This is a genomic window from Mycobacterium sp. NGS33, assembly GCF_059812885.1.
Window position 1 is genome coordinate 55,457 of record NZ_JCALDN010000013.1, and the last position, 55,666, is coordinate 111,122.

The following is a 55,666-nucleotide window of genomic DNA, read 5'->3' on the forward strand; positions in this document are numbered from 1 at the left end:
TGACTGTCGCGCCGGCAACATGGTCACCCACCGTTTTCTCGACCGGGACGGACTCGCCGGTCAGCATCGACTCATCGACGGCGGCGCGCCCGTCGATGACTTCGCCGTCGACCGGGATCTTCTCCCCCGGCCGCACGCGCACCAAGTCTCCGACGCGGACCTGATCGACCGGCACGCGGCGCTCCTCGCCGTCCACAAGCAGCGTGGCTTCCTTGGCACCCATCTCCAGCAGCTTGCTGATCGCCTCGCGCGCCTTGCCTTGGGCTCTGGCCTCGAAATAGCGGCCCAGCACCACGAACGCGATGATCAGCGCCGAGGTGTCGAAGAACAGAGGCCCACCGGCAAACAACTGATAAGTGGAGTAGACGAACGCGGTCAATGTGCCCAGCGAGATCAGAGTGTCCATGTTCGAGGTCAACTCCCGTGCCCGCTCGACCGCCCCCCGGAGGAACGGCCACCCGGCGACGAATTGCACCGGCACCGTCGCGGCGAACGCCAACCACCCCGCCCAAGGGTAGGCACCGAAGAACATTGTCGAAGCCATCGCTACCAGCCCCAGCGGGAAGGCCAACCACACCCGCCGCCACCACTTGCGCCGCTCGCGCCGACCCTGCTCGTCCGGCGACAACTCGCTCCCGATGACCGGCCCGGACCCGCAGCCGCCGCAACTCTCGCCGTCCGTAGTACGGTCTTGCACATCACGGCGCAAGCCGAACAGCGCCAACCCGATCCCACTGGCAATTCGTCGCAGCACACCGGTCTTTGGAATATCAGCCGAGTGCGGGGCCCGCGCGGGCACCGATTCGGCGGGGATGTGCTCGGCTTCGGCGATCGCCGACAGCACGTCAGCGGTGTCGCAGGCTTGGGGCATGTACCAGACCACCACGGATGCGGTACGCGGATACGCTTGCACGGCCTGCACGCCGGTCACTTGGGAGACCATCTCCTCGATCGCAACGGCCCGAATCGCGTCCACACCAAACCCGGTGACGCGCACACGCATCCGCCCCGACGCATCGGATACAACTTTCAATGCGACGTCGCCGTCAAGGACCCCAGTAGTCATTTGTCGTCGCTCGAGTCGACCACCGTCAGTGGTCCAGCTTCCTCCCCGGCGCGCTCTTTGGCCTCAGCCACCACGTCGGCGACCGTCAGTCGAGCCTGCTCGGCGCCCGCCCCGGCCTTGCGCTCGGCCTCGCGGACAACGCGTATGCCCCAAGCGGTAGCGATGACCGTCGCCTTCCGCAACGGAGCCTTCCCCGCCGCCTTGCGCAGTGCCTCATACGCGGCAACCCCGACTACGCCGGTCACCAGCGTGGGTACCGCCTTCACCAAGAATCCGTGCAACACCATTCCGAGTAGTCCCTTTCATGTCATGCAAATCGTTGACCCGTCAGTGGGTTCAACTTCGGTGGTGTCCGCCGTGATGACCGGGCTGAAGAGACCATCAAGCCATTACCGCGGGCGTCATAGGCCAATTACTGGCGTACAAGCCGGCAACAATTTCTGGCACCGAGGTGACTTCTGGACTCACCGAAACCAACCGTCAACCTTGAGCGCACCTCCGCTGCTCGCGATTGCCATGAATCCAGTGTTATCCTTCCAGTGCACTGGAAGGTCAAGGAGGGCGCATGAAGATCGGCGAGCTGGCCAAACTGACCAACACCAGCACCAAGACGATCCGCTTCTACGAGGACTCGGGGCTGTTACCGTCGCCCGCCCGCAGCGCTTCGGGGTATCGCGACTATGGACCCGAGATCGTGGATCGGCTGCGGTTCATCCATCGCGGTCAAGCGGCCGGGTTGACCCTGCAGAAGGTTCGCCAAATCCTGGCGATTCATGACCGCGGCGAGGTGCCGTGCGGGCACGTCCGCCAAGTCCTGCATAGCCGCCTTGACCAAGTCCGCGCCCAGATCGCCGAACTCGTCGCGCTTGAGGGCCACTTGCAGACCCTTCTCGACCGTGCATCACGCCATGCGCCGACCAAACATGACCATTCCACCGTGTGCTGGATCTTGGAAAACGACCTGGACGCCCCAGAAGCCGCCGAACTCACGGACGCCCGTGGCTAGATCGGTACCCTGGCGGGACCAGCACGTGCACGGTCTCCCAGGGCTCATGCGCGTTTGCGTAGGCAGTAGTGGGTTCATCGAGTCAGACTTGCGGATGTCTGTGACAGGTCGGGCTACACCTTGGCCATGACTGGTCAACGAGCTCGTCGAAGCCGCCGACGACAAACAACTGACCAAGGCCACCTACTGCCAGGGGCGTGTGGATCTTCTGCTGCTTGATTGGCTACACGGAACTAGGCACGTGCAGCGCCGACCTGCTCTTCCAGGTTTTGACCAGCGGAGGAAAGAACGCTATCGCGATCGCCAGCAACGAAGCCTCCTCACGGTGGACAAACCGTTTACCGCCCCACGCTTCTGCGCCGCCATTCGCCCGACTTACCTTCGGCGGCGCCATTATTGAACCGGCACCGCCTCCTACCGGCTGGCCCAGACCCGAAATCTAACGTCTCAGCCCCGCTGAATCCGTGCCGCGGGCGCGTCGATCAGGCTAACGGCGCCGAGCATCATTCAGCGCCGCCAGCACGCGCTCCCTGGTCGGGAGGTCCAGCCGGCACGCATTGGCGATCAATGGGGCACCCGGTGTCATGACATCGACACCATCAACGAGCACGGTCGGCGATGGATATGCACCGACTCTTTCCACCACTCGCTCAGCGAAACCAACCTCGGACAGACAGTCCACGAGCAGGCGCCGAGCCAACGCCGCATTTGGACACCCCGGGCTCGTGAGTAGCTCTGCACGCATACACCCAGCTTCGCTCACCCGGCATCCTCAAGCATCCTAAGTGGGCCAATTCATACCCCAGTTCATGTTGACATAGCGACCCGGGTGACGGATGGACTCTTATTGCCACCGAATTCCATATGCACCCTGCGCAGTTGATTTGCGGCCAACCGAAGGAGACGACCAGTGGAGTAGCAGCCACGCGCGTGGGCGGTCATGGACGGACGCGCGCGAGCCGGCTGTCCTTCGAGCACGAATTTCTCTGCTGCGGAACGGTTTCAGAGTTAATGCGTGGCCTAGGAACCTCTGGATGCGGTTGCTAGGCCATTCGGCTACGGTCGCGGCGTGACCGGGACCGAAGGAGTAGTCGACGTCGACGACGGCGGTTGGCCAGGCATCATCGGCCCCATGCCACCGGGCCCCATCATGCCTCCCATTCCGCCGCCAGACCCGCCCATCTCACAGCGCATCATCTGCGGTCCGCTGTGATGCTCCCAGCGGGAGCCAAGGAACAAGCCCGAAAAAAACACCGCACCCACGACGAAGACAACACCGGCGGTGATTCCCACCACTGCCGCGACCTGACCTAGACGGCTGGATCGAGGGCTCGGTTTTCCGGCCGTGGATTCGCTTGGGGCTTGGGGTGTTTCAGTCATGTGCATCTCCGGGTTTCGCTAGATAATATTACGTTGCTTGGAAGGCCGTTCCACCCTTGACGTTCGCGCCAGCTGGTCAAACGCCTCGGAAATATTGTGGACTCGACCCGATCAGATTCGCTGCCAGCATCGAATACCAGTATGCGGGTTGCGACGGAGCAATCCTCTTTCCTATCTGTCAGCGGCGCCAATCCCTCAGGGGTCACCGATGCAGCACTATCTACGTACACATATAGTAGATGATTAAACGATAAAGCGCACAGGCCTCCCCGGTCTGAGTAACCGTCGAGGTCCAGCGATGATCGGCGTCGCCCGTCGGAGAATCGGCCTCGTGCACACGCACGCCTTGACGCAGTGATTCATATCAATAGCCTGTGAAGGAACGTTTACCCTCGACGAGTTCTTACAGAATTGGGCGTGGGCCTGTCCACTGACAGCATCGGCGGGCTACGCGCCGGTGACCGAAGACGCTACGGGACTTCCTTAACGGCGATCCCATGAGCGGCAACCCTGCTGCCGTGCCCTCAACGCGCACGACGCCCTCAACGCGCACGACGAAATCGTCCTGACCTACGGCACCGTCCAGCCCGGAGAACTCATACCGACCCAGAACAACTTCGAGGCGGGGCCGTAGCGCTGCGCGTCGCATCACCATTGTTGCGGCTACTGTCGAGGCTAGATCGAGCGCTGGAGCATCACGTGGCCGTTGTCGGCCAAAACAACTTGTACTGTGGCGATCTGGGTAACTGGCATCGAAATGCTGCCGGTGGGCGCCGCCGTATGGCCTGGGATCGCCACCCACGTCGCCAGCCGGGTCAGGCTGCCGTCGCGGCTGACGACGACCAACGCCACCGTATCGTGAGGAGCATCGGGTGGAGCTAGGCACACGAAATTCAGCGCGATGTTTGTACCCCACTGCTGGCCGCTAAGCGACCGTCGATGCCAACAGGGTCGTCCCGATTTGGTCCATCGGCAGTGCCGGCAGGGCCGTCTGTGGCGGCGATGTCGGGAACCTGCCGTGAACCCCAACTAGCACACAGATCGTCAGGATGACGGCAGCGGCTGCCGAGACCACCCAGGTCATCCTGCGGCTTCGAACGCGGTGTAAACGGACCGCTGCTTGCATCGACGGCAGCAACTCTGGAGGCATCTCGGTTGCTCCGGATGGGTGGTCTGCCTCGTTGATCGCACAAACCTCACTGCGGTCGAGTTGTGCCAGCATGGCCGGAATGCCGCTGAGCTCGGCAACGGCCTGACGGCATTGCGGGCAGCCGGCCATGTGCGCCTCGAATTCCCGCCAATCGGTGGCCGACAGTGATCCCAAGACGTACGCGGCATCCCACATCACGTGGAGGTGGTTGTCACCAGGCGGGCCAAGTCCGCGTAACGATATCATCATCGCCCTCCATCCCTAGCTACTAGCAGGCATTCGGGCTCGAAGGCACACGGATCGGCCTGCCGGACGGCTTTTGGTCTCGAGCCAATTGCCTTGCATCATTTGGCTTTCGCCGCCAGCTGGCATCGCAATCGCCGGTAGCGCGGTCAACGTGTCATCCCGTCCTCTTGCAGCGAAAGCCGTTGTGCCCGAGCGACATAGCGCAATCGGGACTTGACCGGTCCCTCAGCGATTCCGAGGTCCCCCGGAGTAGCGTTTCCCAGACCACGACTTTGGCACGACAAGCGCCACCCATCAATCGCAACGCGGATCGTCACAAGACGGCAGCCTGATCGACGTCGCGAACTGTCACCGCCGCTTGCAAATCCGATCCGCCGATGACCCTTGGGCACTTCATCACCTCCTGCTATATCACGAGGGAAGCACCTGGCAAGTTCACCAGCCGAAGCGTCACCACCTTGATCATCTACGACAGTCGGTACGTAGACGCAGTTTCATATCCCGTAGTCACGATTGTTTCGTCCGACTCCTCGACTACGCGCGGCCGAACGTGTTCATCGTCGCGCGACCGGCTTGGCCCGTGACACGAGTAGCCGGACGCGGCCAGAGCCGCATCATCTTGGTCCGTTGCCGGAAATTTCGAATTGATCTACTATCTGTGTACATAGATAGTAGAAATGCATATCGGACTCCGTCGCCCGACCGATTCTGGCGGGGCGTCGCCGTCTAGGTGGGCGATACGGTTGGGGCAGTATCGGCTTTCAAATCCCGCAGTCGCGTGGTGATCGGTAACGAGACGGAGGTAATACGCTGATGATGTCGTATGGCGGCGATGGCTGGGTTTGGTGTAGCGCGTTATTCAACACGTTGGGGGTGATGGTGATTTTGGGTGTCATCACCGCGGCCGTGGTGCTTGCGGTTCACCTTAGCGGCGCGGGACGAAGCGGCCCGTCAGCGGGAGGAGATGGCGCGTTTGCTCGGGTCGGATCACCTCATGCGCGCGGCGATACGGAAGAGGATGAATCTTACCGCCGGTTGATGTAGGCGGGCGAGATGCGATGACTGCGCGAGTAATTGACCGTGTACAAATGATTTGGGGTAGCTGACCGCAGCGCGGAGTTCGTTTGGTATGAGCTCGACCCCGCCGACGCTGTACCGCGATACTGGGGTGGCTGCCGCCTACGGCGACGCGCAGGGGCCACCATCGCCGTAAGAACGTCTGGTCCCGCGTTGTCTGGCACCATCCGAGCTCATGCCCGCGAGGTGAGTGGTTTCGTGCACGACGGGATACCACGACGATGCAGGACGTGATGGACGGGGCCGGCGGGCCCGTGGGACCACCATAGCGGCCCGCGATCACGAGATGACTTTCAACAATACGTCTGCAACGCAGCCCTATTCGATGCGGTAAAGGCAGCACTCTGGCGGCCCGGTAATGGTTACTTGCGCCGGGTTCTTCTGGCCAGACGCTGCAACGCAGCACGCAAATGCGCGGATTCCTCGGGACTGATCTGTTCGAGAAAGTGGCTGAGCACCAGTTCAGAGCGCCCCCCGGCGTCAAACACCTCGCGCATCAGTTGCGCACTGTGCTGCTCGCGGGTCAACGCCGGCCAGTACCGGTAGGCCTTGCCATCTCGCTCACGCGCCAGCCACCCCTTGGTGTGCAGGTTGTCCATGGTCGACATCACTGTCGTGTAGGCGATCTCGCGTTCAGCGGCCAGCTCGTCAAAAATCTCGCGGACCGTCGTGGTTCCATCCCGGTCCCAGATGCGGTCCATCACCACCGCTTCCAACTCCCCGAAGCCCCGCACCCGCACCGTCACCCTCCGATCCGCACAGCATTCGACGTCGGTCGCCGTCATACACTAACTACGTACGCACATAGTAGATTACCCATGGCCGACACACAATGTCGGATGTCTGATCACGACGGCGGCGAAACCCAATCAACGTGTTGCCGGCGTGTTCGTTTCCTGCCGTTGGGAGACCGTCGAAACGCAATTGTCGCACCGACGCATCGCTTCGATCGCCCGCCACGACTTCGGCGACCATGTCGGGTAACGACCCGATACGCTCTTATTCGGTTATGGAAACAATTGCCGCTGGGCCGTCGTCGTGTACTGACCGTCAGCTGCGCTCTACTTTTTGCCCCGCGCCGCCGCCCGGTGCGAGTCCCATGGCCGGCACCACCCGCATGTTCGGGCGCCTCCGAACTCATCGCCGCCAGCTTGGTCAATCCCGCCGCCCGCCCACTGCCTTGCCTATTCCTTCCTTATGTAGGCACAAACCAGTCGAAATGGCGTTCGCGCTACGAATGCGCGTCCACGTCAGCTATTGAGGTTGGCGGTCCGCGTTTCGGAGGCGCCTGGCGGCCCGGGAAGCGCCGGTGTGGTCAGTGGGCCTACCTGGACCAGGTAGGCGTCGAGATTCCAGATTTTTCTAGCATCCTGGGTGATTCAGCCACGCGTTGAGCGCCAAGCAAGCGATTCGGGCATTGTGCATCTCGGAGACACAAAACGGAGCTTGGCTGCCTCAGCGAACCTCCATTGTGCCGAAGGAGAACCAACACCGCCATTCAGGATTCAACAAGAAACGAGCGCCTCACACGCCGCAGTTTCGATCTGAAAGACACAGCAGCCCCCCAGGTTGCAATGTCGGAGGCACACGCCTAGCGCTGCTACATTTGGAAGCACTGTGCATAGCGACCTTCTCAAGCTTCCCCTGCTGCGATCGGCCATCGCCATCATCGCGGCACTCTGGTTGCTGGGTGGTGCCGCCGAGCACGCGTGGCACGCGGCCGCCACGGTTGATGCGGCTCAGCAGTCGGGTAGCTCATCGAGTGGTGCACTAGCGGTTGATGGCGATCACGCGCAGTGCGACAGCGGGCTGTCGCACTCCTGCCTCGTAGCGACGGCGGTGGCGGATGTCCCGCGCTGGGATGACGCGTTTCTGGTGTACGCCGGGGTCGCGGCGGTGGCCGTTGTCGGTTATTGCTTTGTGTGGGCGCGACAGGCCAAACGAGGTCCACCCCGAGGGCCCGCTACACCCGTCGCCGGTCAAGACCTGCTAACACGATTTTGTCTCGCACGACGCTGATAGGTCGACGCCACATCACACGGCGTTGCACGGTCTACCGGTAATCCCGCTGCTTGATTGACGAGCATTCTTTCACGCGGGCTGGGTCGAAGACCTGTCGATATTTTCGATGAGTTGACCCGGCAGCCAAGCTGCGTCGCGTTATCTGGCGTCCTCACTCACCATGCGGCCCAGGGCCAGTCGGCCGCGTCTAAGAACAGTGAAGCGACGCCACCTGAGTCGTTTCGTCAAATGCCTTTGTCGTTCGGGAGGATTTTGATGCGCCACCACACCATCGCGCCCGGTCTCCGGCCGCGGTTCGTGACACCGCCCGTCAGCGGACCGCTGAACCCGCAGAGCCAGTCATGGAAATAGTTGACTCAGTCGCCGCCCGCGGCGTACTAATGAGCGCGGCGCCATTCATCGCTAAAGGCACCGAGCCAATCGGCCCAACGGCGTGTATTTCGCAGCGTTGTCACCGCGAGTCTAACGGCGCGCTCGGCTCACTCGTGGAGCGAGTCTCATGACGCAGTTTGGATCAGCCGCCACCCCGGGAAGCGACGACCTTAGCTGTTGCAGCACGACCACTTCGAGAACAGCGATGACATTTCAACGCGATTCCCGATGGCACGCTGCCGCACGATGGGCGCGATGGCTGGCTTGGGTCAGCCTGATCTTTGTGGTCGCCGAAGGGGCCCTCGGCCTGTGGCAGGGCGTGGCTACAGGATCTGTCGCACTGACCGCATGGGCATTAGGAAGCGCGCCCGAGGCGATGGCCAGCCTGGTCGTGATTTGGCGGTTCAGCGGCACGCGAACCTTGTCCGAGACGGCCGAGCTCCGTGCGCAACGTGGCGTAGCGGTGTCGTTTTGGCTCAGCGCCCCCTACATTGCCGCTGAATCCCTGCACCATCTACTCAAAGAGCACGTGTCACACACGTCGCTGGTCGGTGTTGTCTTGACGGCTGCCGCCTTGGTGCAGATGCCGATCCTGGGCCGCGCGCAACAGAAACTCGGCGCACGGCTGGGCTCGGGCGCCACGATCGGCAAGGGCATCCAAAACTATCTGTGCGCCGCACAGGCGGCCGCAGTCCTCCTCGGCTTGGCGGTCACCCTCGCATGGCGCAACGGATGGTGGTTAGACCCCGCCATCGGGCTGGGCATCGCCGCCGTCGCCGTCTGGCAAGGGCGGCGATCGTGGCGCGGCGAGGATTGCGGATGCTAGGCCCGGGCCGGATGAACGGCACCGCAATACTCGGCACGGTCATTGCATATATCGCGATATACGCATAGTTTGTCGACATGGATCGGGCAGCCGGGGGACGTCAATGAACGCGGACCATAGCCACACCCACGGGCATACATCGGCAGATTCTGACCGGCGATGGCTGGGCGGTGCGCTGGCGGTGATCGCGGGGTTCATGCTGGGTGAGGTGGTCGTGGGGATCATCGCGGGCTCATTGGCGTTGCTCTCCGATGCGGCACACATGCTCACCGATGCGGCCTCGATTGCGTTGGCGTTGTGGGCGATTCGGCTGTCCGCGCGGCCGGCGGCAGGGCGGATGACCTACGGGTGGCGGCGCGTGGAGATTTTGTCCGCGCAGGCCAACGGCGTGACCTTGCTGGTGTTGGCGGCATGGCTGGCGTATGAGGCGATCAAAAGGCTGATCCATCCGCCGCAGGTCACAGGCGCACTGGTGCTAGTCACTGCGCTGGTCGGTGTGGTGGTGAACCTGGTGGCCACGTGGATGATCAGCCGGGCCAACCGGGCCAGCCTGAACGTCGAGGGCGCTTTTCAGCACATACTCAACGACTTGTTCGCCTTCATCGCCACCGCCGTGGCCGGGGTAATGATCATGGTCACCGGGTTCGGGCGTGCGGACGCGATCGCCACGCTGGTCGTGGTGGCGCTGATGCTGCGAGCCGGCATCGGATTGGTGCGGGCCGCTAGCCTCGTTTTTCTCGAGGCCGCGCCCCAAGGTATCGATCCGGACTCGATCGGGCGGGCCATGGCCGCTCACGATTCCGTCGTGGAAGTTCATGATCTGCATGTGTGGGAAATCACCTCAGGTGAACCGGCCCTGTCGGCGCACGTGATCGTCGCGCCGGGCCGCGACTGCCACGCCACCCGAAACGACTTGGCGCAGCTGCTGGCCCACGAATATGGCATCTCCCACACCACGTTGCAGCTCGACCACGAAGCCTCCGAAATCGGCAGGCAGGATGCAGCCGGCGAGCATGCGCACTGCGAGGATCCACACGGCCCGACGCATCGTTTTACCGGCGCCTGACAAACCCACCACGGACCATACCCAGCCTCCGGTCACCGGAAGGAGAAACCATGCCGCACACGCCAACCCGCGAAACACGCGAGCTGCGGGTATTGGTACTGGGCTACAACGGGCTGCTGGCCGCGATCGCCGGGTTCATCAACTCGGTGGCACTGCTGGTCTTGACGTTTCCGGTGGGCAACCTAACTGCATTGAGCACCAAGCTGGGCATGGACTCAGCCAATCCGCTGCTGTACGAGAGCTGCATGATCGCACTGATCGTAGGCGGATTTCTGGCCGGAGCCGCCGGGGCCGGAGCTGTACTGGCGCCGGTGCAAACCCACACCAGTGCGCGCCACGCCGCGGTCCTGCTCGCCGAGGCCGCGCTGCTGGTGGCCGCAGCCGGTATCGAGATTCCCGGGTTCAAGGCGCTGCTGGCGGCGGCCGCGTGCGGGCTGCAAAACGCGATGACCTCGAACTCGCCCGGGATGGCAATCCGCACAACGCACTTCACCGGCACCATCACCGACCTCGGATTGATACTGGGCCGCAGCCGCCGCCACGGGATGGACAAGTGGAAGGCCGCGGTGCTCACGACGACCGTGGTGCTATTCGTCGGCGGCGGCGCGACGGGCGCCCTCATTGGCGGCCGGTTCGGCCACAACGCACTGCTTCTTCCAGCTGCCGCCTGCCTGGCTGTCGCGATAGCCAGCCTGCTGTATAGCCGGCGGCGCAGCACCCGATTGGCCCGCGCGATATCGGCCCCCGAGCGCTCGCATCGCTCCCTTGCTGATCAGGCGACGGCGGGGTAACCGCAGAGTCCAAGCCATGCGCATTCGTATATGCGCATGCGTTTATAGTTTGTTAGTCTGGGCGGGTAAGGCATCGCCGTTGCCTGATTAGGGAGGTCCAAATGGCAGACGAGCGCGGATCAATGGAGGCCAAAGAGTCAACGCTGCTGTGTCCGCGGTGTGTGTCGCAGATGCTGCCGGTGCAGCGCTTCGGCGTGACGATCGATCAGTGCACGGGTTGCGGCGGCGTCTTCCTGGACCGGGGCGAACTAGAGCAACTCTCCGAGGCCGAGGCCAAGTTCTACGCCGCCCAACAGCCACCCCAACCCGCGCCACCGCCGGGAGGGTATGCGCCTGCGCAGTACCCAGCGCAGCCCGTGTACGTCGAAAATTCCCGCCCTAGAGGATTTTTGGGTGGATTGTTCGGAGAGGGCTATTACGGTGGTCACCACGGAGGATATCGGGGCGGACACCACTGACGATTGCGCCGGCGGCATTGCCTTCAACTTCCGTGCACGCCCGACCCAGTGGCCTCCACATCCCACAGTCGCGCACCGGCAAGTTTATCCAGCCCAAATGTTGAGTCGCCGTCGGCGGCGGCCAGCGGCGATCGGACAGCCGGGCTCGCATCTGACCAACTTCACGGCGCATGGCGCCGTCGTGAGGCCCTCCCCCCTTGATGGACCGGTTAGTACCGAGGCCCCCTCACGCTGACCACCCCGCCGGCACGACGCCTGGCAGTCGCAGCCGATGCAGGTGCTACGCGCGGGCTGGCGGCTGCGCTTTGCTTACCGGCGCTCGCGGCCGGTTGGCCCAACCGAAATTCATAGTGATATTGCGATGTATCTATGTTACGGTCGAATGAGTAGTAGATGAAATGCGCCCGACAGGGCCGAACACGAGGAGGAAGTTGATGTTTCCGCATGCGCTAGCGGCGAAGGCGGCCGCTACGGTGTTCACGGGATTGGTGGGCGTGAGTGCCTATGAGCTGTTGCGTAAGGCGGCTGGTGGGGCGCCGGTGCGTCGGGCGACGGTCGCGGCCGCGGAGTTGAGTTTGCGAGGGACGCGTCGCGCAGAAGTGGTAGCGGAGTCGGCTCGGCTGAAGGCGGCTGACGTGGTCGCCGAGGCGCGTGAACGCATCGGCGAAGAGGCTTCCCCACCGGCTGCGGCCGCGGTCCACGACCACGACCACTGATCGCTGTTATGACTGTTGTCGAGGACACCGCCGTAGAAATTCTCTCCGATGCGGCGGGGCGGATGAGATTGCATGTTCCGTGGGTTCGTTCGGATTCCCGTCGTGCGGTGGCCGTCGAAGACAAGGTGGACAAGCAGACCGGGGTGCGCGCGGTGCACGCCTATCCCCACACCGGATCGGTCGTGGTGTGGTATTCACCCAAGCGTTGCGATCGCTCGGCGATCATGGCGGCCATTGCGGCGGCCAAAGACGTTGCAGCTGAGCTGATTCCCGCGCGTACGCCGCGCTCGGCGGACGTCCGCAACACTGAGGTACTGCGCATCGCGATCGGCGGGGCGGCGCTGGTGTTGTTGGGTGTGCGCCGCTACGGTTTCCGCCGCCCGCCGCTGCTGGGCCCCAAGGGTCAGTTGGTGGCCACCGGCGCGACGGTGTTCATGGGCTATCCGTTCTTCCGCGGGGCGCTACGCTCGCTTCGTTCTGGCCGCGCCGGCACCGACACGCTGGTGACGGTGGCCACGGTGGCCAGCATGGTGTTGCGGGAGAACGTGGTCGCACTGACCGTGCTGTGGCTACTCAATATCGGCGAGTACCTGCAGGACCTGACGCTGCGCCGCACCCGGCGGGCCATCGCCGACCTGTTGCGCGGCACCGCGGACACCGCGTGGATCAGGGCCAATGATGGCAGCGAAGTCCAAGTCCCCATCGATACCTTGCAAATCGGCGACGAGGTCGTCATTCACGATCACGTGGCGATCCCGGTGGACGGCGAGGTGCTCGACGGCGAAGCGGTGGTCGACCAGTCGGCGATCACCGGAGAGACGTTGCCGGTCAGCATGGTCGTCGGCTCCCGTGTACACGCCGGATCGGTGGTGGTACGCGGACGCCTGGTGGTGCGCGCGGCCGCGGTGGGCAGCGAAACCACGATCGGGCGCATCATTTCCCGCGTCGAAGAGGCCCAACACGACCGGGCACCGATTCAAACGGTCGGTGAGAACTTCTCGCGCCGGTTTGTTCCGATCTCATTCATCGTGTCCGCGGCGACCCTGCTGCTGACCGGCGACATCCGGCGCGCGATGACCATGCTGTTGATCGCGTGCCCGTGCGCGGTGGGATTGTCGACCCCGACCGCGATCAGCGCCGCGATCGGCAACGGGGCGCGCCGCGGCATCCTGATCAAGGGCGGATCGCACCTCGAACAAGCCGGGCGGGTGAACGCCATCGTGTTCGACAAGACCGGGACGCTGACAGTTGGGCGCCCCGTCGTGACGAATGTTGTTGCCTTCCAGAAGGACTGGCAGCCCGAAGAGGTCCTGGCCTATGCGGCCAGCTCGGAGATCCATTCGCGTCATCCGCTGGCCGAAGCGGTGATCCGCTCGACCAACGAACGCCACATCACGATCCCGCCGCACGAACAGTGCGAAGTATTGGTCGGCCTGGGCATGCGCACCTGGGCTGATGGCCGCGTTTTGCTGTTGGGTAGCCCGTCGCTGCTGCGTGCCGAAAAAGTCCGCGTGTCCAAGAAGGCAACCGAGTGGGTTGACAAATTGCGGCGCCAGGCCGAGACCCCGCTGTTGCTGGCGGTGGACGGCACGCTGGTCGGGCTGATCAGCCTGCGCGACGAAATCCGCCCCGAGGCCGCCGATGTGCTGAACAAGTTGCGCAGCAAGGGCATTCGGCGCATCGTGATGCTGACTGGTGATCATCCGGATACCGCCGAGGTGGTGGCCGGCGAACTCGGTATCGACGAGTGGCGCGCCGAGGTGCTGCCCGAAGACAAGCTTCAGGCGGTGCGCCAACTGCAGGACGAAGGTTACGTGGTCGCGATGATCGGTGATGGCGTCAATGACGCGCCGGCACTGGCGACCGCCGATATCGGGATTGCCATGGGTCTGGCCGGCACGGACGTCGCCGTGGAAACCGCCGATATCGCACTGGCCAACGACAACCTGCAGCGCCTGCTCGATGTACCCGATTTGGGTGCACGAGCCGTCGCGGTGATCCGGCAGAACTACGGCATGTCCATCGCCGTCAACTCCGTCGGTCTGCTCATGGGCGCCGGAGGGGCCCTGTCGCCGGTGCTGGCCGCGATCCTGCACAACGCGTCCTCGGTCGCGGTGGTCACCAACAGCTCTCGACTGATCCGCTACCGCCTGATGAACGGCCAATCCCCGGCCGCGAACGAACATTCGACGGGGGCGCCTGTCGGCACCGCTAGCGAGCAGCCCGCGGCGTCGTCACCGCATAGCAAGCAATCGCGCAGGCTGTCGCCGGTTCGCACAGGACAGGGTTGACCATGATGCCTGTGTCCGCGCTGGCGCTCTAAGTCGTCTTCGCCGTACTCGGGTTCGGCTGGCGCAGCTGGACCCAGCATCGGCGCACCGGCTCGACCGGATTTCGCGGCGTCAGTGGGCGTCCCGGCTCGCTGGAATGGTGGGCCGGTGTCGGATTCGTGGGCGCCATCCTCGCCGGGGTGGCCGCGCCGCTGCTGCAACTGACTGGAATCCTCACCCCGATGCCGGTCCTGCACGCACCTGCTGTCCAGGCGCCCGGGGTGGTGGCGGCGATTGCAGGACTCGCCGCCACCCTCTACGCCCAACACGGCATGGGTGAGTCCTGGCGGATCGGGGTCGACCCCGGCGAAACCACCACCTTGGTACGCACGGGTGTGTTCGGCTGGGTCCGCAATCCCATCTTCGCTGCCATGCTCGTCTTCGCCGCCGGCATCGCTCTGATGACGCCCAACCCGCTGGCCCTGGCCGCGTTCGTGGTCCTGCTGGCGGCCATCGAGGTTCAGGTCCGTGTCGTCGAAGAGCCATACCTGGCCCGCATCCACGGCCGCGCCTACACCGATTACCGCGCCGCGGTTGGGCGGTTTGCGCCCGGCATCGGGCGCAACTAGACACCGCCGCTGAAGACGGAGGCCCCATGACGCCGGCCAATGCCCCCGCTGCCCGTGGAACCGATACTCGGACAAGAATTCCCGCAACTACGACCGAGAAATGGGGTTCTTTGGCCGCCACGACCCCGGCTGCGCATGCCCCGCCGCGGAATTCCCAAACCCGTCGACTGCATACCGACGCCACACATCACAGGTGCACCGCGATTCGGAACCATAGTTCAGCCGTTGCTGTTATATCAGCGACGACTGTACAGTTGCGGCTATGCTGACGTGTGAGGTGCGGGAATCGGCGTTGTCTCGGCTGGGCCGGGCGCTGGCCGATCCGACGCGCTGCCGAATTCTCGTCGCGCTGCTGGATGGAGTTTGCTATCCCGGCCAGTTGGCTTCGCACTTGGGATTGACCCGATCCAATGTGTCCAACCATCTGTCGTGCTTACGGGGCTGCGGCCTGGTCATCGCAACGTATGAGGGCCGCCAGGTTCGTTATGCCCTGGCCGATAGTCACCTCGCGCGTGCCCTGAGCGAGTTGGTTCAGGTCGTTCTCGCGGTGGACACCGATCAGCCTTGCGGTGGTGAGCAAGCCACGTTCGAGGAGGTCCGCACCGCGCCGGCTAGTCGATGAGCGGGCTCGCCGAATCGCGACGACAAAGCAGAACATAAGGAGGGTTGGCCGTGGTTGCACATGGACTGCTGGTTAAGGCGACCGGGACGGTGTTCACCGGGCTCGTCGGGGTGAGTGCCTATGAGGTGTTGCGCAAGGCGGTGGGAAAAGCTCCGGTCCACCGCGCGGCGGTGACCGCGACGGAATGGGGCCTGCGGGGAACCCGGCGCGCCGAGGTGGCGGCCGAGGCTGCTCGGCTGAAAGTTGCCGACGTGGTCGCCGAAGCTCGCGATCGCATCGGTGACGACGCCTCCCTTTCTGTCGACCCCGTAGGCGACGACTGCTGTAGCTGACATCGCACGCTGCGCCCTCGGCGGACAGGGCAGGTTGACATCCTTGGTAGGGATCCGCCGATATACCGCTAGGAGGGCTGATGATGCCGACCACCGCTGCGCATCCCGATGCCGACCTGAGGCTGACCGTTGTGTCTGCGACGGCGCGACGAATGCGGGTGCACGCCAGCGGGTTTCGATTCGACACCGTCCGCGCGGTGGCGATCGAGGACGCCGTTGGTATGGTCACCGGCGTCGAAGCCGTGCGGGCCTATCCGCGCACCGCCTCAGTGGTGATCTGGTACACGCCTGAGCGCTGCGACACAGCCTCCGTCCTGTCTGCGATCGCCGATGCCGAGCACATCCCGGTAGCGTCGGTGCCACCGCGTACCCCGCACTCGGCGGACGGCCGCAAGCCCGGTGTGGTGCAACGAGTCATCGACTGGAGCACGCGGGTGCGGTCGGGTTCGTGTGACGTTGAACAGCGTCGTCCTTGGGGGACGGTTAGCGATGGCTGCTGCGAGCATGATGACAGCGAGGACGCGCCGGAGCGGCTCTGGCAGGTCGTCAAGCTGCGACGCGCTGCATTGTCCGGGGTGTTGCTGACGGGGTCGGTGATCACCGCATGGGTCACTCCGCTGGGGCCGGTCGCTCTGGGTTTCAAAGTCGTCGCCTTGGCGGTGGGGGCCTCGACATTCGTGCCGTCGGCCATCAAGCGACTTACGCAGGGCCACATCGGTGTCGGCACGTTGATGACCATCGCTGCGGCCGGCGCCGTGGGTCTCGGTCAGGTCGGCGAGGCTGCCATGCTGGCGTTCTTGTTCTCCATCAGTGAGGGCTTGGAGGAATTCGCGGTGTCGCGTACGCGCCGCGGCTTGCGCGCGCTGCTGTCGCTGGTGCCGGATCAGGCCACAGTGCTGCGCGCGGGCAGCGAAACCGTGGTGGCCGCAGCCGACCTTCAGGTCGGTGATCAAATGATCGTCAAACCAGGTGAACGTCTGGCCACTGACGGCATCATTCGTGACGGTCGCACCTCATTGGACGTCTCCGCGATCACCGGTGAATCCGTACCGGTCGAAGCCGGACCCGGCGACGACGTGTTCGCCGGGTCGATCAACGGTTCCGGCGCGCTGCTGGTGCAGGTCACCGCAACGGCAGAAGACAACTCGCTGGCGCGCATCGTGCACATCGTGGAAGCCGAGCAGGCGCGCAAGGGCGCCAGTCAGCGACTGGCCGACCGCATCGCGCGACCGCTGGTGCCGGGCATCATGATCGCCGGGGCCGCGATCGCCGGGGTGGGCAGCATTTTCGGTAGCCCTGCCGTCTGGATCGAACGTGCTCTGGTGGTACTGGTTGCTGCCTCGCCATGCGCATTGGCCATCGCGGTGCCCGTGTCGGTGGTGGCGTCCATCGGGGCGGCCGCCCGGTTCGGTGTACTCATCAAAGGTGGCGCCGCCCTGGAAGGCATGGGCACCATCGGCGCAATTGCCCTGGACAAGACCGGAACCCTGACGGCCAATCGGCCCGCGGTCATCGAGGTCGCCACCACTGGGGGCGCCACTCACGAAGACGTGCTGGCGGTGGCAGCCGCGCTGGAGGCCCGCAGCGAGCACCCACTGGCCGCGGCTGTTCTCGCCACGACCCGAACGTCGGTCGCCGCGGCCAGCGACGTGCAAGCCATCCCCGGCGCCGGATTGACCGGCCGAGTCGACGGCCACGATGTCCGACTGGGACGCGCCGGCTGGCTCGATCCAGCCGACCTCACCGAGGACGTCATGCGCATGCAACACGCCGGAGCCACAACGGTTCTCGTCGAACGCGACGGGCGGCTACTCGGGGCCATCGCCGTGCGCGACGAACTACGTCCGGAAGCCGCCGAGGTCGTCGCCGAATTGCGAGCCGGCAACTACCAGGTGGCGATGCTCACCGGCGACAATCGCGCCACCGCTTCAGCTTTGGCCGCCGAAGCCGGAATCGAGCACGTGTACGCCGAGCTGCGTCCTGAGGACAAGGCACACCTGGTCACAGAGCTACGTGCCCAGCGGCGGACCGCGATGGTTGGCGACGGCGTCAACGATGCTCCGGCCCTGGCCGCCGCCGACCTGGGAATCGCTATGGGCGCCATGGGAACCGACGTCGCCATCGAAACCGCCGACGTCGCGTTGATGGGCCAAGACCTGCGCCATCTGCCCCAAGCGCTGCACCATGCCCGCCGTTCCCGGCAGATCATGTTGCAAAACGTCGGGCTATCGCTAGCGATCATCACCGTGCTGATGCCGCTGTCGCTGTTCGGGACCCTGGGTTTGGCTGCGGTGGTATTCGTGCACGAGCTCACCGAGGTCGTCGTCATCGCCAATGGCGTGCGCGCCGGACGCATCAAACCACTTGCTGGGCCAAGGCCATCGAGTCACGATTCAACGTAACGATGCAACGAATCTACGGCCCGTCCAGGATCGTCAAGTACCGCCGTGGCGGCGGTATCAGGACGCGATGTCGGCCCTGGTCGCCAATTGATTGCCCATGCCGTCGCGTCTCCCCCGCAGCGAATCCCCGAAGTGCGCGTGACTCGCGGGGGTTACCCGTTCGAGTGGGCTACGGCATCCTGAGCCCGACGAGCGCCCCGGTAAGAAAGGTAAGCACAAGTGAGTGGACCAGAAACGCCAGCTAAGCAGGTCGGGTCGCACCCGGTTATGCATCTCTCAGAGTTGCTGCACGCGCCGGTCCTGGCCCGGTCGGGCGAGGCTGTGGGCCGGGTGCAGGACGTGATCGTGCGGCTGCGCGGCGCCGACGAGTATCCGTTGGTGAGTGGGATCGTCGCTGTGGTGGGGAGGCGGCGGGTGTTCATCGGCAGCCCCTCCATTTCTCAGTACGCCCCAGACCGCGTGGTATTGGCGACACACAAAATCGATCTGCGCGGTTTCGAACGCCGCGACGGCGAGGTGTTGCTGCGCACTGATGTGCTAGGACACCGGTTGATCGATGTGGCTGCCGTGGAGTTGGTACGCGCCTATGACGTGGAGCTCGAAGATACCGGCGGCGGGTGGGTGCTTGCCCGTCTGGATACTCGCCGCCCGGCGCGGTTCTTCGGACTAGTCAAAAGTCGGGGTGGGCATGCGGCCCGAGATTGGAAGGCATTCGAACCACTGATCGGCCACGCCCGCTCCGGTGCATCGCGACGTCAGTCAGGCCGGCTCGGCGGGTTCAAACCCGCGGACATCGCTGATCTTCTCGAAGACGCTGACAAAGCCGAGGGTGGGGAGATCCTCGACCGGGTCCGCAGCGACCCGGAATTGGAAGCCGACGTGTTCGAAGAACTCGACCCTGACAAGGCCAGCCGATTGCTCAATGACATGGCCGATGACGAGGTCGCCGCACTATTGGGCCGGATGCGCGCCGACGACGCCGCCGACGCGATCGCAGACCTGCGTCAATCGCGGCGCCGGCGCGTGCTGGAGCTGATGCCGGGCCCGCAGCGCACGAAGGTGATCACCCTGATGGGCTTTAACCCCGACAGTGCCGGCGGCCTGATGAACGTCGACTTCGTCTCCTGCGCCGCAAGCACCACTGCCGGCACGGCGCTGGCACTGATCGCGGGCGCCACGACGATACAGCCCGAGGCATTGGTCAAGATGCATGTCCTTGATGAAGACAACCGCCTGGCTGGTGTCGTGTCGGTGATCGACCTGCTGCAAGCCGAACCCGGTCAAACCGTTGAAGCACTGATGGATTGCGACCCAATTCGAATCGGCGCTGAAGCCGATCTGACCGACGTCGCCCTATTGATGGCCGACTTCAACCTCTACTCCATCCCCGTCGTCGACGGCCAGGACCGCGTGCTCGGGGTTGTCACCGTCGACGACGTGCTAGAAGCCACCATCCCCGAGGATTGGCGTCGCCGCGAACCCGCCCCCCGCCCGGTCCGCGAAATCACCCCACCGCATGACGATCGCGACGCGCCTGCACCAGAGAGTGAGGCGCCGTGACCTCCGGCGAGAAGGCCACCGGCCACGCAGCAGCGACTCACCGATCCGAGTCGCCACCACCGAAGCGCACCGCTGTGCTTGACTCGGCTCACCTCGGTGATATCGAGGGCGCCTTCGGGCGCATTAACGTCGCGGAAACCGACCATCCCCGCACTTTCAAGACGCGGCTGCTGACGCTGCTTGCCATTATCGGTCCCGGAATCATTGTGATGGTCGGCGATAACGATGCCGGCGGGGTGGCCACCTACACCCAAGCTGGCCAAAATTATGGCTACTCCCTGCTGTGGGTGCTACTCCTGCTCATCCCGGTGCTCATCGTCAACCAAGAGATGGTGGTCCGGCTCGGCGCGGTTACCGGCGTCGGACACGCCCGCTTGATCAACGAACGCTTCGGCCGCGGCTGGGGCTGGTTCTCCGTCGGCGACCTGTTCCTGCTCAACTTCCTCACGATCGTCACCGAGTTCATCGGCATCACTTTGGCCGCCACCTACATCGGTATCTCCAAATACATTGTCGTTCCGGTCTCAGCGATCGCGCTCATCGCGATCATGGCCAGCGGCAGCTTTCGCCGGTGGGAGCGGGCTATGTTCGTCTTCATCGCCATCACTTTGGTGCAGATCCCAATCCTGTTGATGGCGCACCCACAGTGGGCCCAGGCCGCCAAATCATTTGTGGTGCCGAACATCTCCGGTGGCGTGACCTCGGATGCGGTGCTTTTGATCATTGCCATCGTCGGCACCACCGTGGCGCCTTGGCAGCTGTTTTTTCAGCAGTCCAACGTCGTCGACAAGCGCATTACACCTCGATTTATGGGCTACGAGCGCGCCGATACGGTGTTGGGGGCGTTCATCGTGGTGATCGGCGCCACCGCGCTGGTCATGATCGGCGATTGGGCGGCGCGCTCCACTGGCACAGCAGGTGGTTTCACCGACGCCGGCGCCATCTCGCATCTGCTGGGCCAACACAATTCGACGCTCGGCTGGTTGTTCGCGATCGTGCTGATGGACGCCTCGATCGTCGGCGCCGCCGCAGTGACCCTGGCCACCAGCTACGCCTTTGGCGACGTATTCGGCCTGAAACACTCGCTGCACCGGGGGTTCGCCGATGCCAAACCGTTCTACCTTTCTTACAGCGCGATGGTGTCGTTTGCGGCGGCGATCGTGCTGATTCCTGGCGCCCCCCTTGGGTTGATCACCACCGCCGTGCAGGCCCTCGCTGGCTTGCTGTTGCCCAGCGCCAGCGTGTTCCTCCTGCTGCTGTGCAACGACCGGGAAGTATTGGGCCCCTGGGTGAATCGGCCCTGGCTCAACTGGGTTGCCGGGCTGATCGTCGGCGTCCTGCTGTTGCTGTCGGGAATCCTGATGGCGACTACCTTGTTCCCCGGCCTCGACGTGATCGTTGTCGCCGGCTACCTGGCACTGACCTTGGTCATACTCGCCGCAGCCACGGTACCGGCACTTCGTTGGATGGGTCGCCGCCAGCCCTCACCACCGGCGGCATCGAGCCCGGCGCGGCCTATTGACCGCAATAGCTGGCGAATGCCACCACTGACCTTGTTAGAGCCCGTGACGTGGTCGCCAGGGACCCGTCTAGGCATGATTGCGCTGCGCGGCTACCTCGTCGTCGGCGCCGTCCTGCTCATCGTCAAGGCTGTCCAGCTCAGCGGCCGATGAATTTGGGCCAATCCGAAAGGTCACCAAATGAGCACGCCACGCAACGGGCGATTCGCCGCGGAAGCCAACTACCTACCGCACTACAACGACATCCAGCAGATCACAGGAACTGCCATCCTCGCCACCATCGCGGTCGCCCTGGCAGTGGCATTCATCATCATCCAACGTCGACGACGCCGCGCGCGCACCAAACAAAGCCATGTCGGTGGCCCCCGACGCTCCCGCGTCTCAAGACCTTTTAGCACCCGCAGGAGCGATTAATGGCCCAAACCAATGTGCCTCGGTGGAAATGGTTGACAACGAGCGTAATCCTGCTCTTCGCTGCTGCGCTGCAATTCGCTCCACCTGTATCAGCGGATCAAACTGACGATGACTTCCTCGCCGCGCTCAAGAAACACGGGATCGTCTTTACCAACCGCGATGTCGCGATCACGGCCGGCCATAAAGTGTGCACCGGACTCGATGCAGGCCAGACGCCGGCCAACCTGATTTTGTCGCTGGTAAAAGACACCGACCTGTCGGCACACGTGGCCGGCTATTTCTTCGGCACCGCAGTCAATGCCTACTGCCCGCAATACCGCCCGGATACCACTGTGCCGGGAGCATAGACCAAGAAGACGGACAAATGGCGCACCACTAGCGGCCACGGGGCACTCAGCGGGCGGCGTAGCCCCTTGCACTCGCACCCCACCGACGCAACGACACATCGTTCGTGAAATTCGACGGATAACGAAACGGCTCGTCACCCATCCTCGAGTCCGAATCTGCTTCACCCCAACATACTCGTCGTGCTCGAGCAGGTTGAACGGTGGTTTGGGTTACTCACCAATTAGAAGCCTGCCGGAGCGCACGCCACTCAATCCAGGCCGTCGAGAATGACATCTCAGACAATCTTCGTCTAGCAAGGCTAGCGACCTCGGCATCACCCTAGCCATGTTGAGGGACTGCGCGCACGCCGTGATGGCTCAGCTGGTGTACTCGAGGCGAGTCATCATGCCGGCCTCTTGGTGATAGGTGTTGTGGCAGTGGAACATCCAGACGCCGGGGTTGTCCGCGACGAGGACGGCGCTCAATTTCTGCTTGGGCAGTACGTTGACGGTGTCTTTGCGGGGGCCGGGCGTGCCATCGGGCTTGATCACCTGGAAAGTGTGTCCGTGCAGGTGCATCGGGTGGTACATCATGGTGGTGTTGTCGAATGCCAGCGTGGCGCGTTGGCCCTGGCGTACCTGTAGCGGCTTGGTCTTGCTGTAGGGCTCGCCGTTGATCAGCCAATCATACTTCGTCATGTCGCCACTGAGGACCACCGGGAGATTCACATCGGATTTGGCCACACCCAAATCGACTTCCGGTGCGGCGGAGAACATTTCGACGGTGCCGACTCGCTTGTTGAGTTCGGGCGGCTGGAAACCCGGATCAGGGGCGTTACCGGCGCCGGTGGAGAGCACAGCCCGCGCCAGCGCATTTTTGCCTTCGGCAAGAGCGACCAGCGGGAAAACGCCATCGGCGGCGGTGACGACGACGTCGTAGCGTTCGGCCATGCCGATCAGTAGCGCGTCGACCTCGGTGGGCACTACGGGGTAGCCGTCGGTGTGGGTGACGGTCATCGAGTGCCCGGCTAGCGCGACGCGGAACGCGGTGTCGGAGCCGGAATTGATGATCCGGATCCGGATGCGCTGTCCGGGCTTGGCGCTGAATGTGGTGGGAGCGGCGGGAATACGGCCGTTGATGAGGTAGTGCGGATAGGCAATATCGCCTGGATCGCCGCCGAGCAGATTGCTGGTCCCGACGCCGTCCATCTCCATGGCGGGCATGTTTCCCATGCCGGGCATGCTGCTCATGCTGGGCCTGCGCTGATTGGTCAAATCGTCGTAGAGCTGCCTGGGGGTCTTGCCGACGCCGTCGGTCCAGTCGTCGAGTACGACGATCCATTCGGCGTCGTAGCGGCCCGACTCTCGGGGGTCATCGATGATCACGGGCAGATACAGACCATAGTCGGCGTCCAGGCCGACGTGCGGATGCGCCCAATAGGTGCCGGGGTGAGGTACCGAAAAGCGGTAGGTGAAGTCGCGGCCGGCGTCGATGTTCGGGGTGGCGGGTGCGACGCCGTCCATGTCGTTGCGCAGCGCGATGCCGTGCCAATGCACCGAGGTGGCCGAATCGAGCCGGTTGGTGACCGTGACCGCGAGTTCGTCACCGACATTGGCGCGGATCACGGGCCCCGGGATGGCGTTACCGTAGGCCATCGTGCGCACAGTGATGCCACCGAGGTCGATTGTTGTCGGTTGAGGCGTCAGTGCCGCCGTTACGGTGCGCCCGGTGTGGGGCCGCGCCGCCTCGGCAGCAGCGATGGCGGCCGCCATCGCCGTGTTGCCGGTATGTGTTTGCTCGTCGGATCGGCCGCAGGCGGCCAGGGCGAACCCGCCGGCAACGGTGGCAGCCATAAAACTCCGCCTGCTAAGTCGCGCCCTGTCAAAAGTCAATTCGCGCACGCCTGTACCTGTCTTTCATTGCGCCGTTCGGTGTTTCGTTCGATCCGAAAGAGCCGCGTCCCGCTCCGCCGAGCTTGAATATACCGCATGGGGGTATTGCTGTACCGTTGGGTTGGCCGCACTGAAAGCATATACAGGAAGGATTTTTAGATGGGACTGGCGCAGAGGCTGTTCGCTGATCATCGGCACGGTGACGGGTCCGGGTGGGTACTCAACTATCCCCGTACTTACGAATGGGCCACCAATGCGTGGTCTCTGGGGCTACGTGCGCGCATGTGGGACCGGCTGGTCGGGCTATCCGGCGCCGAGCCCGGCAATAGGGTGCTCGACGTCGGCTGCGGGACCGGATACTTCACTCGACGAATCGCACGGGCGGTGCACCCGGGTGGCAGCGTTGTCGGGATCGATCCTTCACAATCGATGGTGGACTACGCCGCGCGGCGTGCGCCGGCGAACGCGGCCTTTCAGGTTGCCTCCGCCGAAGATCTGCCCTTCTCCGACCAATCGTTCGACGTGGTGGTATCTAGCTTGGCGTTTCACCACTTTCCAGTCGACCGACGTGCCGACGCAGTGCGGCAAATGTTTCGAGTTCTGCGACCGGGCGGGCGGCTATGCATCGCCGATCTTCGCCCCTCGGGCGGTGGCACCTTGCACCGGATTGCTGCTGTTTTCAACGCCCATGCCAGGGAGCAGAACCGGCTACACCAGCTCGATGAGCTGATTACCGATGCGGGGTTCTCCATCGTCGGCACCGGTGACCGATTGTTGCTGCACTACATCACGGCGCAAAGGCCGCTGGGTCGATGAACCCGGTGGTAGGTGCGGCGGGGCACTGGTTGTAATCGATATGCCGGGCCGACGGTGACGGTCGATCTCGGGCACAACTATGCCGGCCGTCGTGCAGTCCGTGGAGCGTCGTCAGCATCTGGTCAGGCGCAACCTAGGACTGCTCGACCGCCAAAGGCCCCGGTTTACATATACGGGTACGGGGTATATTCTGCTTCTATGTCCACCGGGCGCGCAGTGAACTGCTCATCGGCGACGCACACCATGAGCTGCGAATCCGCGCATCGGAAATACCCCGGCTCATCCTCGGTTTTCTCGCATATCGCCAGGGCCGGTGTGTCGTGATATTCGGCGGCGCTAGCGGGTTGCCTCGGCTCCGGTATGTAGTGGCCGTGGGGGCTGCGGCGTGGTTGACGGCGTGGGTTCTCATCGGTGCCCACAGCGTGATGGGGCATTCGCAGTCTTCGGTGTCGCAGTCTTCGATGTCGCAGTCGGCGCATGCGTTGGTGGCTTCGCTGGGTGGTGAGTTCACCGTTGATGTCGATCATCCGCATGTGGGCAAGGGTTCCTCGGGCGACCATCACGAGCAGTTCACCACGGCGGTGCTGCCGCGCTCGGGCGCGGTGGTGGCTGCGTTAATCGCGTTGAGTGCGGTGGCCGCCGTGGCGCTGACCGGTGGGCTGGCCCGGTTTGGGGTGCCCGCCGGGCGCGGCCCCCCGCGCGCCCCGGCTCTTTCTGTTACCGGTCAAGACGTGTTGACCCGGTTCTGCTTGTCTCGTCGCTGACTGGTCAGCGCCAGGTCGTTTGCAGCACGTGTGTGCTCGGCGGCTGGTGATCGCTGACCCCTGTCAAGTGCCGCACTGATTCGCGGCGTTCGCAAGAAAGCGACGATTCTCATGACCGATGTTTTGTCTTTCGATAACTATGTTCACCCGATCCCGGCGCTCAAAGTTGTTCAGCCACGTGAGTGCGCCCTGCCCGGCACCGACACCTATCGGCGTCCCGGTGCGATGGTGGGCCATACCCCGGTGCTGCGCATTGAGGCGCCGTTCGCCCCGCCCGGACGCGGGTTTTGGGCCAAGCTGGAAGGGTTCAATCCCGGCGGCAGCATGAAAGACCGCCCGGCCCTGCACATGGTCGAAGCCGCCCGGGCCCGCGGCGAATTAGCTCCCGGGGCGCGCATCGTGGAATCCACCAGCGGCAGCCTGGGGTTGGGGCTGGCGTTGGCCGGCCAGGCCTATGGGCATCCGGTCACCGTGGTCACCGACACCGGCATGGAGCCGATCGTGCGTCACATGCTGGCCGCCTACGGCGCCGATGTCGAGCTGGTCACCGAGCCGCACCCGGTGGGGGGCTGGCAACAGGCCCGTAAAGACCGGGTCGCCCAGCTGTTGGCCGCCGAGCCGGGGGCCTGGTGCCCCGACCAGTACAGCAACCCCGACAACATCACCGGCTACCGGTCGTTGGCGTTGGAGCTGCTTGATCAGCTCGGCGGGGTGGATGTGCTGGTGTGCTCGGTGGGCACCGGCGGGCATTCGGCCGGGGTGGCGCGGGTGCTGCGCGAGTTCAACCCGGCGATGAAGCTGATCGGGGTCGACACCATCGGCTCGACTATTTTCGGTCAGCCGGTGGCCAGCCGGTTGATGCGCGGGCTGGGCTCGAGCATCTATCCGCGCAACATCGACTACGCCGCCTTTGACGAGGTGCACTGGGTGGCCCCGCAGGAGTCGGTGTGGGCGTGCCGCACTTTGGCGGCCAGCAACTTCGCCAGCGGCGGCTGGAGCGTGGGGGCCGTGGCGCTGGTCGCGGGCTGGGCCGCGCGCACCTTCCCGCAGGACACCCGCATCGCCGCGGTGTTTCCTGACGGTCCGCAACGCTACTTCGACACCATCTACAACGACGACTACTGCCACCAGCACCAGCTGTTGGATTGGCAACCCGTCGCCGAGCCCACCGTCATCACCGACCCCACCCAGCAGGTGGTGACCTCCTGGACTCGCACCAGCACCGTCGTCAATCCCGCACTGATCGCAGCCGCATGAGGGATTTCCTCACCCGGTTTCGAGGCTTCGACCGGCCCAGCCAGGTCCTGATGCTCAACCAGTTCGGCATCAACATGGGTTTCTACATGCTGATGCCGTATCTGGCCGGGTACCTGGCTGGCCCGCTCGGGCTGGCGGCCTGGGCGGTCGGATTGGTGCTCGGCGTGCGGAATTTCTCCCAGCAGGGCATGTTCATCGTGGGCGGCACACTGGCCGACCGGGTGGGCTATAAGCCGTTGATCGTGGCTGGATGTCTGCTGCGCACAGGCGGATTCGCGCTGCTTGTGGTGGCCCAGTCGTTGCCGGCTGTGCTGATCGCCGCGGCGGCCACCGGGTTCGCCGGCGCGTTGTTCAACCCGGCGGTGCGGGCCTATCTGGCCGCTGACGCCGGAGATCGCCGGGTGGAGGCCTTCGCCATATTCAACCTCTTCTATCAGGCCGGAATCCTGTTGGGTCCGCTGGTCGGACTGGTCCTGGTGGCCGTCGACTTTCAGGTCACGGCGGCGGCAGCGGCGGCCGTGTTCGCAGTGCTGACCGTGGCGCAGCTGTTGGCGTTGCCGCGACGCGGTGTCGATTCGGCGCCGCAGCAGAAGTCGTTCCTGCAGGACTGGCGGGTTGTCGCCCGCAATCGGCCGTTCCTGCTCTTCGCGGCGGCGATGATCGGCTCCTACGTATTGACCTTCCAGGTGTACCTGGCGCTGCCGCTGCAGGCGTCGATGCTGACGCCGCGCTCTGGAAAGGCTTTGGTTGCAGCTCTTTTCGTTGTCTCTGGCCTGGTTGCGGTGATCGGACAGCTGCGCATCACCCGCTGGTTCACCAAACGCTGGGGATCCGGACGTAGCCTGGCCATCGGTGTGGCCATCCTGGCGGCCTCGTTCGTGCCGCTGACGGTCGTCCCCGACGGCCATCGGTTCGGGACACCCGCGGCGGTGGGGGCCCTGCTGGTGTCGGCGGCGCTGCTGGCCGTCGGTTCGGCCGCGGTCTTCCCGTTCGAGATGGACACCGTCGTCTCGCTGGCCGGAGGCCGGCTCGTGGCCACCCATTATGGGTTCTACAACACCATCGTCGGAGCCGGAATCCTCGTCGGCAACCTGGCTACCGGATCGATATTCGGTGCGGCACAACGGCTGAGCGCCGGCGCACTGGTTTGGGGCGGGCTGGTTCTCATCGGCATCATCGCCGCAGTTGCCCTCTACCGTCTCGAACCCGCACGCGACCTGCAACCGGCTCATTCCGAGCTTGGCGGCTTCCAAGCGGCGGTACCGGCGATAACCGGCCGGGGCCGACGCCGGCGATTCACACCGCCACATGGCAAGGCATCTGTGTCCCCGTCTCCTGGTCATCCTGTCGGACGCCGGCCCGCGATGACGACGACTCTGACCCCAAAGAGTCGCCGCAGAATGGCATCGGCACGCAACCAGGCGCAAGATTGCTCACGTTCGGTCACCTCGATGTCGTCACCTGGTAATGACCCATGTGAATCCGCAGGATCCACCGTTAAGCACCCGATCGGCGCGAAATCCCCATGCGATTAAGGGATTCGACGTGAACAGCTGCCAACGGCTCGGCCGGGGGCATCGCCTGCCGGGTGAGTCCTTATGTGTCCGGGCCGATAGATCGAAGCCGCGAGTTGGTGTTGTCGTGCGAGCGGGCCGACGCACCGATTACCGCCTCGGTAGAGGAATGCCAGCTCGGGCGCCGCTATACCTCCGGTGGGTAGGGGTATTTGGGATGGAGGTGCAATTGTGCGCGTCAGTCCCTGCGGCCCGACTGCTGATATCTGCTTGAGCTGCAGCATTAGGGCCGCCAGGAGGCACGATCGCGGCCCGGGCACGATGCGGTATCGACCGCCCTATGTATGGCATACCCCCCTATAGACAGGTACAGTTGAGACACTATGAAACCCGGCGGCGCAGGCAGTTCGGTGCGGTTGCGCGCTGTCGTCGCGATCGCGGCTGCAGTGTGGCTGGCCCTCGGCGCCCTGGGGTGCGGGCTGGTGCATTTCGCTCCTCTCGCGTTTGACCCACCGCACGCCTTCGTGACATCGGCGGATGGCGGGTCTGGCACTGGCGGGCCCGGGATGCAGGCCGACCATGCTTCGCTTTACCGCGGCCTGGCCGCCAAATGCTCCAAGGTGTTCGGGGCTATGCCGGTGCCGGGGCCGGTTACCGCGCTGGTGGAACTCGGTCTCGCGGTCGCGGTGGTCGCCGTCGCAGGTTCGCGGGTCAAACTTGTGGTGCCGGTCGGGCGGGCCCCGCCCCGCGCGGCTGCCATTGCCTTCACCGGTCGAGACCTCTTGACGCGGTTCTGCATAGCTCGCCGGTGATCGGCCGGCGGCAGGCCATTGTGTTACGCCACGAGGATCGGTGAGCACTCGCTCACCATCACCAATCTCTGCCGCCCCTTTCGCCCGGATGAATGCCGGGCCATTGAACACATCAATCCTCCCTGACGCTGTCTAGCCGAATCAGGCGACGCGGCTTCCATGCCGCGGCGACCGCACCAGCGCCTTAACACACCGCAGCGGACGGGGTCAGCCCATGTCCGTAATCCCAAGTCTCCAAGGAGAAATCCATGTTCTCACTCACCGTCGCCCCGCAAATGTTGACGGCGGCGACCGGTAACCTGCAGGGCATCGGCTCGGCGATGAGCGCCGAAAACGCGGCCGCGGCCACACCGACGACCGGGGTGGGTCCCGCCGCCGCCGATGAGGTGTCGGCGTTGACGGCGCTGCAGTTTGCCGCGCACGCGCAGATGTACCAGGCCGTCAGCGCCCAAGCTGCGGCGATCCACGAATTGGTCGCGAAAACCCTTGGTGTCAGCGCTGACTCGTATGCGCTCACCGAGGCCGCCAACGCGATCGCGGCCGGCTAAGCATTCCGAGGTGAAATGATGGATTTCGCAGCTTTGCCACCCGAGATCAACTCGGCAAGGATCTATGCCGGTCCGGGGCCGGGCTCGATGCTGGCCGCAGCGTCGGCCTGGGAGGGGCTCGCCGAGCAGCTATATGCGGAGGCCGCTTCGTATTCCTCGGTAGTTGCGGAGCTGACCAGCGGACCGTGGCTAGGTCCAGCGTCGACGGCGATGGCCGCCGCGAGCGCCCCCTTCGTGGCGTGGATGGACACCACTGCCGCCACGGCACAGCAGACGGCTTCGCAGGCCATGGAGGCCGCGGCCGCCTATGAGGCAGCCTTTGCGATGACGGTGCCGCCACCAGTCATCGCGGCCAACCGCAGCCTGTTGCTGTCGCTGATCGCGACCAACATCCTCGGGCAAAACACGCCCGCGATCGCGGCCACCGAGGCACAGTACACGGCGATGTGGGCCCAGGACGCCGCCGCGATGTATGGCTACGCGGCCGCCTCGGCCAGTGCGTCGCTCCTGACCCAGTTCATCCCGCCGCAGCCCACCAGCAACCCGGCCGGCCTGGCCGGACAGGGGACCGCGGTCGGCCAAGCTGTCGGCAGCTCGGCCAGCACCGACACCCAGGCGGTCCTGTCACAGGTGACCTCCACGGTGCCCACGGCTCTGCAGCAGCTCGCCTCGCCGCTATCGTCCACGTCCGAGTCGTCCACGGGGTCGCTGTCGTCGCTGAGTTCGTCGCTCAGTTCCATGAATCCGGCGTTGTCGATGACAAGTTCGGTCGGGTGGATATCGAGTTCGCTGCTCTCGAACGCGAATCAGATGAAGAATTTGATGCCGGCCGTCACCGCCGCCAGCACCGCAGCTTCGGGACCGGGGTTGACGGGCGCGCTCGCGTCCGGCGCGCTGGGAGCACCCGGCTCAGCAGGACTCGGCGGGGCGGCCGTGTCGGCGGGAGTGGGCCGCGCGGCCACGGTCGGGGCGTTGTCGGTGCCCCAAACCTGGGCTTCGGCGGCCCCGGCAATGAGTCCTGCCGCGACGGCGCTGCCCAGCACCAGCCTGGCCACTGCCCCAGGAGCCACAACGGGGGCTCCCGCAAGCATGCTCGGCGCGCCGCTGGCAACGATGCCCGGGCGCGGCATAGGCAACGTCGGCGAAACCGACCTTCGCTTCATGCCCCGCCTGACAGTGGTACCGCCCTCGGCGACCGTCGGATAACAAAGGAGAGCACCAATTCGTTTTGGCAGGCGGCCATCACGCCGGCCACGTCGAGCAAAACTGATGATTTCCAGGTAAGGAAACACTCCAATGACTACACGCTTTATGACCGATCCGAACGAGATGCGATCCATGGCAGGCCGTTTCGATGTGCACGCCCAAACCGTCGAAGATGAAGCTCGCAAGATGTGGGCGTCCTCGCTGAACATTGCCGGTGCCGGATGGAGCGGGACCGCTCAGGCCGCGTCCTACGACACCATGGGCCAAACGAACACCGCGTTCCGCAACATCGTCACCATGCTGCACGGGGTGCGCGACGGCCTGATCCGCGACGCCAACAACTACGAACAGCAAGAGCAAGCCTCACAGCAGATGCTAGGCAGTTAGGAGAACCGACGATGAGCATCAACTACCAATTCGGCGACGTCGACGCCCACGGCGCCCTGATCCGCGCCCAGGCCGCTTCCTTGGAGGCCGAGCATCAGGCCATCATCCGCGATGTGCTTGCCGCCGGGGACTTTTGGGGCGGTGCGGGTTCGGTGGCCTGCCAAGAGTTCATCACCCAGTTGGGCCGCAACTTCCAGGTCATCTACGAGCAGGCCAACGCCCATGGGCAAAAAGTCCAAACCGCCGGGGCCAACATGGCCTCCACCGACAGCGCCGTTGGATCCAGCTGGGCCTAGTACGTCCTCAGCCGCAGCTCGATCGCACAGGTAACGCAAAATCACGACTTGCGTATTGTCGATCGATACCGAGCACTTCCCCAGGGGGGGGTATTGAACTCGAAAGCTGTTGCTGCATCATGCCTTTGGAGGGTTGAGCCACATCGACATGAACGCCACAATGTAACACAAGCCCGGCAAAGGACACGGCCGACTGGAGTGACGGCTTCGATACAGCGGCAGCTGCCGGTCCCGAGGATCTCGCGCTCGCCGGTCAATAGGCGGGCGACAGACGCGCTGGCGACTACAACGCCGTTGCGGTTATCGCTCTAGCTGGCCCAAGGTGGCCGCGGCTTCGGTGGGAGCAGATAGTGCTTTCAGATTCGATGCCGCGCCGGCATTTTCGTTGACGGTAATGATCGATCGGTCATGTACCAGATCAGTGCTCCGGGCGCCCCTGGGCGCTGCAGCGCGACCCGCCTGCGCGGTACCAGGCATATTGAGCAGCCCGCCTTTGCTATGCCTGTGAATTCGGCGCCGTCTTTCCTCGACAGTATGAAGGCATCTCGTGCCTGGTATCCAGCTGAACGGTCTACGGATTTGGACGGAACGCAGCAGCCGACCGTCCACGATTGCATCCATCGCAATGCCCGTTCTGCGAGCGCCTCGCGCTGACGTCGTTACCGGGGCTTGGCGATGCGTGGACGCATCAGAGCGGCGAGGTCGTCGCGGCTGGCCGTGCCGGTTTTGCCCATCGCATTGTAGATGTGGTTCTCGACGGTACGGACCGACAGCGTCAGTCTCGCAGCGATCTCACGGTTAGACAACCCTTCACCGAGGAGCATCACGATTTCTCGTTCGCGACCGGTCACCGGCACCCGCTCGGCGGCCTGCCGAAGCGCCGGTGTGCTGGCGCCGCCGCACTGCTGCGCGAACGCCTCGGCGCGCGTCGAGCATGCCAACGCCGACCCGCGTTTGTCCTGTCGGCGATATGCGATAGCTGCGTGGGCGGTCGCGTCCATCGCCGCAACCCGATCACCCATGCGCTCGAATTCCTGCGACACCCACGCTAATACAGCCGCATCCCCGACATGAAGAGCCTCAGCGAATCGGGCCGCAACACCGGCGCGTGGTCCTTCCACGATCGTTTCGAGCTCGCGTAAGCGCGGCGCACTGGAATCGTCACCAAACTGCACCGCGGTCTGCAGACACATCACTTCGGCAGCGAATTGCCCATTGGCGCTGGCGATCCCGGCCGCCGAGAGCGTCATCGCGATTGCATTGCTGACAGCGCCCTGGCAGGCGGCCACCCACGCGCGAGCCAGCTCGTACTCGTAGTCGAGGTAGCGCCAACCCGGATGCCGCTGCTGCTCAAGCCGGGCAAGTGCGGCGACGGCATCACCGGTTGATCCGCGCATGGCGAGCGCGATCGTGTGTGGGATCTGGCAGCGGTACACCCATCCGTTGCGCTCGCCGGACGCCGCCAACGTGTCGATGACGGGTTCAAGAAGCGCGCATGCGGCATCGAGGCGGCCCGCGCCAAGAGCGGCGCGAGCCGCGACGGGAGCACTCTGTAGGTGGCCCGGGCCTGAAACGTTGGACGCCCGTTGGCGCAGCCACTCGGCCGCTGCCCGGGCTTCCGGTATCTGACCAGCCAGCAACAGAGCGCCGACGTGCGCGTCAGTGATGATGACGAAGCCACGCACCGCCACGGGGTATCCGGTGTTCGCGGCGACCGCGGCTTCGCTGGTGCGACCGGCGTCCCCTGCGGCAACAGTTCTAGCCCACGCTATAAAGCGCGCGGCCACATCGGATAGCTGTTCCAGCACAACACCTTTCGACGCTTCGCGGGCGGCGTAGGGCCTGCCCATCGCCGCCCAGTACACGGTGAGAAAGGCGTTGATGCAGCTGCGCGCCTGCGCCGGTATCGCGCGCGTCGCGTCGTCAATCAGCCTTTTTGCCCCTTGGGGATCCGCGAGGGTGAACAGCCTGTTGGTGGCCCGCAGATTGGCGAGCCTGGCACGCTCGCCGTCGGCCAATTCGCTAGTGGGCATGTCCGCGAGTACCGCGTCGGCCTCCTCGCCTCGGCTCAGCGACGATAAGACATACGCGCGCAGGAAATTCGCTTCCGGGCCCCCGCCAGCGCGGATGGCCGCATCGGCGAGCCGATCGGCCAGGGGCAGATCCATCAGCCACACCGCCCCCGGAGCAGCTCTGGTCAGAAGGTCGGCGTCCGGCTCAAGGTCGGAGTCGAGGCTCAACACCGCTCGCCGCACCACCGCCCGCACGTCGGCGCGGCCGGCAGTGGCGAGTTCAGCCGCGACCAATCCCCGCAACCGGCGCAGCCTGGTGGGTGCCGCACGCCGCTTACGCACCTCGGCATACAGCGGATGCGCCACCCGCACCTCGACACGACCGTCGACCTGGTCCAGCGTGAGGAGGCCGCGCACGTCGGCCTCCTCGACAGCCGCGGGATCGGTGATACGCGTAAGCGACCCCAGCTCGATCGGCTCGCCGACCGCCAGCACATCGACTACATCGTTCACCGGTGCCGGCAGGGCACCGATGCGCGATTCGATCAGTTCAGCCAAATCGGGCGGCACGACCGGGTCGCCGACCCAGCACCAACGACCGTGCTGCTCGACGAGCCGGCCATCGGCGATCTCCTGCTCCACGATGTTGCGCAGGTACAAAACGTTGCCGCAGGTCAGGTTCCATAAGCGGCGGACAGCGTCTGGATCCAAACGTCCACCCAGGGTCGCCAATAGCAGCTCGGTCGTTTCCTCAGGTGACAATGGCCGCAGATCGAGCCGTCCGAATTGGGCAACCTTCCACAGCTCACGCGTCCCCGCGCTGATCGGTTCCCCGTCCCGCAACGTCAGGATGAGCTTGGCCGCGCGGCGCTGGACGATCTGATGCAACACAAAAGTCGACGCGTCATCGAGCAAACTGACGTCGTCAACGCCGATCACCACTTGGCTCCCGCCCGATGCCGCTATCAGCGATTCGATCACGCTGCCTACCAGTTGTAGCGTGTCACCCACGGCCGATCCGGCCCAATGAGCGAAGGCGCCCAGCGGGATTTTTTGCGACGACGATGTCGCCACGGCCCAATGGGTTTCGCATCCTTTTGATGCCGCAAACGACAGCGCTTCGCGGGCGATCCGGCTCTTGCCGATACCGGCAGACCCATGAATGACCATCCCGCAAGGATCCGGATCCCACAGCACGGCCTCGATGAGCCGCATCTCCTCGGCGCGGCCCGTCAGCGGCCACCTCAGGCGCACCGGTCCTTGATCGTCCCGGCACCCACCATGCCGTCTCATTTCAGTAATCGCTGGCGCCGCCCTACCCCGTCGGTGGCTGCCCTCATCCGGGCGGCGCGGCCGATCAGCCGCAGCTACGACAGGCGCTGCAGCGGACGACATAACACCCGCCCGCGTGAGCATGCCTGAACACAAGCACCATGACTCGCCCAATGCCTCATGCAAATGGGTGAGATCCAGCTACTCTTCTCTTCATAGGATTCACACCTAGGAAGCTGCCCATGCGGATACCAGCCTGCGAATCAGGGGCCGGTCAATGGTCACGGTCGAGGACTTCTCGCGCCTAGTCTCCGGCATCTACGCCGCCGCGGTCACTCCCCGGCACTGGGAGCCGGCCCTCGACGAAGTTTGCCGCAGCCTAGGCGGGACGGTGGGCACGCTCAGTGAAGCCGTGGACGGAGTGTGGTCGATCCAGGCCACGACTGCGCCGGCTGACGTCGGTAAGTCCTATGCCGAGCATTACTACCGCCTGGATTATGTGCTCGCTGGGGTGGGAAACAGTCCAGTCGGCGCGGTGCGCACCGGGACAGAGCTGATTGCGCCGCGGACGAACTCGGAGTTCTACAACGACTGGCTGCGACCGAACGAACTCAAAGACGGCCTGTTCGTGGGCCTGACCAGTGGACAACGCCCCTCGTGTTTGATCGTGGCGGCGCCGAGGCGCACCGAGTCGTTCGACACGTCTGAGCGTATGAAGTTAATGAGCGGGTTGGTGCCACACTTGCGACAGGCGCTGCGCACGCAGGAGAAACTAGCGGCGCTGACCAACAGCGCGGTTGAGCTGGCAGGCGCGCTAGAGGTTGTCCGGCACGGGATACTCATCGTCGCGGGCGAGCATCTGGTGATAAACCTGAATTCGGCCGCCGAACGGATTCTTCGTTCGGAAGACGGGCTCTGCATACGGTCAGGACGCATCGCCGCAACAACCGCGCACGTCGAACAAGAGCTGCATCGGGCTATTAACGATGCCCTTGTCGGTGAGCGGTCCGCCATTCGCACAGGCCGGTCGCTCAGCTGCATTCGGCGCTCGGGCGAGCGGCCCTACGTCATTCACGTGCTGCCCTCGCACCGCCGCAATGCCGATGAGCCACTCCGGCAGCCAACGGCCCTGGTGCTGATTATCGACCCAGAGGACGAACCCGAACCCGCCGCAGCGTTGTTGCGCCGGCTCTACCAGCTCACCGAAGCGGAAGCCCAGGTTGCCCTACACGTGATGCACGGCGCGAACCTCAAGCAAATTGCACAGGAGTTGTCGGTCTCGGTGACGACGGTTCGCACCCATCTGCAACACGTCTTCGACAAAACTGACACCCACCGCCAAGCTGAGCTCGTCCGTCTACTACTCGCGCTAAGCCGATGACTGAGCGAATCCGGCGCCGGGCGACGGTCACGGTCGAGGACTTCTCGCGCCTCGTAGCCGACATCTACGCCGCGGCCGCCGCGCCCGAGCAGTGGGACGCGGCCATCCGCGACATTCAGCGCGCGCTTGGCGCGACAGGCGGTTCGCTGTTGAGGCGCGACGCTACACCCTGGTCGCTCTGGTCGTTCCAGGCTTCAACGATTCCCGTGGCCGCCTTCGAAAGCTATGCGACGCATTACCAGCGATTGGACTATGTGCTCGCTGCGGTGGACAAAAGTCCGGTCGGCGTGGTGCGGACCGGACCGGAAATCGTTGTTCCGAATCGAAACCCCGAGTTCTACAACGACTGGATGCGCCCTAACGGCATGGAGGACGGGTTATTCGTCCGGCTCACCGAGGGTCCGCACCCGACCTGTTTCCTGGTGATCTCACCGAAGGCGTCGCTCGACACGCCCGAACGCACGAAGGTAATGCGCGGCTTGGTGGTCCATCTGCAGCAGGCCGTGCGCACGCACAACCAACTCGAAGCTGCCCGAGCGCGCAGCGCTGACCTCTCGGGAGCGCTCGACGCGATCCGCGACGGTCTCATCATCGTCGGAACAGATTGCCGGGTGATCAGTCTCAATTCCACTGCCGAAGAAGTTCTGCGCGGCCACGACGGACTGCGCGTCGAATCGGGACGCCTCGGGTCAGCAATTATTCAGACCCAGCGGGAGCTGCACCGCGCGCTGCATCGTGCGCTGATCGGCGGCGATTCAGGGGTTCGTGGCGGAAGCTCCTTGATCTGTAGGCGCCCATCGGGCCTGCGTCCCTATGTGATTCAGGTGATCCCGCTGCATCGCACCAAAACTAATGAAAGGGTAGCGGAGCCATCGGCGTTGGTCCTGATCAAGGATCCAGAACGCGAAACTGATTCCGCCACAAGGCTGTTGCGCCGATTCTACCGCCTCACCGAGGGCGAAGCCGAAGTCGCGCTGCGGCTCACCCGCGGTGCAGGTCTGAAACAAATCGCCGACGAATTGTCCGTGTCGTATGAGACGGTTCGCACCCACCTACAACACGCCTTCGACAAGACCGACACCCACCGCCAAGCCGAACTCGTTGGTCTTGTGCTCGCACTCACTCCATGAAACCGCCGAGATTGAGGCCAACGGTCGTATGTCCCGCGTTGGCGCCGCTGGTGGATCCGTTCGCCGCGCTGGCCGATGCTCAATCTCCGGTGTCGAATTCGATAGGTAGGGTGGTCGGGCCGCTGAGCGCGGTCAGCGGCTTCCACGGGGCCGGTCCGGTGCGGCGCGGGTTGTGCATGCGTTGCGTCATGACGGTGAGGGCTTCGGCGAGCTCAAGGCGCGCGAGGTGCGAACCGAGGCAGTAGTGCATGCCCGCGCCGAACGTCTGCATCGCCGGGGCGCCGTCGCGGGTAATGTCGAGGCGGTCGGGATCGTCGTACACGGCGGGATCCCGGTTAGCCGCAGCCATATTCGCGAGGACCAGGGTGCCGGCCGGCATTATGACACCGGCGAATTCGACGTCATCGATGGCGGTGCGCAGCATCGCGAACGCCACCGGGGAATGCCGCATGATCTCCTCGACGGCATTGCCTGCCAGCTCGGGCCGCTGTCCGAGCAGTGCCCACTGCTCGGGATGATCGCACAGCACGTGGACCGCGGCGGCGAGCTGATTGCGGGTGGTGTCGGTGCCGGCCATCAGCAGGCCGGCGACGAGCATGCGCAGCTCGTCCGTGCCCAGGCGATCGCCGTCGTCTTCGGCGCGGATCAGCTCGGAGATCAGGTCGTCTGTCAATGTGTGCCGTCGGTCGGCGACCATGTCATCGATGTAGGCGTCTAGCGCCTCCCAGGCCGTGAGGATCGAGGGAGTTTGGCCAGCCACGTTCCAGCCGAAGACCTTGAAGATGTCGTCGGTCCAGTCGGAGAACAGTTGCCAGTCCTCGGCTGGCGCGCCGAGCAGCGCACAGATGATGGGGATCGGGTATTGGCGTGCGATGTCGGCGACCACCTCGCATCGCCCGTGAGCCGTGTGCCGGTCCACGAGTTCGGTGATGACGTCGTGGATCGTCGTGCGCAGCCGTGCGGTGGCTCGGGGTGTGAAGGCCTTTGACACCAGGCGGCGTAGCCGGTGGTGTTCGGCGCCGTCGAGACTGATCAGGTTGGTGGCGACGCGGTCCCATATTGGGCCGGAGGTAATGCCTTGTGCGGCAAGGAACATCCCTTGTGGTACGCGGAATCGTGAATCGCGTAGCACCGAGCGCACAAGTTCGTAGCTCAAGACTTCGGGCCCGTGGGTGCCCATGGCGATCGGCGCCCGAGCGCGGGCTTGCGCGATGAGCCGGTGCGCCTCCTCAGGATTGGGCACCTGCTCGTAGGCCAAGATGGGCAGCCCCGCCTCGAAGACGTTCGGGCAAACGGGCGTAGGCATCGTGTCGACGGTCATGATGGCCTCTCAGGCGGGGACAAGTCGGCTGGCCGTAGCGGTTGCAAGCCATGAGGCCATCGTTGTTTCGGTCTCGCGAAGGCACGTAAGTAGTGGGCTACTCATCTTTAGCTGTCGGGCACGCGGAACTGCCTGTCGTCACTGAGTCGTGCCTCCGGCTGCTCGTTCGACGCGCAGCGTGCCGGGACCATCTAGTTCTCGCGCCCGGGCAACGCCATGGCGACAGCGCGTCAATCCAACTGACTAACCACCGCGGCCGTGTCCAGCCATACATTCTCGCGGCTAATCAGCCCGTCGCGGAACTCGAAGACATGCAACATCCGAAAACTGATGCGCCGCCCGTTGCCCGGAAGCCCGAGCAACGATCCGATCACGGTGCCCGTCATGAGCATTTCGAGGATCATCGCGTCGCCGGCCACGTACCGGTGCAAAATGTTCCAGCTTTCGCTGCGGAAGTTGGCGGTGAGGTAGGCATAAAAGCCGCGGGCCCCGTCCTTACCGCGAGTGGGGCCATTGGGGAATCCGACTACATCATGCTCGATGTCGTCGGTGTACACCGCTACCGCGCCGTCGATATCTCCTTGACCTTCGGCACTCATGTGGCGGTCCACGAGTGCCCGCATCTGGCTGTCAGCCATCGCCGTCTCCCACTCCATTTCCCGGCACGAAGCCACACTTGATTCTCGTCGTCTCGGGCGAGCGGACAAGACCCCGGCGCGAGATCGCGTATGCGTGGTACCACGCCGTCATGCTGCGAAATGTGAGTAGTGCACCACTCATGTCGATTGGTCCAGCGCGATCCACTATTCCCAGTAACGGAACGTGAGCCAGCACAAGTGTCGAACTGTTCCCACGATGACACGAACGGAGGAATCACATGCGCGCCGCCGATATCACAGCTACGACAAGACCGCCCAGTCGAGATCGAGGGGCGGCACCTCATCAGCAATCAATCTCGGCCGTGAGGGGCGTGGAAATGACCGCAACACCAGACACCGATACCGGTGCACGGCATCGTGAGCCCACCGTTGAGGGCGCATCTCGTACGCCAGTCTTGATTACCGAGCAGGAGGTCATGTTCGGCACGGCGGTGGTTGTGCGGGCGAAGCCGACGGTACGCCGCTGGACCGGGACAGCCTCGGTTCTCTTGACGTCCATTCGCCGCATGGTTGCGAGCTCGCGGCGAGATGCCCGCCCAGTGCGTCACGACTGCCCGAGACACTACGCATTCCTTGAGTACTCCTGCATGGCCCGTGAAATGGATCGCCTCTAGGCGCGGGAACTCATCGACGCGCCCATCGCACGTCCTCGATTCGCCGGTTCGAGTCTGCTCGTGTCAACGCGCAACTGACCTCACCCATTTGGATGAGGAATTGCGCAGCCGAGAGTGGTTGGGTGCTGGCATGTTGCACCAGGCAGTGGGTGACGTTGGGGGCGGAATGGCTCAAATAGCTGTTCACCGTGGTGGAGGTGCGGGTCGGTGGCGAATGAGGGTCTTCGCCACAGGCGCGACCGGTTTAGTTGGCGCTCACACCGTACTGGCGCTGCTCGATGCGGGCCACGAGATGCGCTTGCTGGTACGCGACGAACCAAGGGCGCGGCGCTGGTTCGAGTCTCGCGGTCAGCACATCGAGCGCTTCGTCACCGTCGACATCACCGATCAGGCAGCCGTGCAGCACGCGATGGCCGGCTGCGATGCCGTGTTTCACGCCGCGGCATCCGTGTCGCTGGACCCGCGTAAGGGCCGGGAAACCTACGACACCAACGTCGGCGCGACGAGGGCGGTGCTCGGCGCCGCACACGCGCTCGGCATCGGCAAGATGCTGTATGTCTCCAGCGTCGCCGCGTTGTTTCATCCCGGAGCCGCCCGCGTCGACGAATCAACGCCGCTGGCCGATGTGTCCGAGGCGTATTCGCGATCCAAGCGCGATAGCGAAGAGTATGTCCGCGAGCTGCAGCAGCGCGGCTTGCCGGTGCAGATCACGTATCCGGTCGCCGTCGTCGGGCCCGATGATCCCAAGCTCAGTGCAGCCAACCGCGCGCTGGCAACCTTCGTCGGGCAGATGCTGCCGCGAAGTACAACGGGTTTCCAGTGTGTCGATGTGCGCGACCTGGCGCAGGCACACCAATGGCTGTTAGCGCATCCACCCAGCCGTGCCTTCGAGGACGCGCGCTACATCATCGGCGGCCACTTTTATGCGTGGGACCAGCTACGCGAGCGCCTCGAAGCGCTGCTTGGGCGGCGCATCTTCAGTCCACGCGTCTCGCCGCGGCTAATACGCGCGATAGGCACCACCGCGGATCGCGCCAAGAAGCTGGTGCCGTTTGAGACGCAGATCTCAGCCGAATCAATGGCGATCAACACCCTGTGGCCACCCGCGGACTCGAGCCGCTTTGTGGCGAAGTCGGGTTTGTGCTTCCGACCGGGGGAAGAGACCCTCGGAGACACCATCCGCTGGATGGTCGAGGCCGGGCATATCCCGGTCAAGAAGGCCGGCCGGCTGGGTACTCCCCATGCCGTGTCGGTTATCGAAAGGCACGGTGCCCCATGAAATTTTCCTTTGCAATGCCAAACACCGTCCGCGTCAAAGCACTCACGCAGCCCTTCGAGCTCGACGTGACCGGTCCGGATCAGATCGTCATGGCCAAACGTGCCGAGGACCTCGGCTACGACATGATCCCGATCCCGGAACACTTCATCGTCCCGAACGCACACGTGGAGCTGTCAGGACCCCACTACTTTCACTCGACGGTCGCGCAGGCGTGCATTGCCGGCGCCACACAACGCATCCGGGTCAACTCGTGCGTGACGCTGCTGCCGCTGCAACACCCAGTCATCATGGCCAAGGCGTTGTCGACGGCAGACTGGATGAGCGGCGGGCGCATCACAGTCACGTTCGGCGTCGGTTGGGACGCAGAGGAATTCAAGATTCTCGGCGTGCCATTCCACGAGCGCGGACGCATGGCCGACGAATACCTTGCCGCCATCGTTGAACTGTGGACGAGCGATTCGCCCGGGTTCGAGGGCAAGTACGTATCCTTCAAAGACGTTGCGTTCGAGCCAAAGCCGGTTCAGAAGCCGCATCTGCCGATCTGGATCGGCGGGGACGCCGAGCCGATGCTCAAGCGCGCGGCCCGATACGCATCAGGTTGGTTCCCGTGGCTGACGAGTCCGGCGGACATTCCCGCGAAGATCGACTTCATCAAATCTCAGCCAACGTACGACGGACGGCCGTTCGAAGTGCTGTACGGACTGGGCAGCTCGCAAGTCGGCGAAGGACACGTTGCCATCGACGACCCCACACAACAACCCGGCATGAGCGCAGAGGAAATCATCGACCAACTCGGCTGGTTCGCCGAGCTGGGAGTAACGATGACCGGGGTGCCGATCCCGCCGGTCAAGGACGTCAATGCTTACCTCGACTACGCGCAGTGGGTCATCGAGGAAGTCAAGCCAAAGGTGCCCTAGTGGAAGAGACGAGTCGGTTCACCACCGGAAAAAACGGGGACGGCCCCACTCGGATTGAAACTCCTGAGACGGGTTTGTCGATCGCAATGTCTCGGGGCGTAGGAGACTATGCCGAAGGCGGGATTGTCATGGATTTTTACGCGGTCGTTGATCAGGCGTTTGACTTACTTCGCAGTCGAGGCCGGGTCTCCTACCGCGCGCTCAGGCGCCAGTTCGATCTCGGCGATGATGATCTCGACGCACTCAAGGAGGAGCTGCTCTACGCACATTCTGACGCCGTGACTGAGGATGGACTCGGCTTGGCCTGGACCAGCCCGCCGCGGACGACCGCCAAAATCACTGAGCCAGAAAATACTTCGGCACAATTCGCAGAACGTCGGCACCTGACGGTGCTGTTCTGTGACCTCGTTGACTCCACTCCGCTCGCCGGGCGGCTCGACCCCGAGGACTTCAGCGAGGTGGTGCAGATCTATCAAGACACTTGCGAAAAGGTCATCGCCCGCTATGACGGGCATATCGGCGCATTTCTCGGCGATGGCCTGCTTGTTTATTTCGGCTTCCCCCGAGCCCATGAGGACGACGCGCACCGAGCCGTTCGCGCCGGCTTGGGAATCGTGGAGGCCATAGCGCAGCTCAACACGGGTCTGGTCGATAAGCGCGGGTTGTCACTCGATGTTCGCTTGGGGTGCCATACCGGGCTGGTCGTGGTGGGCGCGCTCGGGGGCGACGCGCGCCGCGAAGAGCTGGCGTTGGGCGAAACACCCAACATTGCCGCCCGCCTGCAAGGCGTTGCCGCTCCAAACACACTGGTAATCAGCGCCGCAACCCATCAGCTTCTGGGAGGCCTGTTTGCCTGTGAATCGTTAGGAACCCCAACGCTCAAAGGCGTCGCACAACCGCTCCAGCTGTACCGGGTGCTGTCGGAGAGCAGCGCCCGCACGCGCCTGGAAGCGCTCGGCATGGGCGGTTTGACCCCCCTGGTCGGGCGCGAACGCGAAGTGGCGCTGCTGCTAGACCGGTGGACCCAAGTACTCGACGGGCAAGGGCAAGTAGTGCTGCTGAGCGGCGAGGCCGGGATCGGCAAGTCCCGACTGGTACGGGCACTTACCGAAATTGCCGCCGAAGGCGACGCGTGGCTCATCCCAGGCCAGAGTTCGCCGTACCATCAACACTCGGCGCTGTATCCGGTGATCGACCTACTCGAGCGCATCGTGCTGCGGTTCGAACGTCAGGAGTCGCCGGAGCAGAAACTGCGCAAGCTGGAAGGGTTTCTGGTCCAAAACGGTCGGCCTTTGGCGGAGACCGTGCCGCTGTTCGCCTCCCTGCTTTCCATTCCGCTGACTGATGACTACGCGTCGCTCGACATATCCCCCGAACAGCAGAAGCAACGGACGCTGCGTGCGCTGATAGATGTCGTGATGCAGCGAGCAGCTCAGCAACCAGTCTTATTCGTCATTGAGGACCTGCATTGGTTTGATCCCACCACGCTGGAACTGCTCGGTCTTCTCGTCGAGGAGCTTTCCACCGTCCGCGTGATGGCTCTTTTCACCTATCGCCCGGACTTCACGCCGCCATGGCCGGCCCGCTCAGGTGTCACCGAGCTGACTCTTTCTCGCCTTCCACCCGATGAGGTGCTCGAGTTGGTTGGCCACGTTACGCAGGGCAAGCAACTGCCGGCGGAGGTTGTGCGGCAGGTGGTCGCCAAGACCGACGGTGTGCCGCTGTTCGTTGAAGAGCTCACCAAGATGGTCCTTGAATCCGGCCTTCTGCGGGAGGAAGAAGACCGGTACGCGCTGACGAGCCGGCTCCCGCCGCTGGCGATTCCCAGCACGCTGCATGACTCGCTGATGGCACGCTTGGACCGCTTGTCGGCGGTCAGGGGTCTGGCGCAGCTGTGTGCCACCGTGGGGCGCGAATTCACGTATCCGCTGCTGAAAGCAGTCGCCTCGTGGGACGACGGCCCGCTGAAGCAGGGACTGCAGCAGCTGGTAACCGCCGAGTTTCTCTACCAACAGGGTTTGCCGCCACAAGCGACCTACCGCTTCAAACACGCCCTTATCCAGGACACGGCCTACGAGTCACTGTTGAAGAGCACCCGTCAGCGCCATCACCTACGCATCGCCGAAGTACTCGAATCTCGGTTCCGCGAGACCGTCGCAACGGAGCCGGAACTGCTCGCCCACCACTACGGCGAAGCCGGCTTGACCGCCAAGGCCGTCCCCTACTGGCAAGCCGCGGGGCAGCGAGCACTTCAGCGCTCCGCCAACCGGGAGGCGGTTGCCCATGTGACGCGCGGCTTGGAAGTCCTGGGCACCATGCCCGAGACGCCGGAACGCGCGCAACAGGAGCTCGGCTTGCAGATCATGCTGGGCGCTGCGCTGGGCGCCACGCAGGGCCAACAGGCGGTGGGTCACGTCTACACCCGGGCCTGTGAGCTGGCCCGTCAAGGGGGCAGCACACCGGAACTGTTCGCTGCCTTGTGGGGGTACTGGTATGCGCGTATCGCGCAGGGCCAGATGCCACCGGCACGGGAACTGGCCGCGGATTACCTCGAGCTGGCGCGCCGGCAGCGAGACCCGCTCGTACTTGCGGCGGGCCACCGGATGCTGGCCAATACCGCGTGGTGGCAGGGCGACTTGAAAGAAGCGCTAGACCACAGCCGTGAAGGCCTGGCTATTTACAATCCTGAGCAGCATCGTGCGAGCCTGGTCAGCTATGGACAGGACTCTGGAGTCTGCTGCGGTTGGATCCGAGCCCTCACCAAGTGGGTTCTAGGGTATCCGGACCAAGCCGTGCACAGTATGGACGAAACCCTGGCACGCGCCCGCGGACTGGCGCATCCCTTCAGCGAGGCGCAGACACTTCTCTTTTCCGCCCATCTGTATCAGTTGCTCCGAGAACCTCAGGCTGCGCGGGCCCGCGCTGAGGAGGCGTTGGCGCTATGTATCGAGCACGGCTTCGAGGCATATCGCACCTGGTGCCTGCTCCCCCGGGGGTGGGCTGAGGCACAGCAGGGACATGCGATGGAAGGCATCGCGAACATACACGAGGCGCTGGATGCGCGGCACGCAACCGGAGCTAAAGCCGTCCTACCGTGGTTCTACACCGTGCTGGGCGAGGCCTACGGACGAGCCGGAAATGTTGACGATGGCCTGCGTGCCGCAGAAGAGGCACTGGGGTGGGTCCAGCACAACGACGAGCATCTCTACGCGGCCGAAGCGTATCGGCAGAAAGGTCAGCTACTACTCGAACAGGACGCTGCGAACGCCGCCGAGGCGGAAGAATGTTTTCGGCGGGCCATGGACATTGCGCACCGTCAGCAGGCCAAGTCCTGGGAGCTACGAGCGGCAATGAGCATCACCCGACTCCGGTACAAGCAAGGCAACCGGCACCGCCCGGTGAAGGTTCTGGCAGCCGTTTACGACTGGTATTCGGAGGGGTTTGACACCGCCGACCTGCGGGATGCCAAGGCCTTGATCGCCGAAACGGGATAGACCGCAAAAGCACTCGGTTGGATCACTCAGGAGGTCACATGAGCTTCGATACCCCCAACGGCACCCGCGGCTCTCGCCAACCGCGCGCAAGTCGCGCGATGCGGTGGTTTAACAACTGGGCCATGAGCCGAATCCGAAAGAGCGGCAAGTTCATGGGCGGCATGGACGCATTGGTCCTGACGACAGTGGGCCGCAAGACCGGAGCACAACGTCGCACTCCAGTCGGCTATTTCCGCAGCGGCAATGACGGCTGGCTCGTCGTGGCCTCAGCCGCCGGCGCGGCCAGAAACCCGGCGTGGTACTACAACATCGCCGCACATCCCGACGAGATTCATATCGAGGTCGCCGGTCGCGAGATAGCCGTAAGCGCCGAGCAGCTCAACGGCACGACGCGCGAAAACGCTTGGCGACAGATCACCGCGGCCTCGCCCCGCTTCGCGCAGTATCAACAGAAGACGGACCGCCAACTGCCGGTGATCCGCTTGGTACCCCGCGCCGGCTGACCTCGATGAGTTGGTCTCGTCGTAACCCGAACGTACTAGTTATGTTTCATGACTGATGGCTCATGACTACGCGGCGTACGCCGTTGATCACACCTATGCGGAAGCACCGCGCCGACCATGTTCGTGGCTACACGAACCCTCGGATCGAGGGTGCCATCGAATTCATGGGACGAACCGCGTCCAATTGACGAACCTAGCCACGGCCATGAATGCGGCGCGGATGCGAAAGGGCTGCGCGAGCGGTGGTCTAGTCGCGTAGCGGGATCAGGCTGCGGCCATGGCGCTTATCTCTCCCAGCGGGTAGTTGCTCGATGACCTGACCAAGGCGGGGTTGCGTCAGGCCGACGAGGTGCCTGGCAGACCGTGTATCGACATCTGTCCGTCGACGCCCGTGGCGCCGACAAGGCCGTCGCGGAATGCCTCGTGATGAGAGTGCAGCCACCAACACCGCCCGGACCGGCAGCCACCACGCGCTGACCTCTGCTGACGGGCGGCGCGCAGCCCACCCCGGACAGACCGGACCCACCCTGGACGTCGGGGAGTCAGCCGAATCAGCGGGCGCGCAAGCTGATTGGCGCCGCATACCCATTACGGGTCAACTTTCGGGCTGCGTAGGTCGCCTGCGGCGGTGACGCGGCCGAGAATTAAGGGCAGCAATCGGTTCACGTTGGGTCGTCGAAGCGTGGTAGACCATAGTCTGGTCTGCTCCGCATATCGGACGTGGACAAGACTCGGCGCCCTGCGCGGGTGAAAGGAGTGCAGCCATGTATGCCGGTCTGGCCTCGACGCTGCTGGCCTCGCTAGCTGGCGTCGCGGGGATGTATGGCCTGCATCGGCTCACGGCAGTGCGGCCGGCCGCGTTGACGTCGCTTCCCTTCCAGTCGGGGTGGCGGCCCGAGGAGCACGCGCTGTCCCGGTATCACGTGCGCTGGTATCCAGCGACACTGGTCTTTCTCGCTTTCGACGTCGAGATGCTGTTCATGTACCCATGGGCCGTGGTCGTCGCACAGATGGGCACCACCGCGATCGTCGAGATGTTCCTATTTTTGGCCGCGTTGTTCGTCGCGGTCGCGTGGGCGTGGCGGGAGGGCGCACTGCGATGGGTATGACCGTCGCCTTAACCCGAGCCGCTACCCGCCGGGTCCACGTCCTGATCGTCGAGGTCCGAGGAAATTGGGTTCTGCGCGCAGCTGTGGAGCGCCGTGTCGCTGCTCGGGGCTGGTGTGCAGCGGTGTCCCCGGCGGACGCTGACGTTCTAGCGGTGTGCGGTATGCCCGGGTCCGAGTTGGGCGAAGTCGTCGAAAGGATCTGGGACCAACTGCCCGGCCCCCGTGTCCGCATCGACATTACTGACAAGGAGTCCATCGATTCAGCGCTGGACCGCGCAGGCGCGGAGCTGCTCGATTCCGGGCGACAACGAGACGATGCCCGTGATCGCGCACAATCGCCCGGCCCGGACCACAGGGGCCACCACGGCGGAACAGCCCATGGCGGCACGGATCACGGCGGGACGGACCGCGGCGCAATGGACCACAGTGGCCACCACGGCATGGACCACGGCGCGATCGAGCACGGCGACATGGACCACCACAACATGGACCACGACGCGATGGAGCACGGCGCGATGGAGCACGGCGACATGGACCACAGCGCGATGGACCACAGTGGCCACCACGGCATGGACCACGGCGGCATGGAGATGGCACCCGCCGGCATTGCTCTGGCCGAAGGCGGAGAGGACCGCGATGGCCTCGAGATGGATGTCCTGCACTTGCGTCTCGGCCCGGTCCTCCCGCACTGGCCGGCGGGGTTAGTGCTGCGGTGCTCATTGCAGGGAGACGTCCTCGCCGAGGCCGAGGCATGGATCGTCGATAACGACCATGAAAGCGGATATAAGGCCCCGCCGGAACACACCGAATTGGTGGCGGCTGCCCGACAGTGCGACCACGTCGTCGATCTGCTGGAGTTGTCGGGGTGGTGGCGGGCGTCGGTCATAGCGCGGCGGGCGAGGGACCTGTTGTTGGGCGACTCTGACGTCGATCGAGCGCGGGAGCTGCTCGACGGCCTGCATAAGATGCTCGGAAAGTCCAGATTGCTGCGTTGGTCGTTACGTGACCTCGCGCCGCTAACCGCTGAAAGTCTCGACCGTCATGAGCTGCCCGCGGCACTTGCCGGCGATACCTACGACCGGCTACTCACCCGAGTCGGTCAAGCGCGCACTCTCTTGCGAGAACCCTTAAGTTCCAGTCTATTTGAACTTGACTCGACAAAGATAAGCGATGCGCTACCGGCCGTGGTGCGCGGCTTGGACGTGGCCACTGCCCGCCTGGTAGTCGCCAGTCTCGGCATCGACACCGCGCGCGCAAACGAGAGCATCCCTCATGGGTGACCCGACGGTTACGACGGTGCCAGGCGTCTGGGCGCTCGGCGCCGCCGGGTTGCTCGGAGCACTCGGCCTCTATGCCGCCTCCCTCGATGGTGTGCTGACCGCCCGCGGCGACGGTGTCCGCACGGGCGGAGCGGCCACCCCGCTGTGGGAGGTGGCGCGTCTGATGCGGCAGCGTCGGCGCACCATCGTCGCGGCGGACACGCTGCTGTGGCGGGTCGGCGCCACGGGTCTGATCGTCGCCGCCATGTTGATGGTGACCGTGGTGCCGCTGGGCCGGTGGACGCTGTTCGATCTCGATGTGGGCGTCGTGTGGTTCAACGCGATGGACGTGATGGTGTGGGCGCTGGTGTGGCTCGCCGGTTGGGGTCCGAATTCGGCGCATTCGCTGATCGGCGGCTACCGATTCCTGGCCCACGGCTTGGGCTATGAGCTCCCGCTCATGTTCGCGCTGGTCGCTCCGGCCATTGCGGCCCAGAGCCTGCGTGTCGGCGCGGTCGCCGCGGCCCAGCAGCAATTGTGGTTCGCGGTGTGGATGCCGATCGCGTTTGTCGTCTATTGTCTTGGGGTAGCAGCCTTTTCGGTATGGGGCCCGTTCACGCCGGCGCTTGGCGCCGACGTCGGCGGCGGCGTGACCACGGAACTCTCCGGTGTGGACCGGCTAGTGTTCCACGCCGGGCGGTACGCGCTGCTGGTCGCCGGTGCCGCGTTCGCCGTGCCGATGTTCCTCGGCGGCGGCGACGGACCGTTGCTACCGCCTTGGTTGTGGGTGTTCCTCAAAACCGTTGCGCTGCTGACGGTTTTGGTATGGCTGCGTAGACGGGTTCCTGTCTTTCGGCCGGAGAAGTTCATGGAGCTCGGCTGGGTGGTCCTGCTGCCGGCCGTCCTCGTGCAAGACCTGGTCGTGGCCATAATCGCTACTTGGAGGAGCTGATACATGCTCGTCGATATCGTCTTCTGGATCTGCGCGGCGATCGCCGTGCTCGCGGGTGCGGCGGTCTTCCGGGTGACCTCGATGGCGCGCGCCACGTATGCGCTGGCGGTGTCGTTCGTCGCCGTGGGTGTCGCGGTGCTGCTGCTGGCGCAGAACTACATCGGCGTGGTGACGATCTTGATGATGGTGATGGAGATGGCGGTGATGGCCGTCTATATGGTCATGTTCATGGGCATGAACCCGGCGCTGATGCCGATGAGCATGGTGCACGACAAGCGCCGGGCCCTCACCGCCGCCGTGGGTACCTTCGTTCTGCTGGCGACCGGGATCCTGCTGGTCGACTGGCCATCGCGGCGCGGCGCACCACCACGCGATGTCACCGTGGCGCTCGGGGAGGAGTTGATGGGACCGAAGATGCTCGCGATGGCCGTTATCAGCCCAATCATGGTGGCCACCATTGTGGCCGCGATTGTGTTGGCGGCCAAGCGGAGCCGTTACGACCGGTTCGGCGATGACTTGAAACAACGTCCCGCCCGCGACCCGCAGCCGGGAGGTGTCGGGCGATGACCCTCGACACGGTGCTGCTGGTGGCGGCCGCGTTGTTCAGCGTCGGACTCTACGGTGCGCTCTCCCAGCAGGTCGTGGTGATGGTGATGATGGGTCTCGAGTTGATGATCAACGCGATCATCCTTGCCGCCGCGGGCTTTTGGTGGTTCCTCGCGCCGGCGCCCACCGGCCAGGTTTTGCTGCTGGTGATCATCGCGGCGATGACCGTGGAGATGGCAATGGGCTTCGCCGTCGCGACGCTGCTGCACCGCGACCACCGGGCCGACATGACCGACATGGCCGCCGAGCTGTCCGGCTAACCGTGGCAGGGGGCACATTGGCGCAGCTTTCGTTGTGGTTTTTGATCCTCGCGCCGGCCGTGGCCGGCGCGACGTTACTGCTGGGCCGCCGGTTCGAGCGGTACGCTGCGGCGATCTCGGTGACCACAGCGGCTGTCATGCTGGTGCTGTCGGTAGTCGTGAGCTTCGCCCGCCCGGAACTGGCCGTGGCGTTCATGGCCGGCGCGGAATTCGCGTTACGGATAGATGCGCTGGCCGCGGTGGTAGTTCCGATGGTGGCGGCGGTGACGCAGCTGGTGTTGGTATTCGCCGCCGGGGACATCCGGGAAGCGCCGGGCCGGTTCCACGGGTTGATGCTGTTATTCGCCTCGGCTGTCGTCGTGACCGCGTCGGCAACGACGTTGCCGGCGCTGCTGTTGGCGTGGGAGGTGATGGGGGCGGCGTCGTATGCGCTGATCGGGTTCAGGTGGCGCGACGAGTACCGAATGTCGGCCGGGCTCACCGCCTTCCTGACCACCCGCACCGCCGACCTCGGCCTCTACCTGGCTGCGGCGGCTGCGCTGGCCGGTGGCGCGGGGCTTGCGCTGGCCGACCTGCCCGGCGCGAGCGGCGGCTGGCGGCACGTCACCGCGTTCGGGGTGCTGCTCGCGGCGCTCGGCAAGGCCGCGCAGCTGCCGTTCTCGTTCTGGCTGTCCCGGGCCATGGAGGGTCCCAGCGCGGTCAGCGCGCTACTGCACTCGGCCGCGATGGTCGCCATGGGCGCCTACCTGCTGCTGCGGACGCAGCCGCTTCTCGCGGCCACCGGGTGGGCCGCGCCGGCTGCGGCATGGATAGGTGGGGGAACCGCGCTGCTGTTGGGCGCGGTCGCGGTGGCGCAGCGTGATCTCAAACAGCTGCTGGCGGCCTCGACCGCAGCGCAGCTCGGATTCGTGGTGATGGCCGCGGGTGTGGGCGCCGTCGGCGGCGGCGCCGCGCAGCTGATCGCCCACGCCTTCACCAAGGCCGGATTGTTCCTTGCGGCCGGCGCCTGGTTGTCGGTACTGGGCACCAAGCAGCTCGACGACCTTTGGGGGGTCGCGCGACGGTGGCGGCTCCTGGGCTGGTCGGCCACCGTCGGCGCCCTGGCTCTGGCCGGCGTTGCGCCGCTGTCGCTATGGGCGACCAAAGACACGGTGCTGGCCGCAGCCCTGCACTACTCCCCCGCCCTCTACGCCGTGGGATTGGCCGCGTCGGCTCTCTCGGCGGCCTATGCCGGAAAGGTCCTAACCGTGCTGTGGCGCACCAAAGCTGCCGACAGCAGCCCCGGCATCACGCGAGACGCCCTCGGCCCCAACGCCTTCCAGCAGGCCCCTATCGTCGTCCTCGCGGTCGGCGCCGCAGCGGCGGGAGTGTTGGCGTTGCCGCCGGCCGGCTCGGCTCTTACCCGGGCGCTGCGCGGCACCGCGAGCCCACCCGCGACGGCGCTCGAGCTGCTGGGCTCGGCGGCGCTAGCGGTCATCGTCGTCGCGGCGGTGGCGCACTGGTGGGTACCCGAGCCCCGGTGGGCAGGCGGCTGGCTCGGCCTGGAGCAGGTCGCGCATCTCCTCGTCGTCCGGCCCACATTCGGCCTCGCACGCATCCTGGCGCGATTCGACGACCGGGTGCTCGACCGGGCCGTGGAGGCAACCGCCATCCACTCGCTACGGGCAGCGCACCGTTTGGCGCACACGGACATTCGCGCGGTCGACGGTGCGGTGGAAGCGGTCGCGGGTTGGATGCGCGGGCTCGGTGAATTGGCGCGCCGACCGCAAACCGGCCAGCTGCACCAGTACTACCTCGCGGCTGTGGTGGTGCTGGCATTCGGTGCCGTGGTCCTGGTCGTAGCGAGGTGAGCGTGCTCAGTGTGATCGTTTTCCTGCCGCTGGCGGCGGCCCTGGTGCTGCTGGCGCTGCCGCGGCTTGGCGGTGCTGCGGCAACCTGGATTTGGGTTGCGGTCACAGCCGCCGATGTGGCGCTGACTGCGGTGGTGTGGGCGCTGTATCAGACGCCGAGGCCTGGTGCGCTGGCGTTCGAGGAGAAGGCTCGGTGGATACCCGGGGTCAACAGCAGCTACCACCTAGGGGTCGACGGGCTATCGTTGCCGCTGGTCGTCATGACGGCGGTGATCTTTCTGGCCTGTGCCCTCTACAGCCTGCGCGGCCGCGACCGGCCTAAACCGCTGGCCGCGCTGTTTTTGTTCCTGCAGACGGTGAGCCTGGGTCTATTCGTGTCCGCCGACCTGATCCTGTTCTTCGTTTTCTTCGACTTGTCCATCGTGGCAATGTATTTCGTCATCGCCGGATGGGGCCATGGCGACGCCGGCCGGTCGGCGCTGAAGTTTTTCCTCTACACCTTCCTGGGTTCGCTGGCGCTGCTCGTCGGTTTCATCGGCCTGTATATCGCGGCCCAGCCGCACACGTTCGACATGGTGACCCTGGCCGCCAGCACACCTCTGGGCGGCAGCCCCGTCGCCGGCGGCTTGGTTCTCGCGGCGATCCTGCTGGGACTGGCAGTCAAGACTCCCACCGTCCCGTTCCATACCTGGCTGCCGCCGGCGCACACCGATGCCCCCGCGGTCGGCTCGGCGGTGCTCGCCGGGGTGCTGCTGAAGATGGGCGCCTACGGGTTCGTGCGGATAGCAATGCCGATGCTGCCGCAGGCCTGGCGCGCGTGGGCGTGGGTGATCATCGTCGTCGGCGTGGTGTCGGTGCTCTACGGCGCGCTGGTGGCGTTGGCCCAAAACGACTTCAAGCGGATGGTCGCCTACACGTCGGTCAACCATATGGGCTACATCGTGCTCGCGGTCGGTGCGGCCGGGCTGATCGCGGGTGACACCGCCCAGGCTCGCGGGGTTGCGGTCACGGGCGCCGTCACCCAGATGGTCAGCCACGGTTTGATCACCGGTGCGCTGTTTTTGATCGCCGGCGTGTTTTACGAGCGCGCTGGGACATACGACATGAACACCTTCGGAGGGCTCGCCGGGCCGGCCCCGAAACTGGCTTGGCTCTTCGCCGTCGGCGCATTCGCCTCCCTGGGCTTGCCGGGCTTCTCCGGCTTCATCGCCGAATTCCAGATCTTCACCGGCAGTATCGCCGCCGCACCGATCACCGCCGTCGCGCTGCCCGGCATTCTGGTCACCGCGGCGCTGTTTCTGCTCGCGCTGCAGCGCATCTTCACGGGCGAGACGCGCGGACACTCGGTGGGATTTGCCGACCTCCGTTATTCCGAAACGTGTTCTGTCGGAATGCTTCTCGCCTTATCCGTCGCCATAGGCGTGTTTCCGCGGCCGTTGCTCGATCTGATCGAACCCGCCGCTCACGCGCTCGTCGGGCTGGTCGGGCGGTAGCCGGACGTGGAGACGGGGATGCGGCCGCTGCTGATGCTGCCCGAGATGCTGGTGTTCGGCGGCGGGCTGGTGGTGCTGATCAGCGGATCGTTCCTGGCCCGGCGCCGGCAGTGGTGGGCCCGAGGAGTCGCCGCCGCCGCGCTGTGCGGTGCCATCGCCGTCGCGGTGGTCGGGATGGCCGGTCCGGATCGGACCGCTTTTGACGGCACCTTCGCCGCCGACACCGCCACGGGCGTGGCGCGGATCGTGGTCATGGTCGGGACGCTGTTGGTGCTCGCTGTGGCCGCCGGTGAAATCGCCGGCTCGGTCCGCGAAAGCGAAACGTACGCACTGCTGCTGTTTTGCACCGCCGGAGTTATGGTCCTGGCCGGAGCCGACGATCTGCTCGTGCTGATAACCGGATATCTGCTGGCCGGCATTCCGCTCTATGGGCTGATCGGGCTGGTGCGCTCCGCGAAGGGCGCCGAGGCGACGATGAAGGCCTACCTGATAGGCGCACTATTCGGGATCGTCCTGATGCTCGGCGTGACCGTTCTGTACGGGATTTCCGGCAGCACCCGCTACGACGGCCTGGCGGCCGGTCTTGGCGGTGCGCCGCCCGCCGCTGTCGCCGCAGGACTGCTCGGTGTCGTCGCGGGCCTGATGTTCGAAGCCGGCGGTGTGCCCGCGCATTTCTGGATTCCCGATGCGGCACAAGGGGCGAACGGGACCGCCGCCATGTTCTTGACCACCGTGCCGAAGATCGGTGCGTTGACCGCGCTGTACCGCCTGGTCGAGGTGCTGCCCGGAAAGACTGCCTGGCCGTTGCTGGTCGCCGTGCTCGCCGTCGCAAGCATGACGTTGGGCAACCTCGCCGCCTACTGGCAACACGATCCTCGGCGGTTGCTGGGCTGGTCGACGATCAGCCAGGTCGGCTACCTGCTGGTTCCGATCGTCGTCGCCGGCCGCACCGGGCTCGCGCTCCCCTCGCTGCTGTTCTATCTCGCCGGCTACACGCTCACCAACAGCGCGGCATTCGCGGTGAGCACGGCGCTACCGGACCGACGCCAGCTCGACTCCTACCGGGGTCTGGCTTACGTTCGGCCCTGGCTGGCCGGGGCGCTGGTGGTCGCGCTGCTCGGCCTGGTCGGAACTCCGCCGACGGCGGTCTTCATCGGCAAGCTCACGACGGCGACGGCGGCGTGGGACGGTGGCCAGGCGTGGCTCGCCGTGGTTGTCTTCGTCAACTCCGTGGTTAGTCTCTTCTACTATCTGCGCTGGATCATCCCGTCGTTCCAGCGGCCTGCCGAAGGCGTGAGAGACGGCGTCGTCACGGCGGAGAAATGGTCCGCACGCACCGCGATAGTGGCGGCGGGCCTTAGTCTGGGGCTCGGAATCGCAGCCGGTGCCGTCTGGGAAATGCTCCCCAGATCGCTGATGTAGCCGCGCTCTCAGACTAGGTCCGTCGGCTTGCTGACCAGTCGGCAACCAACGGCCATCTTCCGCTTGCGACTATTCGCACAGGACCCCGATCCACCACCAGGCACGTGTCGGTGCTAGGAGCTGCGACCCTCTACAACAAGCTCGCCAAGGTGAAGCTGCCAAGCCGGCACCATTGAGCTTGCGCCCGTTGAGGTCTGGGCCACGCACACACTTCAACTGTGCCTCAACACCGCGGACATCCGGCCCACGGCGACCTGGCTGACTCATACGAATCCGCGTCGGCCTAATACACCGGCTCCGGAAGATGTCAGAGCCGATTCGCGCAGCATGGCGTTTTCCGGCGGAGCCTACGCCGCACTAGGCGTTAGGAACCTCTGACACAGTGACTG

45 protein-coding genes and 5 pseudogenes (1 of these 50 only partly in view) are annotated in these 55,666 nt (G+C 64.7%); 41 read left to right on the forward strand and 9 right to left on the reverse strand.

Annotation, left to right across the window (positions count from 1 at the left end):
- Positions 1-1,003 carry the 5' end (the start) of a copper-translocating P-type ATPase gene (locus tag AC5Y5B_RS18760; protein WP_008257346.1) on the reverse strand. 1,343 nt of this gene lie to the left of the window's left edge, so 1,003 of the gene's 2,346 nt are visible here — the first part of the coding sequence; the start codon lies at positions 1,001-1,003; its stop codon lies beyond the left edge, outside the window.
- A gap of 59 nt (positions 1,004-1,062) precedes the next feature.
- Entirely contained in the window at positions 1,063-1,353 is a 291-nt protein-coding gene (locus tag AC5Y5B_RS18765; protein ID WP_008257347.1) for a DUF1490 family protein, read from the reverse strand.
- A 278-nt stretch (positions 1,354-1,631) separates the two neighbouring features.
- On the opposite strand from AC5Y5B_RS18765, the gene AC5Y5B_RS18770 reads away from it, so the two are divergent.
- From AC5Y5B_RS18770 to AC5Y5B_RS18780, 3 genes and pseudogenes are all read left to right on the forward strand, one after another.
- A complete protein-coding gene (locus AC5Y5B_RS18770; RefSeq protein ID WP_008257349.1) occupies positions 1,632-2,072 on the forward strand; it encodes a heavy metal-responsive transcriptional regulator in 441 nt (146 codons plus the stop codon).
- A 130-nt stretch (positions 2,073-2,202) separates the two neighbouring features.
- Positions 2,203-2,532, forward strand: a pseudogene (locus AC5Y5B_RS18775) (ATP-binding protein); the annotation flags it as partial.
- A 609-nt stretch (positions 2,533-3,141) separates the two neighbouring features.
- Complete coding sequence (locus AC5Y5B_RS18780; protein WP_154074424.1) at positions 3,142-3,285, forward strand: hypothetical protein; 144 nt, start codon at positions 3,142-3,144, stop codon at positions 3,283-3,285.
- Between the two features lie 842 nt (positions 3,286-4,127).
- Here the strand turns inward: AC5Y5B_RS18780 and AC5Y5B_RS18785 are convergent.
- From AC5Y5B_RS18785 to AC5Y5B_RS18795, 3 genes and pseudogenes are all read right to left on the reverse strand, one after another.
- Positions 4,128-4,851, reverse strand: a pseudogene (locus AC5Y5B_RS18785) (anti-sigma factor family protein).
- A gap of 143 nt (positions 4,852-4,994) precedes the next feature.
- A pseudogene (locus AC5Y5B_RS18790) lies at positions 4,995-5,090 on the reverse strand (sigma-70 family RNA polymerase sigma factor); the annotation flags it as partial.
- A gap of 1,197 nt (positions 5,091-6,287) precedes the next feature.
- The gene (locus AC5Y5B_RS18795) at positions 6,288-6,665 is read right to left on the reverse strand and encodes a BlaI/MecI/CopY family transcriptional regulator (protein WP_033712913.1); all 378 of its coding nucleotides are present in this window, start codon (positions 6,663-6,665) and stop codon (positions 6,288-6,290) included.
- An 877-nt stretch (positions 6,666-7,542) separates the two neighbouring features.
- Here AC5Y5B_RS18795 and lpqS (AC5Y5B_RS18800) point away from each other — a divergent pair.
- The 15 genes and pseudogenes from lpqS (AC5Y5B_RS18800) (at position 7,543) to AC5Y5B_RS18870 (ending at position 22,272) form a co-directional block, all read left to right on the forward strand.
- The gene (gene lpqS, locus AC5Y5B_RS18800; protein WP_456320274.1) at positions 7,543-7,944 is read left to right on the forward strand and encodes a putative copper homeostasis (lipo)protein LpqS; all 402 of its coding nucleotides are present in this window, start codon (positions 7,543-7,545) and stop codon (positions 7,942-7,944) included.
- 580 nt (positions 7,945-8,524) lie between these two features.
- Complete coding sequence (locus tag AC5Y5B_RS18805; protein WP_020822717.1) at positions 8,525-9,145, forward strand: cation efflux transmembrane domain-containing protein; 621 nt, start codon at positions 8,525-8,527, stop codon at positions 9,143-9,145.
- A gap of 103 nt (positions 9,146-9,248) precedes the next feature.
- The gene (locus AC5Y5B_RS18810) at positions 9,249-10,211 is read left to right on the forward strand and encodes a cation diffusion facilitator family transporter (RefSeq protein WP_008257362.1); all 963 of its coding nucleotides are present in this window, start codon (positions 9,249-9,251) and stop codon (positions 10,209-10,211) included.
- 50 nt (positions 10,212-10,261) lie between these two features.
- Positions 10,262-11,002 (forward strand): DUF1275 family protein, encoded by a 741-nt coding sequence (locus AC5Y5B_RS18815; protein ID WP_008257363.1) that lies wholly within the window; start codon positions 10,262-10,264, stop codon positions 11,000-11,002.
- 122 nt (positions 11,003-11,124) lie between these two features.
- Positions 11,125-11,460, forward strand: coding sequence for a TFIIB-type zinc ribbon-containing protein (locus AC5Y5B_RS18820; RefSeq protein ID WP_008257365.1), 336 nt, complete (start codon positions 11,125-11,127; stop codon positions 11,458-11,460).
- Between the two features lie 434 nt (positions 11,461-11,894).
- Positions 11,895-12,176, forward strand: a complete 282-nt coding sequence (locus AC5Y5B_RS18825; protein WP_008257367.1) for a DUF1490 family protein — start codon at positions 11,895-11,897, stop codon at positions 12,174-12,176.
- Positions 12,177-12,184: 8 nt separating this feature from the next.
- Positions 12,185-14,467 (forward strand): manganese-exporting P-type ATPase CtpC, encoded by a 2,283-nt coding sequence (gene ctpC / locus AC5Y5B_RS18830; protein ID WP_014942224.1) that lies wholly within the window; start codon positions 12,185-12,187, stop codon positions 14,465-14,467.
- A 5-nt stretch (positions 14,468-14,472) separates the two neighbouring features.
- Positions 14,473-15,075 (forward strand): annotated as a pseudogene (locus tag AC5Y5B_RS18835) (methyltransferase family protein).
- A gap of 262 nt (positions 15,076-15,337) precedes the next feature.
- Positions 15,338-15,697: a Cd(II)/Pb(II)-sensing metalloregulatory transcriptional regulator CmtR gene (gene cmtR / locus AC5Y5B_RS18840; protein ID WP_008257374.1), complete on the forward strand. Its 360-nt coding sequence runs from the start codon at positions 15,338-15,340 to the stop codon at positions 15,695-15,697.
- A gap of 50 nt (positions 15,698-15,747) precedes the next feature.
- On the forward strand, positions 15,748-16,029 hold the full coding sequence (locus AC5Y5B_RS18845) for a DUF1490 family protein (protein WP_008257377.1): 282 nt from the start codon (positions 15,748-15,750) through the stop codon (positions 16,027-16,029).
- An 80-nt stretch (positions 16,030-16,109) separates the two neighbouring features.
- Positions 16,110-18,431, forward strand: coding sequence for a heavy metal translocating P-type ATPase (locus AC5Y5B_RS18850; RefSeq protein WP_008257380.1), 2,322 nt, complete (start codon positions 16,110-16,112; stop codon positions 18,429-18,431).
- A gap of 267 nt (positions 18,432-18,698) precedes the next feature.
- A complete protein-coding gene (locus tag AC5Y5B_RS18855) occupies positions 18,699-19,991 on the forward strand; it encodes a magnesium transporter MgtE N-terminal domain-containing protein (protein WP_008257382.1) in 1,293 nt (430 codons plus the stop codon).
- Between the two features lie 74 nt (positions 19,992-20,065).
- The gene (locus tag AC5Y5B_RS18860) at positions 20,066-21,664 is read left to right on the forward strand and encodes an Nramp family divalent metal transporter (RefSeq protein ID WP_085978346.1); all 1,599 of its coding nucleotides are present in this window, start codon (positions 20,066-20,068) and stop codon (positions 21,662-21,664) included.
- A 27-nt stretch (positions 21,665-21,691) separates the two neighbouring features.
- Positions 21,692-21,925 (forward strand): hypothetical protein, encoded by a 234-nt coding sequence (locus AC5Y5B_RS18865; protein ID WP_014942226.1) that lies wholly within the window; start codon positions 21,692-21,694, stop codon positions 21,923-21,925.
- Positions 21,925-22,272, forward strand: a complete 348-nt coding sequence (locus AC5Y5B_RS18870) for a DUF732 domain-containing protein (protein ID WP_014942227.1) — start codon at positions 21,925-21,927, stop codon at positions 22,270-22,272. The genes AC5Y5B_RS18865 and AC5Y5B_RS18870 overlap by 1 nt, the downstream gene beginning before the upstream one ends.
- A 357-nt stretch (positions 22,273-22,629) precedes the next feature.
- Here the strand turns inward: AC5Y5B_RS18870 and AC5Y5B_RS18875 are convergent, their stop codons facing one another.
- Positions 22,630-24,105: a multicopper oxidase family protein gene (locus tag AC5Y5B_RS18875; RefSeq protein WP_008257387.1), complete on the reverse strand. Its 1,476-nt coding sequence runs from the start codon at positions 24,103-24,105 to the stop codon at positions 22,630-22,632.
- A gap of 198 nt (positions 24,106-24,303) precedes the next feature.
- On the opposite strand from AC5Y5B_RS18875, the gene AC5Y5B_RS18880 reads away from it, so the two are divergent.
- The 9 genes and pseudogenes from AC5Y5B_RS18880 (at position 24,304) to AC5Y5B_RS18920 (ending at position 31,744) form a co-directional block, all read left to right on the forward strand.
- Entirely contained in the window at positions 24,304-24,960 is a 657-nt protein-coding gene (locus AC5Y5B_RS18880; RefSeq protein ID WP_033717528.1) for a class I SAM-dependent methyltransferase, read from the forward strand.
- A 365-nt stretch (positions 24,961-25,325) separates the two neighbouring features.
- On the forward strand, positions 25,326-25,724 hold the full coding sequence (gene lpqS, locus AC5Y5B_RS18885) for a putative copper homeostasis (lipo)protein LpqS (RefSeq protein WP_008257390.1): 399 nt from the start codon (positions 25,326-25,328) through the stop codon (positions 25,722-25,724).
- Positions 25,725-25,835: 111 nt separating this feature from the next.
- Complete coding sequence (locus AC5Y5B_RS18890) at positions 25,836-26,981, forward strand: PLP-dependent cysteine synthase family protein (protein WP_008257392.1); 1,146 nt, start codon at positions 25,836-25,838, stop codon at positions 26,979-26,981.
- Positions 26,978-28,222: pseudogene (locus AC5Y5B_RS18895) on the forward strand (MFS transporter); the annotation flags it as partial. The gene AC5Y5B_RS18890 and the pseudogene AC5Y5B_RS18895, both read left to right, overlap by 4 nt.
- 656 nt (positions 28,223-28,878) lie before the next feature.
- Positions 28,879-29,307 (forward strand): putative copper homeostasis (lipo)protein LpqS, encoded by a 429-nt coding sequence (lpqS, locus tag AC5Y5B_RS18900; RefSeq protein ID WP_008257397.1) that lies wholly within the window; start codon positions 28,879-28,881, stop codon positions 29,305-29,307.
- 248 nt (positions 29,308-29,555) lie between these two features.
- Positions 29,556-29,855, forward strand: a complete 300-nt coding sequence (locus AC5Y5B_RS18905) for a PE family protein (RefSeq protein WP_008257399.1) — start codon at positions 29,556-29,558, stop codon at positions 29,853-29,855.
- Positions 29,856-29,870: 15 nt separating this feature from the next.
- Complete coding sequence (locus AC5Y5B_RS18910) at positions 29,871-31,061, forward strand: PPE family protein (RefSeq protein ID WP_014942231.1); 1,191 nt, start codon at positions 29,871-29,873, stop codon at positions 31,059-31,061.
- Between the two features lie 90 nt (positions 31,062-31,151).
- Entirely contained in the window at positions 31,152-31,448 is a 297-nt protein-coding gene (locus tag AC5Y5B_RS18915) for a WXG100 family type VII secretion target (protein WP_008257404.1), read from the forward strand.
- Between the two features lie 11 nt (positions 31,449-31,459).
- On the forward strand, positions 31,460-31,744 hold the full coding sequence (locus AC5Y5B_RS18920) for a WXG100 family type VII secretion target (protein WP_008257405.1): 285 nt from the start codon (positions 31,460-31,462) through the stop codon (positions 31,742-31,744).
- Positions 31,745-32,403: 659 nt separating this feature from the next.
- On the opposite strand, the gene AC5Y5B_RS18925 is transcribed toward AC5Y5B_RS18920, so the two are convergent.
- Positions 32,404-34,971 (reverse strand): helix-turn-helix transcriptional regulator, encoded by a 2,568-nt coding sequence (locus AC5Y5B_RS18925; RefSeq protein ID WP_225325686.1) that lies wholly within the window; start codon positions 34,969-34,971, stop codon positions 32,404-32,406.
- A gap of 334 nt (positions 34,972-35,305) precedes the next feature.
- On the opposite strand from AC5Y5B_RS18925, the gene AC5Y5B_RS18930 reads away from it, so the two are divergent.
- Together AC5Y5B_RS18930 and AC5Y5B_RS18935 are read left to right on the forward strand one after the other, a co-directional pair.
- Positions 35,306-36,409, forward strand: a complete 1,104-nt coding sequence (locus AC5Y5B_RS18930; RefSeq protein ID WP_008257408.1) for a helix-turn-helix transcriptional regulator — start codon at positions 35,306-35,308, stop codon at positions 36,407-36,409.
- On the forward strand, positions 36,406-37,539 hold the full coding sequence (locus AC5Y5B_RS18935) for a helix-turn-helix transcriptional regulator (protein WP_008257409.1): 1,134 nt from the start codon (positions 36,406-36,408) through the stop codon (positions 37,537-37,539). Before AC5Y5B_RS18930 ends, AC5Y5B_RS18935 begins: the two co-directional genes overlap by 4 nt.
- A gap of 79 nt (positions 37,540-37,618) precedes the next feature.
- On the opposite strand, the gene AC5Y5B_RS18940 is transcribed toward AC5Y5B_RS18935, so the two are convergent.
- Both AC5Y5B_RS18940 and AC5Y5B_RS18945 read right to left on the reverse strand, forming a co-directional pair.
- Positions 37,619-38,860 carry a cytochrome P450 gene (locus tag AC5Y5B_RS18940; RefSeq protein ID WP_008257410.1) on the reverse strand — a complete coding sequence of 414 codons (1,242 nt, stop codon included), beginning with the start codon at positions 38,858-38,860 and terminating at the stop codon, positions 37,619-37,621.
- 230 nt (positions 38,861-39,090) lie between these two features.
- The gene (locus tag AC5Y5B_RS18945; protein ID WP_225325687.1) at positions 39,091-39,498 is read right to left on the reverse strand and encodes a nuclear transport factor 2 family protein; all 408 of its coding nucleotides are present in this window, start codon (positions 39,496-39,498) and stop codon (positions 39,091-39,093) included.
- A gap of 849 nt (positions 39,499-40,347) precedes the next feature.
- Between AC5Y5B_RS18945 and AC5Y5B_RS18950 the strand changes: the two genes are divergently transcribed.
- The 12 genes from AC5Y5B_RS18950 (at position 40,348) to AC5Y5B_RS19005 (ending at position 55,277) form a co-directional block, all read left to right on the forward strand.
- The gene (locus AC5Y5B_RS18950) at positions 40,348-41,412 is read left to right on the forward strand and encodes an NAD-dependent epimerase/dehydratase family protein (RefSeq protein ID WP_008257412.1); all 1,065 of its coding nucleotides are present in this window, start codon (positions 40,348-40,350) and stop codon (positions 41,410-41,412) included.
- Positions 41,409-42,329 (forward strand): TIGR03619 family F420-dependent LLM class oxidoreductase, encoded by a 921-nt coding sequence (locus tag AC5Y5B_RS18955; protein ID WP_008257414.1) that lies wholly within the window; start codon positions 41,409-41,411, stop codon positions 42,327-42,329. The genes AC5Y5B_RS18950 and AC5Y5B_RS18955 overlap by 4 nt, the downstream gene beginning before the upstream one ends.
- A gap of 128 nt (positions 42,330-42,457) precedes the next feature.
- A complete protein-coding gene (locus AC5Y5B_RS18960; protein WP_014942237.1) occupies positions 42,458-45,823 on the forward strand; it encodes an AAA family ATPase in 3,366 nt (1,121 codons plus the stop codon).
- Positions 45,824-45,861: 38 nt separating this feature from the next.
- Entirely contained in the window at positions 45,862-46,326 is a 465-nt protein-coding gene (locus tag AC5Y5B_RS18965; protein ID WP_371265831.1) for a nitroreductase/quinone reductase family protein, read from the forward strand.
- A 764-nt stretch (positions 46,327-47,090) separates the two neighbouring features.
- Positions 47,091-47,435, forward strand: a complete 345-nt coding sequence (locus AC5Y5B_RS18970; protein WP_008257416.1) for an NADH-quinone oxidoreductase subunit A — start codon at positions 47,091-47,093, stop codon at positions 47,433-47,435.
- A gap of 161 nt (positions 47,436-47,596) precedes the next feature.
- Positions 47,597-48,715, forward strand: a complete 1,119-nt coding sequence (locus AC5Y5B_RS18975; RefSeq protein WP_008257417.1) for a hypothetical protein — start codon at positions 47,597-47,599, stop codon at positions 48,713-48,715.
- The gene (locus AC5Y5B_RS18980) at positions 48,708-49,646 is read left to right on the forward strand and encodes a complex I subunit 1 family protein (RefSeq protein WP_008257418.1); all 939 of its coding nucleotides are present in this window, start codon (positions 48,708-48,710) and stop codon (positions 49,644-49,646) included. The genes AC5Y5B_RS18975 and AC5Y5B_RS18980 overlap by 8 nt, the downstream gene beginning before the upstream one ends.
- Before the next feature lie 3 nt (positions 49,647-49,649).
- Positions 49,650-50,213, forward strand: a complete 564-nt coding sequence (locus AC5Y5B_RS18985) for an NADH-quinone oxidoreductase subunit J (RefSeq protein ID WP_008257421.1) — start codon at positions 49,650-49,652, stop codon at positions 50,211-50,213.
- Positions 50,210-50,512, forward strand: coding sequence for an NADH-quinone oxidoreductase subunit NuoK (locus tag AC5Y5B_RS18990; RefSeq protein WP_008257429.1), 303 nt, complete (start codon positions 50,210-50,212; stop codon positions 50,510-50,512). The genes AC5Y5B_RS18985 and AC5Y5B_RS18990 overlap by 4 nt, the downstream gene beginning before the upstream one ends.
- A 17-nt stretch (positions 50,513-50,529) precedes the next feature.
- Positions 50,530-52,362 carry a proton-conducting transporter transmembrane domain-containing protein gene (locus tag AC5Y5B_RS18995; RefSeq protein WP_008257430.1) on the forward strand — a complete coding sequence of 611 codons (1,833 nt, stop codon included), beginning with the start codon at positions 50,530-50,532 and terminating at the stop codon, positions 52,360-52,362.
- A gap of 2 nt (positions 52,363-52,364) precedes the next feature.
- On the forward strand, positions 52,365-53,855 hold the full coding sequence (locus AC5Y5B_RS19000; protein ID WP_008257432.1) for a complex I subunit 4 family protein: 1,491 nt from the start codon (positions 52,365-52,367) through the stop codon (positions 53,853-53,855).
- A gap of 18 nt (positions 53,856-53,873) precedes the next feature.
- Positions 53,874-55,277 (forward strand): NADH-quinone oxidoreductase subunit N, encoded by a 1,404-nt coding sequence (locus AC5Y5B_RS19005; protein ID WP_008257434.1) that lies wholly within the window; start codon positions 53,874-53,876, stop codon positions 55,275-55,277.
- Positions 55,278-55,666 lie beyond the last annotated feature (389 nt).

Bases quoted from the DNA above. Each gene is read 5' to 3' on its own strand.
- AC5Y5B_RS18960 (WP_014942237.1), top strand. From the start codon at position 42,458: ATGGATTTTTACGCGGTCGTTGATCAGGCGTTTGACTTACTTCGCAGT.
- AC5Y5B_RS18850 (WP_008257380.1), top strand. From the start codon at position 16,110: ATGATGCCGACCACCGCTGCGCATCCCGATGCCGACCTGAGGCTGACC.
- AC5Y5B_RS18765 (WP_008257347.1), bottom strand. From the start codon at position 1,353: ATGGTGTTGCACGGATTCTTGGTGAAGGCGGTACCCACGCTGGTGACC.
- lpqS (WP_008257397.1), top strand. From the start codon at position 28,879: ATGAAACCCGGCGGCGCAGGCAGTTCGGTGCGGTTGCGCGCTGTCGTC.
- AC5Y5B_RS18920 (WP_008257405.1), top strand. From the start codon at position 31,460: ATGAGCATCAACTACCAATTCGGCGACGTCGACGCCCACGGCGCCCTG.
- AC5Y5B_RS18905 (WP_008257399.1), top strand. From the start codon at position 29,556: ATGTTCTCACTCACCGTCGCCCCGCAAATGTTGACGGCGGCGACCGGT.
- AC5Y5B_RS18955 (WP_008257414.1), top strand. From the start codon at position 41,409: ATGAAATTTTCCTTTGCAATGCCAAACACCGTCCGCGTCAAAGCACTC.
- ctpC (WP_014942224.1), top strand. From the start codon at position 12,185: ATGACTGTTGTCGAGGACACCGCCGTAGAAATTCTCTCCGATGCGGCG.
- AC5Y5B_RS18985 (WP_008257421.1), top strand. From the start codon at position 49,650: ATGCTCGTCGATATCGTCTTCTGGATCTGCGCGGCGATCGCCGTGCTC.
- AC5Y5B_RS18990 (WP_008257429.1), top strand. From the start codon at position 50,210: ATGACCCTCGACACGGTGCTGCTGGTGGCGGCCGCGTTGTTCAGCGTC.
- AC5Y5B_RS18805 (WP_020822717.1), top strand. From the start codon at position 8,525: ATGACATTTCAACGCGATTCCCGATGGCACGCTGCCGCACGATGGGCG.
- AC5Y5B_RS18915 (WP_008257404.1), top strand. From the start codon at position 31,152: ATGACTACACGCTTTATGACCGATCCGAACGAGATGCGATCCATGGCA.
- AC5Y5B_RS18945 (WP_225325687.1), bottom strand. From the start codon at position 39,498: ATGGCTGACAGCCAGATGCGGGCACTCGTGGACCGCCACATGAGTGCC.
- AC5Y5B_RS19005 (WP_008257434.1), top strand. From the start codon at position 53,874: ATGCGGCCGCTGCTGATGCTGCCCGAGATGCTGGTGTTCGGCGGCGGG.
- AC5Y5B_RS18855 (WP_008257382.1), top strand. From the start codon at position 18,699: ATGCATCTCTCAGAGTTGCTGCACGCGCCGGTCCTGGCCCGGTCGGGC.
- AC5Y5B_RS18870 (WP_014942227.1), top strand. From the start codon at position 21,925: ATGGCCCAAACCAATGTGCCTCGGTGGAAATGGTTGACAACGAGCGTA.
- AC5Y5B_RS18770 (WP_008257349.1), top strand. From the start codon at position 1,632: ATGAAGATCGGCGAGCTGGCCAAACTGACCAACACCAGCACCAAGACG.
- AC5Y5B_RS18910 (WP_014942231.1), top strand. From the start codon at position 29,871: ATGATGGATTTCGCAGCTTTGCCACCCGAGATCAACTCGGCAAGGATC.
- AC5Y5B_RS18930 (WP_008257408.1), top strand. From the start codon at position 35,306: ATGGTCACGGTCGAGGACTTCTCGCGCCTAGTCTCCGGCATCTACGCC.
- AC5Y5B_RS18865 (WP_014942226.1), top strand. From the start codon at position 21,692: ATGAGCACGCCACGCAACGGGCGATTCGCCGCGGAAGCCAACTACCTA.
- AC5Y5B_RS18965 (WP_371265831.1), top strand. From the start codon at position 45,862: ATGAGCTTCGATACCCCCAACGGCACCCGCGGCTCTCGCCAACCGCGC.
- AC5Y5B_RS18970 (WP_008257416.1), top strand. From the start codon at position 47,091: ATGTATGCCGGTCTGGCCTCGACGCTGCTGGCCTCGCTAGCTGGCGTC.
- AC5Y5B_RS18925 (WP_225325686.1), bottom strand. From the start codon at position 34,971: ATGCGGCTCATCGAGGCCGTGCTGTGGGATCCGGATCCTTGCGGGATG.
- AC5Y5B_RS18825 (WP_008257367.1), top strand. From the start codon at position 11,895: ATGTTTCCGCATGCGCTAGCGGCGAAGGCGGCCGCTACGGTGTTCACG.
- AC5Y5B_RS18810 (WP_008257362.1), top strand. From the start codon at position 9,249: ATGAACGCGGACCATAGCCACACCCACGGGCATACATCGGCAGATTCT.
- AC5Y5B_RS18875 (WP_008257387.1), bottom strand. From the start codon at position 24,105: ATGGCTGCCACCGTTGCCGGCGGGTTCGCCCTGGCCGCCTGCGGCCGA.
- AC5Y5B_RS18975 (WP_008257417.1), top strand. From the start codon at position 47,597: ATGCCCGGGTCCGAGTTGGGCGAAGTCGTCGAAAGGATCTGGGACCAA.
- AC5Y5B_RS18950 (WP_008257412.1), top strand. From the start codon at position 40,348: ATGAGGGTCTTCGCCACAGGCGCGACCGGTTTAGTTGGCGCTCACACC.
- AC5Y5B_RS18880 (WP_033717528.1), top strand. From the start codon at position 24,304: ATGGGACTGGCGCAGAGGCTGTTCGCTGATCATCGGCACGGTGACGGG.
- AC5Y5B_RS18980 (WP_008257418.1), top strand. From the start codon at position 48,708: ATGGGTGACCCGACGGTTACGACGGTGCCAGGCGTCTGGGCGCTCGGC.
- AC5Y5B_RS18820 (WP_008257365.1), top strand. From the start codon at position 11,125: ATGGAGGCCAAAGAGTCAACGCTGCTGTGTCCGCGGTGTGTGTCGCAG.
- AC5Y5B_RS18815 (WP_008257363.1), top strand. From the start codon at position 10,262: ATGCCGCACACGCCAACCCGCGAAACACGCGAGCTGCGGGTATTGGTA.
- AC5Y5B_RS18940 (WP_008257410.1), bottom strand. From the start codon at position 38,860: ATGACCGTCGACACGATGCCTACGCCCGTTTGCCCGAACGTCTTCGAG.
- cmtR (WP_008257374.1), top strand. From the start codon at position 15,338: ATGCTGACGTGTGAGGTGCGGGAATCGGCGTTGTCTCGGCTGGGCCGG.
- AC5Y5B_RS18890 (WP_008257392.1), top strand. From the start codon at position 25,836: ATGACCGATGTTTTGTCTTTCGATAACTATGTTCACCCGATCCCGGCG.
- AC5Y5B_RS18935 (WP_008257409.1), top strand. From the start codon at position 36,406: ATGACTGAGCGAATCCGGCGCCGGGCGACGGTCACGGTCGAGGACTTC.